The sequence below is a fragment of the Alteromonas gracilis genome, from assembly GCF_036870955.2.
Classification (GTDB): Bacteria; Pseudomonadota; Gammaproteobacteria; order Enterobacterales; family Alteromonadaceae; genus Alteromonas; species Alteromonas gracilis_A.
Window position 1 is genome coordinate 2,364,529 of sequence record NZ_CP145482.2, and the last position, 57,671, is coordinate 2,422,199.

The following is a 57,671-nucleotide window of genomic DNA, read 5'->3' on the forward strand; positions in this document are numbered from 1 at the left end:
TCATCAGCATTTTCCGGTAGTGTCTCCAAAAGCGTTTTAAGCGACTGTTGAGTATCGTCAAGTTGCTCTAAGATAGTATTCGCTCTGACACGATACCCTTCAATGTCGATACTAAGCTTATCAATATTGGCCTGCCTAGCTTGGATATCTTTATTAAGCGCTTGGTGACCTTTTTCCGCTTCCCTAAGCCATTGTTCAATATCTTCAAGCACTATTTGCTGTTCATGTTTGCGCTGCTCTAGTTCTTCCTTACTCGCTAATAGCATTTGCAACTCTGCATTTTGCTTATCCTGCGGTGACAGCAATTGCGTTAACTCATGCTGCAAACGCGCCTCGGTGGCGGCATATTCTTCGCTCTGCTGCCTGTTACGCGTAACCTGTTGCTCGTATAGATTTCTGTGATTTTCAAGCTGCTGCTTTTTGAGTGCAAGCTCATGATTTTGCGAAGTTAATGTTTCAACCACTGATCTTAATTCGCTAACAAAACGCTCATTCTGTTCACGTTTATTATTGACCTCGTCAATGTGGGCCTCATGCTCAAGAATTTGTGCTTCTTCTAATTCCAACTTTTCAGATAACTGTGCAAGTTGTTCTTCTTCTTTTGAAAGTAAAGCCTGCTGCTTGTCCAATTCGCTTTGCAGTTTTTGTATGCGCTCGGATTGCTGTTCATACTGCATAACAACAAGCGAAAGTTTGTTCTTCAACTGAAGAAGTGTACTTTCGCTCTCATTAAGCGATTTTTGCAAGCGCGTTTTTCTCTCTTCGCTTGTCGCCAACACCTCTTGAGCAGTCTCAACTTGGCCAGCGATATCTTCTTGTAAAACGAACAGCGTTTCTCTCTGGGTTTCTAGGGACGCAATTTTGTTCGCACGCTGAATAACGCCATCGTTTAACGCTCCTGGTTTTACAATCCAATCTTTACCGAGCCATAAACCATCAAGCGAAATCGCGCTTTCAAAGCCAACCATGCCGACTTCTTTATTCCCTTTCTCAAGTTCAGCGATCATATGTTGAATTTCTTGTTCTGATTCACACAACATCACGTCATTAAGAAACGAGGGAACAGCAGTATTATGTGGTAATAGCGCTTCGCACAGGCTACCTGCACGCGCTTCTGTGGTAAAACTAGACCTTGTGAAGACCTTATTACCATTTGGAAGCGCTACTAGGTTTGACAATAAATCATGCGTCGAGTGTGAAAGAGCCACCATCGGCTGATTCATATGATTTAAGATAGACTCAACGCATTTAGCTAATTGAGGTGGCGTAGATAAGTGCTGCCAGAGTTTTTCCACATCTTGCAATGTGGCATCGTTATTTTCTATGTCATCCTTTTGCAAGGCGTTAAGCGCTTCAATGGTTGATGAGATTGTTTGGTATTGACCTTCAGCCTCACGAAGTTTTGCTTCAAGGTGTTTCAGAGCTGCGGCATTTTTCTCTGTGATATTGGATTCTTTTTCTAGGGAGGCCCTATAGTCTTCAACGACATTTTCTGTTTCTTCCGCTTGCGCTTCAATCTCTGCGATTTGCGCGGAAAAGTCCTCACTATCTAATTGTTTGAGTTCCACATGAAGTTCACTAATCCGTTGTGAAGTTCTTAGCTGCATACTCATTGTCGACTGAATTTGACTATGACATTGCTGAACGTTGTTCTTGAGAAGGTGATACGCGCTCTCTTGTTCTCTTGCTTGGGAATTAAATGACCTTAGCTCGTTCTCAGCGTCTTCAAAACGCTCCTTAGCGTGGGCAAGTTCCGCCTCTTTGATTTCCAACTCAGGTTCAATATCGTTTAACGCACTACTCGATACATTTAAGGCCTCTTCGGCCTCACGCAGCGACGATATTAAGAGCGACTGTTGTTCAGAAAGTCTAGATAACTCACCTTCGAGTTGCCCTTTTCTTTGCTTTGCATGAAGTGCATTTTGTTCTAACCGGGTAATCGATGTGCTGGTAGAAAAAAGTTGCTGCTGTAAATCGTCAAGTAGCTGCTTTGTGTCAACTTGCTTCGTTCTATATTGCTCTACACCCGCCTCATCACCTTGCATGCGGGCATTCAGATCATCCACTTCTACTTGAAGTGCGCTACGTTGCTTTTCCAGTGTTTCAATATGCTCACTGTTTTTCAAAAATCGAATTGCGGCAAGCTGCCCTTTTAGTTCCCTAGCTTGCGCACGCAGCGTTTTGTAACGCGTTGCAGCAGCGGCTTGACGCTGTAGTTTTTCAAGCTGTCTGCCAAGCTCATCCCTTACGTCATTTAAGCGTTCTAAATTATCATGAGTGTGCTTTATACGATTTTCGGTCTCGCGGCGCCGTTCCTTATATTTGGAAATTCCAGCGGCTTCTTCAATAAATACGCGCAACTCTTGTGGCTTCGACTCAATGAGTCGAGAAATCATACCTTGTTCAATGATGGCATATGAGCGAGGACCTAGACCCGTCCCTAAAAAAAGATCGGTAACGTCTCTACGGCGACACTTTGTGCCATTGAGAAAATACGTTGACTGTGCGTCTCGTGTTACCAGACGCTTTACTGATAACTCGTTATAATTAGCGAACTCATAAACAATACGACCTGCACTGTTATCAAAAACAAGCTCGACACTACATTGGCCTACCGGTTTGCGCGACGATGAACCGTTAAAAATCACATCAGTCATGGCGTCACCGCGCAGATTTTTAGCCGAACTTTCGCCCAGCACCCAACGCACCGCGTCGATAACGTTCGACTTACCGCATCCATTCGGACCTACGATAGCAGTCATTTCTCCAGGGAAAGGAATTGAAGTAGGCTCGACAAAGGACTTAAATCCAGCGAGTTTGATCTTTTTAAGTCGCACTCATCCACCTTGAAAAACAAGTGTCCATAAACAAATAAGTGTTAAGACATGTTGGAAATGATGCAATCACGAAGGCAGTTCTTTTGTTATTATGTCTCGACTGTACCAAATCTAACAGCTTGTAACAATTACCATTTCAGTGTCGACGATACACAGCGTAATATGTGACAACACGCAGGTTGTGCTTGCAAAAAAAAGAGGAAAACAAATGAGTTCAGGTGGAGTGCACTATTTTTTTGAAGGTTTTTCGCTGATAAAGACAAAAGGACTTAAACGTTTTGTTTTTGTACCGCTTAGCATCAACCTTTTATTGTTCTCTGTCGCCTTTTATTTTTTATTCGGACAGATTGAACACGCTATTGCTTATGTCATTAATCTTGTGCCTGAGTGGTTAGGTTGGGTAAAAACGGCAATCAGTTTTTTTCTGTGGCCGCTTGCTGTTATCAGCGTTCTACTTATTTTTGCATTAATTTTTGGGACCTTGGCCAATTGGATAGCCGCGCCCTTTAATGGCGTACTTTCAGAAAAAGTTGAGCGCCACCTTACAGGCCAAGATTTAGGCGATGAGGGGGTTATGGCCTTGGTTAAAGATATTCCGCGTACCATTGGCCGCGAAGTCACAAAGCTGGTTTGGTACTTACCTAGAGCGATAGGTTATCTGCTGTTGTTTTTCTTTTTACCTATTATCGGTCAGGTGCTGTGGTTTTTGTTTAATGCATGGATGATGGCCATTCAATACTGTGACTACCCCTATGACAACCACAAAGTTGGTTTTACCAAAATGCGCAACCACCTTGGTGAGCACAAAGGAAAGGCTATGACGTTTGGCATGATGGTTAATGTGTTCTCACTCATCCCCGTCGTCAACTTTATCATTATGCCTGTTGCAATATGCGGTGCAACGGCCATGTGGGTAAACGAGCTCAAGCCATCTTTGAAATAAGACGTTGTTTTGTGAGTGAGTATTTGAAATCGAACGTGAACATATGCCGCACTAAAGACGCATAGCGAAAATAATCACTCGTCGTCAGCGCGACTTTCACCAATGAATGACTGGTATTGTGACAGCCAGTGCCCGGCCTCTTGTTGATTACCGCTTTGATGAAAAGCTTGAAAGAAGTTCATCGAAATGGGGCGCTGAATTTGTTGATTATTGAGTTGCTGTTCCCATAGCACCAGGTATAAAGGGGGTATCACACCACTATCGTGGTGCTCCATAAAAGTAATTCTACGGCTAGGTTTGTAGCTTTTCTTGCCTATTAATGCGCATGTCTTGGTTAGGTGCAACTATGGTTGCAGGGTCAATGTTCAACCAATTATCTACCGTTTCGTGTGGCGCGTACCAAAACTCGCTATCTACGATAATGTTTGGCGGTGTGAAGTCTCCAATAGAAGACTCATCACAGAGTCGGCGTGCCATTGCGCGCCCTATAGGGTACTCATCAGCAAACCCTGCAAAATGCGCCAACTCGTGAACAAACACGGAATAGGCATCGCTGACATCTAAATACATTACCCCATTTTGAACATTTGCTTTACCCTGCTCAGCAATAACAATAGCGTGAGTAAAACCACGGGTTTTAGCTATGCCAGCAAGAGGTGTCACTGAGCAGCCCAAGACGCCAGTTTTATTAAAGTTCTCCTCGCAATCGAGGACATTGCTTTTTAACCAAATAGGCGGAGCAATACAAAGTGAAAGCCCTTTCAGCCTGTCATCATTAACAAACTCACTGTAGATGCTTTGCGCGCGAGTGATAGTGGCTAGGCTAGTAGCAAATGGCTGGATACGTTGCAGACAGGCCTTGTCATCACTTCGTAATGAGGCCCAATCAAATGAAGCCACCTGACTCACAGCCATTGGAGTAAACTTGTTAATCACACTCACCGCGCGCTGAGCCCCCACATGGCCTAACTCGGCGGCGCGCAACAATTGAATTTTCGCTTCGTCAGTATTACCTTCATCCCACAGCAGCCTGCCGTATTTGAATGCGCTTTGCATGTCGAGTGACGCGGTAGCTGCAAGGAGTGGTTTTGCCAACGTATACTGCCCGTGAAGCAGATACCAATCTGCAAGTGCGGCTTGCGCCTAAGCACGTAGTTTTGAGCTGCTGCTCGCACCAACCATTTTTCTCGTTTTTCTGGAGAATCAGTGGACATGGCGAACGCCAACTGAGCTTGTGCAACATTACCCAGCGCAGCTAAACGCATAAATCGCTCAGAAGCGCCATCTTCCCCTAACAATTGATACAATAACCATGCGGCGTCCGCATTGTCTAATTGCACCAATTTTTCAAGCCAATAAATAGTAATGTCGCGACTGAGCATGGAATGACTTCCATCGTCGCTTTTTTCATAAGACAGCGTGTCTAAAATCGTAGTTTGGGCATCATTGCTACCCTGCAATGACGCAATCCACAACATCCCAAACGCGGAGTTGACGTGTCCGATATTGTCAGAGGAAACATGCGCTAGTGAAAAGCGAGCATTTAAAACGAGTTGCGGGGCATAGCGACCGCTATCCCCCGCAACGATGAACAGTGCAAACACTGCCAAAAACAATCCACGCATAGTGTAGGTAGTCTACTCTTCGCTAACTGTAGAGTCTTTGGCTTCTTCACGAAGACGATTCAACTCTAAACGTGCGTAGCGGTGTTCTACGTAGTCGTAAACGTTTGTGCTTAGCGCGAGTTTAAAGTAATTCGAAGCAATGCCTCTATTGCCGTTTTGTGAATGATATTTACCGAGGTAAAAATACGCTTCACACAGCCTATCAGTAAGGCCTTTTTGGCTTCTGACACCGTCCAATAATGAGTTGAGCACTGTATTTTCGTCTACTGTTCCAAGAAACAAATCTACAATACTGGTCGCCCAGTGTTCATTATCTAGTGAAGGCCGTTTTGTGGCTAAGTAGGCCATGCCTGCTTCGTCTGAAACCTCATAATGAGCAAAGTACGCCCATAACGCTCTAAACGGGTCAGTTTCGTCTTTTTCTAGGAAGATATTTAAATCAGACGTCGCCAGTTCAGAACGCCCCCCATAATAAAGTGCGATACCACGGTTTAGAAACGCGAAATCGTAATCAGGGTTTATCTCAAGCGTTGAATCGAAAGCTTCATACGCCTGAATAAAATCATTTTGTTGAATGTAGTGTATACCTATCGAGTTGTAAGCCTCAGCAAGGTCGGGTTTTAAGTTAATAGCTTGCGTATAGTCAAATTGAGCTAAACCCGAAAGACCAACACTGTCGTACAACATACCTCTTTGAAAATGCAGCTCTGCTTTGTCGACATCAGTTAAAGCTGGACTTGTTAACACCTGATTGTAGCGCGCTATGGCCATTTCCGAGCGCGGGTTAATCGGTGCAGGCTCAGCAAGCAAAAGGTTACCCATTTGGGGGCGTTCAGAAAGAGACTGCGTTTGGGCACAACCTGTTAAAATCGCTGCTAGAAGAGAAAAAAGATGAGACTAACGTTTCTGCACATGGTAAAAAAGTATTCTATTTAAAGGAAAAAACCGCCTGATTATTCAGTATACGCGTATTGCGGCTCGATTGCCGCCAACCTTCTCGCATTTAGTGGTAAAAGTAAAGCGCAATAGGAAGTTCACAAGGTCGCTATGATTAAAAACAAGTTAGAATCATTACTTCAACTTGCTCTTGAAGCACAGAAACACTCACATTCCCCCTATTCTCAATTTAAGGTCGGTGCAGCAGTGTTAACGCCGACAGGTGAAGCATTTGCTTATTGCAATGTAGAAAGTGCAGCATTCCCTCTAGGCCAGTGTGCAGAAGCTACCGCTATTGGCAACATGGTCTCTCACGGTCACAAACGTATTTCACACGTCGTTATTGCTAGTCCAAACAATGATTTTTGTTTTCCCTGCGGCGGATGTCGACAGAAAATAGCAGAATTTGCTCCTGATGAAACACCAGTGACTATGGTTAGTCAAAACGGTGAGACACATGAAACAACCATTGGAGAACTGCTACCCAACGCATTTAGAGCACATGATTTAGACAAATAGTCATCAAACGTAAAGCTGATAGCCTCGTTTTTAGCAAATTAGTGGTTTTGCAGAAGAACGAATGGACAAGATCTTTCCTTGTCTGTCATAAGCTAGCGAGACGGCGGTGCCCACTTTTATATCTCCAGTAATTCTCTCAAACGTATTTAATGAAGCGAGTAACGTTTGAGAGACAATCACCTTCTCGTTTTGGCAATTAACAAGTAGCCAATTCCCATCGTCTTCGTACAATGTCGCACGTTGTGTTGACACAGCGTTAGCAAGACTTTGGCGTTCATAATAGTGCTCGGTATAAGTGTTAAATTTTGCCCGGCTTGTCATCTCTTCGTAATGGTTTTCTTCCCCCTCAAACCCATGATAGTGGACAATATCGAGTGCCAATTCAGCAGTACCGTTGTGACCTAGTCGCTGCGCTTGCCACTGCCCGACATAATAAGTGCCAAACATAACCACCAACGCAAACGAGACTGCAGTAAGTTTTACGACCGATGTGTCAAACACCGACATAAAACGCTCATAGTAATACCCCAAACTGTCTAGCGAAGTCGTTTTTTGTTTTTTATTGTGCATTAACACACGTTGTTTTATATCTTCATCAAGCACGTAGCTTTGCTGACTTTTTTTATAGGCAGTTTGAAGCTCTTTATCTGAAATAGACATATTATGTCCGCTCCGCTAACAGTTTGAGATTGTCTTTCGCATAACGAAGTCGCGTTTTCACTGTCTCTTTTGGGATGTGGCAAATTTCGCTTATTTGTATCAGCGAGAAACCTTCTAACTGAAGAGACAACGCCTCTTTTTGCTTGTGTTCAAGTGCTCTGAGCAATTCAGTAAGGTTTGGAGTATCGACAGCTTTCTGTGTATTTTCTGTGCTTTGCTTAGCTGTAGCCTGCATTACTCCATCATTGTCGTATACAAATTTTGACGTACGGCGAAACTCATCCATAAGCAAGTTTCTCCCTATTGTGAACAACCAGGCCTGAAAATTTGTCGCCTCTGTAAAACTGTGCCTCTTTTCAATAACGTTGATCCAAGCTTTTTGCACAACATCTTCGGCGGTATGCTTATCCGACATGACGATTAAGAAATGAAACAACTTGTTGCTGTGAAGGTCATATAATGACGATAGCGCACTGTCGCTTGCTGTATCCCGGTATTGCAGCATTAACCGCTCACTCAACCCAAGCCCACCGTGCAACGTACTATTGTCTTGTTGCTGTGAACCAGACCGCTGATTGCTTTTCTCGGCGCGCGTGTTATTTCCAGCGCGCCGAAAAATCCATTGTAAGCTTGCACCTATACTCATAGGCTGATCCTTATTGCGCTAGCTTGAAATCCAATACTACAACCATGCCACGCTGTTCGACAGGTTTTCCATCAATTAATTTAGGCTTATATTTCCACTTCTTAAGTGCCCTGCGTGCCTCTCTGTTGAAAACATTTGATGGCTTGGCATCAAGTACACTGATGTCTGTTACCGTGCCGCTTGCAGAAACGTTAAAACCTAATTTAACCCATCCTTCAATTCCATCTCGACTTGCTTGAGGCGGATAGCTAGGGTCAACTCTAAATTGAGGCGTTGCCTGCATGTTTCCTTGAGCTGCATTAACGTTCACCTTTATATTAAGCTGCGTTGTGGGAATGACAGCATTCATAGCATAATTACTGCCGCTGCTGTTCGTATTGGGTTCTAACTTTTCGACCTTTGCAGGCGGCGTTTTAATTGTCTTTTCTATGGGTTTTATCGTAGGGCGAAAAATGGTTTTCTCTTCTTCGCTTTGGTAGATAATTGGGTCGATAGTAACCACAGGTACGGTGACAACGGGAGCATGCTCCTGCTTTATTAGATTAGCCATCATTGCAAACAGCGATAAGGTGACTACACCACCTGCAATAACAAGTAAAACGAAATGTAGTGTGCGTTTTCCAGCATGCTCGAACTGATATAACGTGGACTCAAAATAAACATCTTTGGCTAATTGTGTGTTTTGCATAGTTTTCCCCTTTTTTTGATAAACGCAGCAAAAAAGAAAAAGGGGTGAAACTTTATTTTTTATTTCTTTCGCTATCCTGACGTTGATTTAATTTAGCGGCAGCCATAAAACCCACAATAAAAATAAAAAAGATCACGACACCAACCCACATTAAAACATTGAATAAAAAGTCCATTAGTCGTCCTATTATTGAATTGTAAAGCTAGCCAAAAGCGCTCTAGCCCTATGAATTTCTTCAGGTGTTGAACCCGATCCAAGCTTATTTTGGTACCACGAAAACGCCAGATACTTTTTATTGTCACGTGATATTTGTTCTCCCCAATAGCTATAAACTAGAGCTTTTACATAATTTGGTTTGTTTATTCCATGCGCGTTTTGCTGCAGAGCCTTCACAAGTATCAGTGTTGCTACTTCGCTACCTTCAAGCGCAGCCATCTCTGTTAATTCAAGTTTCTTACATCTTCTTAGGTGCAAGCTTATCAATAGATGCAAAAAAGCGCGCAGTATCTTTTGGTGAAGTAAGACGAATCATAGAAATGTGTTCATGCTCAGGGCACTGACTATTAAAAAGTTTGCTGTATTTCTTTTTTGTGCCTAGGTAATTTTTAAGCATCCACAATATGACGGAATCTTTAGATAAAAAGCTGCGTCTAAAGGTCTCTTTGTTACCCGTATTTTTCCATAGTTCGTTCTTCGAATACGCTCTTTGGAATGACCGTAAGACAATCTGTTTAAAGGTGCGAAAAAACGAATAGTCTAACCATATAATAGTATCGACATATTGCCACTTGAGGGTGTTTGTTGCGGATTGGTTGCCGTCGAGTACCCAAGTATCACCGCTCAAATGCTGCGCCAGTAACTCAAGAAAATCCTCTGTCGATGAGGGCGTCCAGTTAGGCAACCAAAATAGGGCATCCATCTCGATATATGGCACAGCGAGTCTATCGGCAAGGCATTTGCTGAAGTGCGACTTCCCGCTACCACTGGTACCAATAACATTTATTCTTTTCATCATGATGTAAGAGGTGACTGTGTAGAGCGCAAGAACTCGTTCTTGAGGTCCTGTACGGTATGACGATACCCCTTCTCATCGAAATTCGCAGAATGCCTATTCATATACCCGTGATCGTATGGCATTGATGTAATTGTTACGTTAGGTGTGCCATTCAATGAATATGACACCGCGTCCACATCAAAGTGAGGCTCTTTTTGTGGAAAAATCAAATGAAATGGAACATTTGGAAGAATATTCAAATAATGCCGAATCTGTGCGCTGTAAATACCTATTGCTGCTTGAATCGGCGCCTCGAGCGTAGGAGATAATTTCCATAACGCAGACGCCCCAACACTAAACCCGATAATCGTCGTTGGCCCAGAGCAACGCACTAAATGTTCCTGCAAAATGGTGCAATAGCGCTCAAGCGTGACATGTTTACTGAAGTAGCTATATGCGTCACTTTCATTATTAAACGCCATAGAAGCACCGTCGTAAGGGTCTACAATCAATGTATTGCCGCAAATGCAATTTGCGAGTTCTTCAAGTGCTTGGGTTTTACCAAAAATATCTGAAGCAATAATAATTTTCATAGTGCGCTTTTATTTTCTGACAGTACGGACCAATTTGCTTTGTTTGTCTTGGCTTCTTAACATGACTGGCTCGTTTAAATGTTTGTTGGAGCACCTTTTTTCACACAGCAATAACCCTATTGCGTTACTACTACAATAACGTGCCGTATTACGTTTTTTGTTTACGCCGCTTTCGCACAAACTCAGCCTTAAAAAAATAAGCGCACACTTGCGAAAAGTAAGTGACCAGCAGCATTACACCAGAGATGAACAAGTCTAAGGTATCAGGGTCGTAAGTTTTTAGTGACAAGGCCTGTTGAATAACAATAACCGACACCGTGCACACTACCAGTAAAACAACAAAAAGAAGCGCTGACAGTATGTTGCGTGCCCCGTTGGGTATCAAAAAGAACCCAGACACAACGCCCGATAAAACAAAAGGCAAAAATTGCATGTAGCCTTGCAGTTCGCTGCCCATAATTTCTCCCTACCTGTCTGGAATATTGATATTTTCGCTACATCCCGTGATGACGCCTTATGTGCGCAATCTTGCCTTTCTCATTGAACTCAAGGGACATAATATTAACCGCCGTATACTCTATGGGATGAGTCAGATGGCTAGGCTGACCTTTGGCATGCTCCTTAAACTTAACAAACACGACATTTTTGCCAACCATCATGTCGATAATTTCCATGTGGCTAAAAATTATCTTGTCTTCTAGTTTTGCCAACATTCCCTCACGTAACGCCGCTTTATTAGTAATAGTGACATTAAACTTCACATGTTCATCAATGATATTGTCATCTAAAAATGAAAGAAATTGGTCTACATCGGCGACGTTTGAGTCAGGCTGTTGTCGAGCATTTTTAGCGGCAATAAATGCCTGAGTTGTCGACACGAGTTCTTCTTCCGTTAACTCAGCACGTGAAACACTAGAAATTAGAGAGAGTAAAATAACAAACGCGATTTGCTTCACAATCAAAGTCCTTTATACATAACCCCTTAGGCTTAATTTAGCTTAATTTACTGCTTGTTGTCTCATCCGCTGTTCGCTTCATGCAGGAACATCTGTAAAACCGCAGGTAGGAGCTAAACGTCACCGAAGATCTTGCTATCTTTCGTTAATCTTAGACGATATTCAAATTCGTCTTCATCAACAACTGAAAAACCAAGTACGCGATACAGCTTGTAAGCTGGATTATTTTTCAACACTTTAAGTTCAAATACATCAAATGGAGATAGGCGCATAATGTGCTCTAGTATTTGTCTTCCGTACCCTCTTCCTTGATACTCAGGCCTTACCTGAATCTGATGAATATAAGTTAGACTTTCAAAGTCTTCGTATTTTACGGCCCCTATAACGACATTTTCGTGTTTAACAAGATGGAAATGATGGAATTGGAATAGAACCCTTTCTTTGTGTTCATCTACGGATAAATATAGCCCCTGATTTTTCATGTGCTCATCCATCGTGTTGAGCCTTAAATCAACTAAAAAAGGTAAATCACTGCTTAACGCTTTTACGAGTGTAAACATCACATATTCCAATTTTTTACGCTTAAACTCTCTTACCTACATTCATGTGAAAAGGACTTTTTGGCCTACGGTTCAACAGATTTGTCTGACAATCCAGGCATAAAAAACCAACTGCAAAGCCAGCACACACTAATCTTTAGCTTCTAACAGTTCTCTTAATGACGCAGGCATCATTGAACGCGCCTTTGTCGTCAATGCTGCTTCATGCTTTTGCCACAAAATGCCAAAGTAAACCACAGTCAACCCGATTACACTAAGCGCAACTGGAAACAGCCAACTGTCCTCAAAAACGTTAGATGCTAGGTGCCCTAAATAACCGCAGCACCCCAGTGCGCCAAAGATTACAAACACTTTTCTAACTAGCAGGGCACCAACGCCAATCATGGCTAGGTTAATTACAAAATAGAGAAACTTTGACCATTCACTTTGAGATTCTTGGCTGGATAATCCTCCCCAAAAAGCGATTACACCAAACAAATAGATCCAAAATGCAAAGTCAGCTGATTTTCGCGCTCGAATATCAACCCACACCGCAAGCAGTGTCATGAGTAGGCCAAAATACATAGATACAAGCGCCCGTAACGCCCAGCTATATTCATTAGGCTCTAATACTGACACCACATCCATCGACATATACCACAGCGTAAGTGCTATAGGCATTACTAAGAACGGATATCGGTAATACCATGCCAACACAATGCCTACCATTAGGGTAGCTAATTCCATGTAAAGCCAGTGCCATTTAATGTAGAAATGATATTGAGTGTAAGTGACGTCGTTGTCTGGCCATACGCCTAACCACTGCTGAAAACCGTACACGGCAAGCGGTGTAAGGCAAACCACAAACGTTGCACAAATACCGCATGGGTATTAACAATTGTCTCTTGTCGAATGACCGCGTAAGGGTTAGGCCTGCACAAGCATATAACAGTGCAATGAAAACAATGCCTGCACCACCAAATGTTTCCCATCCCATGTTCATGAAGAGCGTCATCGCACCTATAGCAATCATGCCGCCGAGATAATACAAAATATGGGTAAATGAAAACGCTGGTTTATGCTGTACTTCGGCCTGCAGAAAATCAAATAGATTATCTGCCTGTGAAGAAGACAGTATGTTTTGTTCTACGGCACGTTTAAGGTGATTTTTTGATATTTCCATTACGGTGTTTACCTCTGTGTGTACTTAAAGAGTGCACGACCTGGGATATCGTTCGATTACGTTATATCGCACATTGTATTCTGCTGCTAAATAAAACACCCAACGCATGAACTCGACGCGCTATCAGTGAGGCAAACCTCCCTTTCATCAGTAGCTAGGTTCTAAAAATACTAAACGCTAACCAACAATTTTTATTTGCGATGCGTCCATTACTCTTATATGCGTTTGATAATAGTACTTATCAGTGGGCTTACCATTGGCAAAAAACCGTATTTTTGTCCGTTTTGCTTTGCCCGTTACTTCTATACTTTTGTTCACAAAGAATGCCTGAGGCGATTCTTCGAACTTTGATTTCAATCGAGAAAGCACTTTTGGGTGCAAAGCAACGGTCACCGCACGAGGATCGCGATAATCATCCTCAGTGTTCAGATAAACGAACTCCCCTTGTTTGCCTGTAGCAACAATCTTTAACGTATAGACTCCAGACACTGCATAAGGTGCGTGTTCAGCGGCGGCTTCTATAATTGCCATGGTATTGGTGTATTTCACCGGGCTTTCGGTGTGCTGAAGGGATGATACAGAAGAGGTCGACGCACATCCTGTAGTAAGCAAAGCTAATGTTATCAATAGATTTTTCATCATATATCCTTATAAAGAATGTTCCGTGATAGCTTAACGTAACGTATTTAAGACGAAAACGCACGACCTTCTAATATGGTTTATTTTATGGAAACTTCGACCTCACCCGCGTTAATTTGTAGACCCTCTCCTACGCGGGTAATAAGCGCATCATTCGCTATAAACCTGTTGTATTCTGACTTTATAGTAAGCTGACCTACTTGCGAGCTATTTTTGTTAACGAAAATCTCAAAAGACACGGTATCTGGAATAGTCATAACGACACTGCCGAGTAAATGTCGTGATGGTTTGATCCGATGATACTGCAACCGAGTCAGCCATCACTTCTATGCCAGTCGCAGCGGTTGTCGAAGAGGTAACAACTAACGTTGAAATCAGGCTGATAATTGCAAACAAATATTTTGCCGCTAATAGCTTTTGCTTTTGTGGCTTGACGGGGCGATGCAATAAGGTTCTAAAATCAGTATCAAATGCACCCGCGAGAGACTTAACTGTTTCTACCGAAGATTTACCTTCATTCTCTACCCGCTGCACGGTCCGAATACTTACCCCCGATACCGTTGATAGTTGCTGCTGACTCCATCCCCTATCCTTTCGAAGAGAAACGATTAATGCGGAATTAATTTTCATATCCATTGTGCTACTCCAATTTAGTGTTCGATTGATAACACTACTAGAGCACTCCTTATTTTCTTACGACAACAATACGCCACTTCACCGTCAAGTAACCGCCAGTGCGCATTCTACTTAGTAATTTGCTTTTTCCACTCGTCGGTTAGCATACCTGCATATCCCCAATTTTGCTCTTCAATTTCTTGGATAACAACATGAGTATGCTCTGGCTTTTTTCCTAGAACGCGCTCCAATGACTCAGTAAAATCTCTGACCAACTCCGCTTTCTGCGCTTTTGTTGCCCCTTTGGTAATTTGTACATTTACGTATGGCATTTTCTTATTCCCTTAAGTGATAACTTCTTTCTTAGTTTCATTTACCAGAATGTACTCTACGGCCAAAACCTTCTCCTAAACATACCCCCACTAAGTGGCAGTAATACTAAATTCGATGGTAAGAGATGGTGTCATATGGGAAGAAAAAGCGGTTTAATGTTTGAGTTGACACCATAGTCGTTTGTTAGCTTTAATTATTTGATTCGATCGCCGCTTTACGCGCTAATGCTTCTATTTCATCGTCCATATTATCGTCGAATGAAAAAGCATATACTCGCCAGCCACTTTTAACTTTAAAAAATTGAAATTCAAAACGAATTGGTTGTCTATCATAAGTTAATAAGTATGTGACATGTACAAATGTTCCGCCCACATCATAAGTGTGAACATGAGAAATATGGTGAAGTTCTCCAACCAACCCTGTTAGAGAAGATAGCTGATTTTTGACACCTTTTATCTGATCTGGAATAGATGACACATAACTATTTGTTTTATATATAGAGTCAACAGCTTTGTCTATTTGCCCTTCCTGATACAATGTAAAAACTCACTGATTTCGGTTTTGTATTCATTAGCCAGCAGGTTGCCTGAAAAAAAACTAATAAACAATATCAATACATATTTCATTTAATACTCCATTTAAAGCTAACTTTTAAATAAGGGGCGCAGACGCGGGGCTATAATCGCGAAGCGGCCGCGTTTATGCGTCCCAGCGACTGAAGGGAATACCAACAGCGTTTTGTTAACCGACTTTATCGATGCCAAATTTGATGCCGACCAAAATTAGAACAAAATACACCAGCATGAAAGCTAGTGAAATAATTCCAGTCGTAAGTTTTGAATGCCCTGAGTCTTCTATTTCTTTAAATGCAACTTTGTACGATGCAATCATATAACCAAAGGCAAATAAACTCAGAACCCATACTAAAGACTGGATGACTATTGGATTTGAATAGTCTTTGTTCATGCCTTCAGCTAAAACAGCGGCTGCAACAATCATTGCGGTGAGCGACACTAGGCGCGAGCTTGCTAGCGTCCTTATTGACGCGCTTGTTAGAAATCTAGCGCGGCAGAGATAGTAGGAAATCATCGGTCAATTCAAACAAGAAGTCTGTAGGATCTTCCCCTTGCTCCTTCATATGTAGCATTTTACATACAGTTTCATCATCCAAGGCTAGAATCAACTTTCCGTGCTCGCGCATAGCGCCCTGCATCATGCTGGTTGCATTTCTATCTGCTCCGAGCCGAGTAAACATTATCGCAACCTTTCTTAAACCTCGTTCAAGAAGATATTTCTCTGTCGTAAGAACCTGGCCTTGCTTAATCTTTTCCGAATAATTTTTAAATTCAAATACCACATAACGGCTATTTAGATGATCTACAATAAAGCGCCAATACTCTGTATTTGGACGAACCCTGCAAACAAAATCGTACCTATTAGCTCCACCATCAGTACTTTTTTGTTTATGCCATCCTTGGAGGTCATTTGGAAACAGATACTTGAGAATTCTTTCGCAGATATCCTCATATTTTGACCAAGTAGATCTTCCTCTTCTTAACGACTTTAGCTCTTCGCAAAGATCTGTTCCTTTTCTATCAATTGGAGGGCTAGAAGTCCCAGATAGTTTAACGCCTGAATCTTGGAGACGACGTTTGCTAGAGCTTTTCTTATCAATAAATTCCGGACCAAGCTCTAGCAAAGCATCTAGCTCATCAATCAGGGATGGTTTGGCAGCCGCAAAGTTTCTTAGGTCTATTTGGTCTACAAAGATAATATTAAATTTTTCTTCAAGTGAAAGCCTTATGTCACCCGGCAAGAAGCTTGATATAACAAGCATTCCTTTATCAGTTTGACGACCAATTCCATTATTTATTACCCGTGCAGCGGCAGACTCAATTAAAGAGGGTCTAACCCTCGCCGTTCTATAGTACTTAACCTCTATAGCCCAACTTTCACCACCGAATTGCCCTAAGAAATCAAATCCTCTATCACCCCTTGTCGAATTGATATCTATTTGAAAATTATTTGCTTCGAGAATTCGCTTTACTAAATCCTCAAACAGCTCCCACGTTGATAGTGTCTTTTCCATTTCGGTGCTCAATTTATTTCAGATTTCTAACGCCCCACTTAGGGGCACAAATATGCAGGCTATAATACGGAGCGAAGCGAAGGGAGCCTGCGTGTTTGTGTCCCAACGAGCGCCAGCGAGTGACTACAGTGTTTTGTTAGAAGTCATTGTTTACCACAACGAGCGGAATTGATACTCAAATTTGTATGATAGCCATCTTGCCTGTCGGGTGCTGCCATATCAAAAATGATTGTCTTTCCTAAATCTAATTGACTTCTTAAGGTGGGAGTCGAACAAACAAACGCTAATATGACAGGTTTATAGTAGGAAGCTTTCTCTGGGAGGCCAATAGCTTCAATTTTAATAGCTATGCTCTGCTGTTGTATTGAGTGATATTTCAGTTCTGTTTTTACACCCTCAATGCCAAATATTGTATTTTGAAATAAATCCTCTAGCACTTCTTCGTTGTTCGTATCTTTAAAATGGTAGTAGATAAGAGAGGTAATGAATGCGAGTAGGTAAATTCCAAACTTTAAGAGCTTTCTGTCCTTGCGCAATGTCTCTAACTCCTGACTTCTAACAGCTTACTCGTCCCCAGACCGTCATGCTAATCCACACCACTTTAGGGTATTTTTTCATTTTATTGCTCACTACTTTAAACTACAACCAGCAGAGAAATAAAGAAAAAACCGTGTTGTCGTTTTTCGCTCATATATTAAAAACACCAATTCGGCGAGCAGGTGATTTTGGTGTTTTTCACACAGCCGAACACAAAAAAGCCAGCTTTCGCTGGCTTCTTAAACTTACTTTTTCTGCCTTGCAGCTAGTTTCTCCAACTGCTCGTCAGTGGCTGGAAGTTGATGATTTTCCTTCCATTCTGAATATGGCATTTTGTATACCACTTCGCGCGCCGCGTCGTAGTCAATATCAGCGCCCTGCTCGCTTGCTGCTGCCGAGTACCATTTTGCCAAGCAGTTACGGCAGAAGTCGGCTAAAATCATCAGGTCGATGTTCTGAACGTCTTTATTCGCGTCTAAGTGCTCTACTAAGCGGCGAAATACCGCGGCTTCTACTTCTGTTTGCGTTTGCTTATCCATTGTCAAATACCTCAAAAAAAGCGCTTTTTCGTTATAGTCTAAATGTGTGGGTTAACGCGTAAAACGCAACCCAGCGTTGTCTTTTAAACCCCAAAACGAAAAAAGGGAGCCAAGCTCCCTTTTTACTTATATGTGACTAACTAGGTTTAAAACCTAATTGCCATTATTCTGCGTCGTCAGACTTAGGCGCAGGCTTTTCTAGAAGCTCTTTAATGCTTAGACGTACACGGTTTTGGCGATCGATTTCCATAACCTTAACGTCAACCATTTGACCTTCTTCTAGGTAATCAGTTACTTTGTTCACACGCTCGTGAGCGATTTGTGAAATGTGAACAAGACCTTCTTTACCTGGAAGTACTTCTACAAACGCACCGAAGTCTACAATACGTGTAATCTTACCGTTGTAAGTCTTACCAACTTCAATTTCAGCCGTTACTTGCTCAATCTTACTAATAGCGATGTCTGCTTTCGCACGCTCTGTCGCGAAGATTTTGATAGTACCGTCGTCTTCAATCTCGATGTTAGTGTCAGACTCTTCAGTAATTTGACGGATCATCGCGCCGCCTTTACCGATAACGTCACGGATCTTGTCTTGGTCAATCTTCATTGTGTAAATGCGTGGAGCAAATTCACTTAGCTCTTCGCGGTGACCGCCAATCGCTTCGTCCATTACGTTAAGAATATGCAAACGTGCTTCTTTTGCTTGTTTAAGCGCAATTTGCATGATTTCTTTAGTAATACCTTCAATCTTGATGTCCATTTGAAGTGCAGTAATACCTTCGGTAGTACCCGCTACTTTAAAGTCCATGTCACCAAGGTGATCTTCGTCACCAAGGATGTCTGAAAGTACAACAAAGTTGTCGTCGCTCTTAACTAGACCCATTGCGATACCCGCAACAGACGCTTTGATTGGTACACCTGCATCCATAAGCGCTAGTGAAGTACCACAAACAGAGGCCATTGATGATGAACCGTTTGATTCTGTGATTTCCGAAACCACGCGAACTACATACGGGAATTCTTCTTCACTTGGCATTACTGCTTGAATACCACGCTTCGCTAGACGACCGTGACCAATTTCACGACGCTTTGGCGAACCAATCATACCGGTTTCACCAACACAGTATGGAGGGAAGTTGTAGTGAAGCATAAAGCGGCTGTCGCGCTTGCCTTGAAGCTCGTCAATCATCTGTGCGTCACGCTCTGTACCAAGCGTAGCAGCTACAAGTGCCTGCGTTTCACCACGGGTGAATAGTGCAGAACCGTGAGTACGAGGAAGAATACCTGTCGCCACGTCTAGTGCACGGATCATCGCTGGGTCACGGCCGTCAATACGCGGCGCGCCAGATAGGATGCGTGAACGTACTACGTCAGACTCAAGGTCATGAAGAAGGTCTAATACTTCTTTCTTGTCTTGTTCTTCGTCTTCAGCAAGGATAGCTTCAAGTGCTTTTTCAGTTGCTGCAGTTACCGCGTCTTTACGCTCTAGCTTGTCAGAAATCTGGTAAGCCGCAGTCATTTCTGCTTCAGCTAGCGCTTTAACTTTATCTTTAAGTGCAGTGTTTTCTGCTTCTGGTGCCCAGTCCCACTTCTCAGTGCCAACTTCAGCCGCAAATTCGTTAACCGCGTTAACTACTGTTTGCATTTGCTCGTGACCGAACATAACCGCACCTAGCATAGTATCTTCAGAAAGCACGCTTGCCTCTGATTCAACCATAAGTACTGCGCCTTCTGTACCCGCAACAACAAGGTCAAGCTCGCTTTCAGCTTGCTCTTCTGCGCGTGTATTTAGAATGTATTCGCCGTTGCTGAAACCAACACGTGCCGCACCAATTGGGCCGTTGAAAGGAATACCAGAGATAGCAAGGGCTGCAGAAGTACCAATCATAGAGATGATGTCTGTAGGGATATCTGGGTTAGCAGACATTACAGTAACAACAACTTGTACTTCGTTTTTGAAACCTTCTGGGAATAATGGGCGGATTGGACGGTCGATAAGACGTGCAATCAAGGTTTCGCCTTCAGATGGACGACCTTCACGCTTGAAGAAACCACCTGGGATTTTACCCGCAGCGTATGCTTTTTCTTGGTAGTTTACTGTTAGAGGGAAGAAGTCTTGATCTGGCTTGGCTTCTTTTTTACCAACTACCGTTACCAGTACAGACGTGTCGTCCATGCTCGCAAGAACCGCAGCTGTCGCCTGACGAGCAATTACACCCGTCTCTAGAGTTACAGTATGCTGTCCATACTGAAATGATTTAGTAATAGGAGTCACTATTTGTCCTTTAATTTCAATCTTTATTTTATCGCTTTTAAACGCGGCGCATAGTATAGCTTTGAAGTAGCTGTAATGCCATTGCCAAATACAGCCCCGCGTGGAATTTATTTAGTGAATTTGCGCTAAATCGCTATCACCTTAAGCACCATGACTATATGAAATATCTGTGAAATTTCAATTATTGGCTATATTTTCATCATATTGACACAAAACAGCGTATGCTAGAACAAAAAGCGAACAAAGCAACAACCCGTAGGTAATGCTGAAAACGATATACGGGCGATAAAGATTATTCATAACAAGAACGTCTAATATTAGTGTGCTAAAGGAGATAACCATGTTGGTACTTCGACTTAATAAAGCAGGCATGCCACAAGAGTGGATAGATGTTGAACAAGCCGCAAAGCTTTACAGTCAGGACAAGGTGCTATTCGAGCTAGGCAGTGATGCCATAACCCTCAAAGGTGGCTGGAATCACGAAGGGCTGCAAAGCGAACTCACCCTATCAAGTATTATCGCTTGCGACGGAAAGGTAACAGATTTATCTGGAAAAGTGGCTCTTACTAACCGCTATTTATTTAGGCGCGATAGCTATTTGTGCCTATATTGCGGACAACAATTCACGCCCAAGCAACTTACTCGTGACCATATTGTCCCCCGTTCACGAGGTGGCAAAGATACGTGGACTAATGTCGCAACTGCTTGTCAGCGCTGTAATCACGCCAAAGGCGCAAAAACCCCAGAAGAAGCAAACATGCCCTTGCTTGCCGTACCATTTAGACCCAACGTTTATGAACGCTTTTACCTTATGAACAGGCGAATACTGGCTGACCAAATGGCATTTTTGCAAAGTCACTTTACTAGCAACCGTCGCTGAGCCTGTGATGTTTAAAAGCTACTATTGCTGGTTGTAACACTTTGAGGAATTTGCGCTGGAGATTGATCAACCTGTTGCGATTCAATCTGCTTTTGCTCTTCTTTCATAGCCTTAAACCATAAGCTTAGCCAATCGGAACACATTTTGTGTTCTAATTCGTGTGCCTCGGCAGTAGGACAAAACAGACTGACTTTGACCACTACTTTAGCAAGCTCATTAGTCTTTATTTCTACTTCAGGATCGATTCGAATAAACTCTTGCTCTAAGTGACGTTCTATTAAGCCTTTATATCGCTCTGCCACGTCTCGGAAATACTCACAATGCGCTTGTGCTCTAGCGTGAAATGCAGGCAACAAGCTATAAGCATTGACAGTTGGTTCGTTTACAATTTCAAAGGAGTGTAATCGGTAGCGACGCATAAAATTTAAATTTCTTACGGTCTGGGTCACCAATTGGCTATTTGGCACATAAACGTGCTTGCCCGTGTAATTGAACGTCTCTGCATCAACTTCTAGCAACGCGGTTTTGGCCCAATCCATTTCAACCACTTCACCAATTACGTTGTTCATTTGGATCCAATCACCTACCCTGAACGGCCTTGCACCCAAATAGTAAATGAACCCCATAAAACACTGAATAAATTCTCTGGTAGCCAGTACAATCGCTACCATAAACGCCGCAATAGAAATTGCCAAAGTTTGAATTTCTGACGACCACACCATCATCAACACAATAATAATGAATGCATTGCCGAGTTGTTCGAGGATGTTTATTTGATTGCGGCGGTCTTCACCGCGACGAGAACTTCGCCGTTTGATAAGGCGCAAAATGCCTTTTTTGATGTAGTGCAGAATGACCAAAAGCACCAAAGATGTGAGCAGCTTGTATTCATTAGCAAATGCAATGAGTTGTTGCCACAACTGTGCAGGGTCTATCACTATCTCCATGTCGGCTCCATCTTGTTGCGAAGTGCAGTCGTTGTTACTTTTGCGTAACAATAAACTTATGATAAAACATAAAAAAACGCCGACAATGGTCAGCGCTTTTCATTATGAAGCATGACGACTTTTGGCACAATCCCGACCAGTTAGACCGGGCAATTACTGAGCAAAAGTCGAATACATTTCAAACTCTTTATTCGCGAATTTGGCCTTCGCCATTCACTAGGTATTTCTCGGACGTCAAAGACTCAAGTCCCATTGGTCCATACGCGTGTAGCTTCGTTGTAGCGATACCAATTTCAGCACCTAGTCCAAGTTGGCTACCGTCTGAAAAACGCGATGACGCGTTAACCATAACGACACTCGCATCAACGGCGCGTTGGAACAACTTACCTTTCTCGGCGTCTTCGGTAACGATAACTTCGGTGTGGTTACTACCGAACTGAGCAATATGGTCTACTGCACCTTCGAAATCATCGACAACGCGAACTGCGATTTCTAAACCTAGGTATTCTTCACCATATGCGTCTTCTGCAATTACGTCAGCGCCATCGAAATACTGGCTACCTTTTTCGTTAACGTGAACTTTCACGCCTTTTTCTTTAAAGGCATCGGCCACTTTAGGTAAGAAGTCACCCGCAACGGCTTGGTGTACAACCAAGCCTTCAAGCGCGTTACATACACCAGTACGCTGGGTTTTACCGTTTAGAAGGATAGCCATGGCTTTGTCTAAATCAGCATCTTTATCTACATAAAGATGGCAAACACCTTTAAAGTGCTGGATGACTAGGTACCTTTGCGTTATCGGTTACATAGTTGATAAGACCCTCACCACCGCGTGGAATAATTACGTCGATGTAGTCGCGTTGTTCCATCAGCTCTTGCATCAGCGCTCTGTCTGGATTTGGCACAACGGTCACGAGTGCTTTTGGCAAGTTGTGCTTTTCAAGTACATCCTGCATTAGTTCAGCAATCGCTAAACTTGTGTCCAACGCTTCTTTACCACCACGTAAAATAACCGCATTACCTGATTTAAAGCATAGTGCTCCAGCATCTGCAGTTACGTTTGGACGCGCTTCATATATCATGCACACCACGCCTAACGGTATTTTCATCTTTTTGATTTCAATGCCATTTGGACGCGTACCAATAACGCGTTCTTTGCCTACTGGATCGTCAAGCTCTACGATGACTTCTATACCTTCAGCCATAGACTCAATTCGCGCATCATCCAAAATCAAACGGTCAACCATGGCCGCGTCCAAATTGTCGTCTTTGGCACGCGCAACTTCCTTCTGGTTTACCGAAATAATTTTGTCTTTATTCGCTCGAATAGCTGCAGCCATATCAGTTAACACCGCGTTTTTCTGGCTTTCGCTTAAAATTGCCAGTGTACGTGCAGCTTTTTTCGCCTGTTGTGCTAACTCTGTAATAATACTCATTCTTTCTCCAGATTTGCTATGTGCTGATCAGAAATAATTGGCCCTGTTTTTTCCTCAAACTCGTGGGCAAATTCTTCACTTTCCTGATTCGCAATAAAATTCAATAAACAGCTACTGTAGTTCGACTTGGCTTTCACCAATTTAGTGCCGTCTTCTTTACGTACCAATATGGTGTCGCCTACCGAGAACTCACCTTTCACGTCTATAATTTCGCTACTTGTTAGTTGCTCTGCATCGGTATGTAAAGAGTCGTCGAAGTCTCCTTCCACAATTACCTCACCTTGCGCGTTCGACGTATGGCGCATCCAATGCACATTCTCTTGCATTGGCTTGGCGTGAGGTTTGAAATGCGTGCCTGGGTTTTCACCGTTTAACAGCATATTAAACGACAGTTCGGTAAAGCCGTTAATAATAAAAGTATCTATACCATGCGACACTGCTTTCTCCGCAGCTTCGATTTTAGTTCGCATACCATAGGTTCCAACACCACCTTTCACGGCGCCACCAGCCATTGCATAAATACTCTCATCAATGGTATCCACTGTTTTTAACAACGTTGCGTCGTCATGTTCGTGTGGATTTTTATCGTATAGACCATCAATATCAGAACAGATAATCAATGCGTCAGCCTCAGCGGCAGATGCCACCATAGCCGAAAGATTATCGTTATCACCTACTTTCAACTTGTCCGTTGTCACGGTGTCATTCTCGTTTACGATAGGCAAAATGTTGTTGTCCAACAGGCTAAAAATAGTCTCTCGGATACTTACGTAGCGCTCTCTGTCTCGCAGGTCAGCATGTGTTAACAGCATTTGTGCTGACGGGAAGTCAAAAAGCCTGTCCCACGTCGCTATCATTTCCGTCTGACCCGCCGCAGCCATTGCTTTCTTAACGGCGATGTTTGACTTTTCCAGTTCCGGAAACAAGTGCGCGCCTGCTGCGACCGAACCTGATGAAACCAATACCACTTGGGTACCGTTTGCTCTACATCGCACGATAAATTGGGCGATACTTAGCAAATAATGGCTGCTACACCCCTGTTGATTGGGCGAAATCAGCGCACTACCAACTTTTATCACTACGCGTTTCCAATTTGGGTTACTCATAATAAACTTTTAAACCTTAAGATTGTTGATTCGCTAATTCTTCAGTGGCCTGCATAAACGTTTGCTCTACTTTTATCGATGGCTTGTCCGTCAAAAGACTTACGCCATAAAGCGTCAGAGCACTTACTGCAAACCCTGGAATAATTTCATAGACAACGCTACTAAGCGTTTTTCCGCCGTCCAGCACAGGCGCATAAATCCAAAACAGCACAGTTACCGCGCCAGTTATCATTCCTGCAAGCGCGGCATTGGCGGTTAAGTCTTTCTTGTACAAGCAAAACAGTACAAGTGGCCCGAACGCTGCGCCAAATCCTGCCCACGCGTTACTCACTAGTGATAAGATAGTGTTTGACGCATCTAACGCCAGCAATAATGCAACCACTGCAACACCCGCTACGCCATAACGACCAATAGTTACCGTTTGTTTTTCACTTACTTCTTTTTTCGCTACAACACGATAAATATCTTCAGTAAGTGAGCTTGCGCTCACCAGCAACTGTGACGAAATTGTACTCATGATGGCCGCCAAAATTGCCGCCATTAAAAAACCACTAATGAGCGGGTGGAACAACAATTGTGAAAACACAATAAAAATGGTCTCGGGATCATCTACCGCTAAATTAAATTGATTTGCATATGCGATCCCAACAAACCCAGTGGCAAGTGCACCTATAATTGTCACCGTCATCCATGACATCCCAATAGCCCGCGCAGTGCTGATTGCACGAACGGAACGAATCGCCATAAAGCGAACGATAATATGGGGCTGGCCAAAGTACCCAAGTCCCCACCCTAAACTCGATAACAGTCCAACTAGCGTCAACGACTTCCACGACTCGGAAAGACTCGGCACAGATTCATACGCTGCAGTACTCATTTGGGTCACACTTTCAAACTCGCTAAAGGCGACGATAGGCACAAGTATTAATGCCACAAACATTATGCAGCCTTGGACAAAGTCGGTCAGACTGACTGCTAGGAAGCCACCAAGCAATGTGTAGGACACTACAACACCAAGCGTAATAAATAGACCCAATTGATAATCTACCGCAAATGCGCTTTCAAACAATTTTCCGCCAGCAACAAGCCCCGCGGACGTATACAATGTGAAAAAAAGAACAATGATAACGGCAGAAACAATTCTCAGCCGCGAGTTCGGTGTGTTAAACCGTTTCGCAAAGAATTCAGGTACCGTCAATGCATCATCTGCAACTTCGGTGTACACACGTAACTTGGGCGCGACTAATAAATAGTTTGCAAGCGCACCTACCACAAGTCCAATTGCAATGTACAAAGCGTCAAAGCCTGTTAGAAACATAGCGCCCGGAAGGCCCATTAGCATCCACCCTGACATGTCAGATGCTCCTGCAGACAATGCCGTTACTTGCGGGCTGACTTGTCGCCCTCCCAAGATATATCCAGAGATGTCGCTAGTGGACTGACGATATGCGAATAATCCTATTCCCAGCATTGCTAAAAAATAAATAGCAAGCGAAATGTAGCTCTCTAATGGCATAACGTTGAGAAATTCCTCTATTGCTCATACAACAACAATCACTGCTTTGCGCTCTGCAATCGCTAAGTTCACGTTTGCAAGCACACTTGTCTCACGACCAAAATTAAAATGAACAGTAATCATTAGAGCTCTAACAATATAAAGCTTTTTAAAATTATTTCAAGTGCAAATATTATACAACTGCTTTTAAATAGACTTTAATACAAATAAATAGCCAAACTCGTTTCACACGCAATATGCCTATACCATTAAAATTAAATGACATATAAAACAATACTTTAAACAACCCAAAACAAACTGTGAAACATAATGCACATGACATGATTTAGAAGCTTTTATTAAAAGTAAGTGTAAGTTAAATCATTTTCACAGCATTTTATTAAGTTGTATTAATCAGAAGAAATAATATTCAATAGAATCTTTTCAAGAGCGCTGAGCTGCTTGCCCCTAGAATATTTTTTGGAAATCAGTGCACTCACGTCAATGCACAGCTTTTTGCACAAATCTGGCGACTGTTCTAAGTATAATAGCTTCGGATGAATGTAATATTTACGGCATACAGCAGCTGTATTTCCAAGCTCCTTTGCCACGTATTTGCAAAGCGTGCTTTGCCAGTTTCTACTTTTTAGCTGTTTAACGTCATGATTAACGCTATCTAAACACAACAAAGCAAACCGGCTTGCCGCCCATGTTCGAAAATCTTTGCAACTAAAATTACGTCCCATATTCTTATGAATGAAAGCATTTACATCTTCGCTCGTTACGTTGTGCCATGAACCGTCACGCTGTTTGTATCTGAATAAGCAGTATCCCTGCTGTTGAGCACTATCCCGAATATGTAATACCAACTTAGGGTCGTCTATGTGTAGACTACGTTCTTTGCTATGCTTTCCCGTATATGACAGGGTGATGCAGTCATCACATTCTGCGTCAATGTGTTTTCTTCTCAGCGTCGTTATGCCAAAGGTTTGGTTCGTTTTGCTATACTGTACATTACCGACACGCGCGCTTAGGTGTAGTCAAGTAGCAAACACACAAGTGAGCAAGCTCTTTCAATAGTCCACTCGGGCAAAACCAACATCGAATAGCAATACTCCCTAAACGCAGGCAGCGCGTTTCCGAATTCATTTAATCGTGCAAACTTCACTTTCTGTTGGTGCTCGTGCCAATACCAGTGATAAATGTATTGCTTTCTTCCCTTCTCGTCATACCCTACCGCTTGTACACTGGCTTTACTGTCTATACTAATCCTTGTTTCTTGCCAATTAGGTGGTATCGCTAGCGATAAAATACGGTTCAATACGCGTTTTCCTGTGACTTTGCGACCACTTGAATAAAAATAGTAGAAGCGCTTGGCACTCACTTTCTTACGACGAATAGATAAATGAGCGTCATCTAAATAGTGAAAGCATTTACCGACTTTTTCACCAACCACTGCCTACTTCCTTGTTTTACTGATGGCGCACTGTGATACGAGGTCGCGTAACCCAAATACGAGTTTGCCTACTTGTAAACCTTTCGCAGTGAACATGTAAAAATCTCCTAGTGATTAGCTTCTTTCACGTTAATTTAAGGTTTTTTCGCTTTTTGTCTTAGCGATGTCCTCACGTATTCAATCTTTACGCCACTTATTTACACGAACAAGACAAATCTAAACTGTTATTAATAAACCAAAATAATTCATTAATTACAGTTAGTTAAAATCAATTTTCATCACTTTTTGAGCGCTAACTGATTTTCTAGAAGCATTAAAAGAAATGCATACTCATTTAGGAACACTAATTGAATAGACCTTTGTAGATACGTTTAAGATTGAAGGTTAAAAAGAGAAGGCAAAGGTGTACTTATGAATAATCAGGTTTCATCACAACGACAGAGCTTACGTGGTGCCATCGTATCAAGCAGCAAACTACAAATAGCCGCGGTTTTTGACAGTAAGCAGCGCGCAGAGAAGATGCTGGACATTGTAAGTGACGAGACAAGGGTAGATAAATCCCATATGCACATTATTGACAAACACGATCCTCGATTTAACGAAAAGCTCGAAAAAAGCAGCAGCAAAATAGGTAAAAGCCTCTGGTCGTCTCACTTGGTACTTGGTGGCATAGGCCTTGGTATTGGTATGGTTGTCGCGTTTTTACTAACCCAGTTTGGACCAGCCTTAACGCAACAAAATACCATGTTTACGTACATTGCACTTATCAGTCCAGGCATTTTTATAGGGCTCTTTGTTGCGGGATTATTTGGATTAAGACCAGACAGAGATCATTTAGTACAGAATGTAAAAAATGCCGTTCGCTATGGAAAAGTTGCCTTGGTTATCAATATCCCTAAGTCGCAATCATCGACTGAAATCGTCACATTACTGGACCAACAAGCCAGCAGAGTCATCGAGTCTGTCAAATAGCAACCAATACCTCTATCACAACACCACAAGCACCAAGAGTGAAAAAGGTGATATGACGTGCTAAATCGAAAGTAAACAATATACGAGTAATCCCGTATCATACGTTATTGCATAAATAACATATGGTGCGGGCATTTATTTTTATGGATTTAATCTTCTTTGACCTCGATGGGACGCTTTTAAACAAGTCGTCACAAATCTCTAACTTCACCAGAGAAACGTTGGGCTTACTCTCACAGCGAGGGATTGCGTATACCGTAGCAACTGGTCGCACTATGCACTCAGCACAACATGTCATTCAAGACACGCCATTTATCCTTCCACACATTTATAACAATGGCGTTGCTATTTGGGATCCAACGGGAAATGCGCTCACACTGGAAAACCTTCTTGCGTCAAATGAAGTCAATACGATTTTAGCGTGCGCAAAAGACAATGGCATAACACCTTTTATTAACACTGTAGATTTAACGAGTGCCAACCATGACCATGTTATTTATCACTCTGCGCCTATGCACAGAGTAGAGCGCGACCTCATCGATAAATACTTCTCTCGCACTAAGGCAGTGCTAAAGCCTGCAGAACATATTCCTTCACATGCCCATATAACCAATATAAGCATGATAGGCGATGCGAAGGTCATCTATGCGATGTACCAAGAATTAAACGCAAATGACAGCCTGATAGCCTATTCAGGCCCTGCTATTGAGGGTGACGAATACCGTTGGATGGATGTCCATCACAAGTTAGCGAATAAAGGCAGCGCTGTTGAACTATTAAAATCTCAACTAGGCGCCAGCAACATTATTTGCTTTGGAGACAGCGACAACGATATTAGCATGTTCGAACTCGCTGACGAGGCGTATGCTCCAGATAATGCAAAGCCAATGATAAAAGACGCCTCTACATCGATCATTGGCCACCATGATGATGATGGCATTGCTCATTTTTTACGAGAGCGCTTTTCGCTGTAGCTACCAAGCAATTTGCGCTCTTTCAGCTAAAAACTGTCCGTTGGGTCCACCCTTTTCGTGAGTTGCCAGCCAAATAACGGTATCAGCACCCTCCTCTGGGGTCTTTGGCGCGTCAGCGCCTCCCATACGGGTATGCACCCATCCAGGCGACATACTATTGATGGTTACGTCAATATCGTCATCTTTCGCCGCTTCATCAATAACAGCAGCCATCTTTACGGTAAGCGCATTCAATGCCGCTTTAGAAATAGCGTAACAAAGTGGCCCTTGCAGCTGCTCGTGGAAACTGCCCCAGCTTGAACTGACATTTACGATCCGCCCAAATTTTCGCTCTATCATCTGTGGAAGCGCTTGCTGAATTAATGTGAGTGGCGCATTGACATTAACTTGCATGGAATTCGCAAACTGTTCACTATTCACGTCTCTCCAGTACGTGTCGTCCAAAACAGCCGCATTGTTGATCAAGATGTCGATGGGTCCATACACCGCTTCAGCCTGAACATAGGCATCAACAATGGCACTTTCCGAATCTAGGGGCATCTCTATTACATGAAGATCGTCGCCGACGACTTGGCTTTTTGCTTCATGCCCACTCTCTTCATCTCTGCACGCCATGAGCACTTTATATCCCTTGTGCATGAGGCCCCTAACAATTTCAAGGCCAATACCGCGATTTCCTCCAGTCACCAGTACACTTTTTGTCATTACAAATCACTCCCTGCATTTAAGCCTTCACTGTAACACGATCAAAATTCACCGATAAGTAGAAACAAAGCGGAAATATTACGCTCCAAACTATAGCGATGATTATATAAGACCACATTAAACTTACCCCTAATTCCACCGCACCAAACCTTGCTCCAGCGATATAACTCAAAGGTGCAAACACTGCTCCTCCCAAAGCCGCAAGCAGGGTTCTTCCCTTAAATATTGTTAGGCTGTGATAAACCGTACTAAGCAAATGCCGCCCAAAGTAAACTGAGCCAAATGGGAATAGGCCATAAAGAAACCAACGCATTTGTTTCATCAAAAATAAAAATGCCAAATAGAGTAAGAAGCGCATCGGTCACCGTACCTAAGATAAGTACAACCGCCATCAGTTTAATGTCAGGGACGCGTTTTGGAGAAAATACCACCCATAGAAAAATAAGGCCTACCACGGGTAAAACGGCATCGTTACGAAACAAAATTACCAACCACCATATAGTTTGAAACCACACAAAATTCAATATTTTCAAAGATGCACTTTTACTCATCGTACTGGCTCGCGCTTACATTCGACGTTTTTTGTTTAATGCAACAAATACGACAACACGCGTCGCTTAGTTCATTTTTGGACTTGTGTCAGGAAAGTAAAACACTGCCAGAAAAACAGCCTCAACAAAACTGAAGTAAACGAATATCAGACGTTGACGTATAGAAAGGTAAATAAAAGGCAAAGGAGTTGTTTTTCGTGAAAATGGTTAAGTACTACGTCTTGGGTGCAATAATTGCGCTAGCACTGTGTGTAGCGAGCACAAATACTTTAGTATCGGTTTTACTAGCATGGACAGGGTTCTCCTTAATCGCAGTAAGCAGTGCATATCTATTAAACTATCCAAGCTTATTTCGAAAACGCGATGACGGCTCTATTCCGCTATATATTCGATGGATTTTTGTCCCCTTTTTATTGGGCTCTTGGCTTTACAATGAATACGCGCGCAGAAATGATAGCGTACCTCCTCTTCAACAAATTGAAGACAAGTTATTTCTTGCGTGCCGAATGTCTACAAAACACGTTGAACTGCTACAAGAAAATAAAGTTAGTGCTATTTTAGACGTGACGGCTGAATTTGATGGACTTGATTGGACTGCCTATCAACAAGACTTTCGTTATCTGAACATTCCTGTACTAGACCACACTAGCCCTTCAAAAGAGCAATTGTTGCTGGCAATTAATTGGATAAAACAGCAGCAGAGCGAAGGTAAAAATGTTGTTGTTCACTGTGCTTTAGGTCGAGGACGCTCGGTATTGGTAGTCGCGGCATATCTCCTTGCGATGAACCCTGAACTTACAGTCGAAGCGTCGCTTAAAAAAATAAATGCAATTCGCCAAACCGCTAGGCTTAACAAGCGGCAATTGGGCTCACTACAAAAGATTAAAGACGGTGGCTTTCTCTCGTTAGGTCAGCGTCTTACTTTAATAGTAAACCCTGTGGCAGGTGGCGGAAAATGGGAACAGCATAAAGATGAGGTTCTGTCGCGCTTAAACGAAAAATTTAACGTTACAGTGCTTAAAACCACGCCAGATATCGACGGCAAAAAATTGGCAATAAAAGCCAAAGATGACGGCGCTACGACAATCATTGCTTGCGGCGGCGACGGAACGTTAACGGAGGTTGCTGGTGCGCTAATTAATAGCGATATTACGATGGGTGTCATTCCTTTTGGAACGGCCAATGCGCTAAGTCAAGTGCTACATGGATACCGAAGCAAAGTCATGCCTGTTAGTACGGCATGTGATGTCATTATTGAAGGTAACTGTGCATTAATTGATACAGCTATGTGCAACCAAAACCCCATGCTATTGGTAGCAGCAGTTGGCTTTGAAGAGCAAATGATATCTGCAGCTAGTCGTAATGAGAAAGATGAAGGTGGACAGTTCGCTTATCTTAAAGGCCTTTGGAATGCCATTTCGAATAATGAAAATATGACATTTTCAATAGCCATCGACAATGAAGTAGCGTCAACCTTACAAACACCAAGTCTTGTAGTCGCGAATGCAGCACCGATGACTACAGTACTGGCCCAAGGCGCCAAGCCACCTGATGTTACCGATGGTAAATTAGACTTAACATGGCTTACGCCCCACCCCGATGCTGACCGCCAGTTTCTCACGTTAGCAGAACTTGCTTTTAGCCCTTCTAGTGCGAAAAAACATAGTGAAACGATAAAACACGCACAAGGGTCGTCAATCACATTAACCTTCGACACAACGATCCCATACGCAGTAGATGGAGAGATTTTTGAGAGCGATTCAATTCATATCAAATCTCTCCCGAAAAGCTTGAAAGTATTAAGTAGTATGATTCAACAGGAGCACGGATTAGATGAAACAACTCAGTAACTTTGATGAAATTTATCAATTTTTAGCAACGCGCTTTGGCAACGAAAAAGAGTATTTACAAGCGGTACACGAAGTACTGCATGATATTGTTCCTATTTATAATGCGAATGAACAATACAAAGCCTTTGATGTTGTGCGTCGCCTGTGTTTGCCTGAACGTATTATCTACTTCACGATTTCTTGGTCAAACAGCGATGGTGATGTTGAAGTTAACCAAGGTTGGCGGGTACAACATAATTCTAATATGGGTCCGTATAAAGGCGGTTTGCGCTTTCATCCTTCTGTCAATGTGTCTGTTCTGAAATTCCTTGCATTTGAACAATGCTTCAAAAACGCACTGACGGGGCTTCCAATGGGCGGAGGTAAGGGTGGGTCCGACTTTAACCCACGGGGAAGAAGCGACCGCGACATCATGCTCTTTTGCCAAGCATTCATGCGCGAACTGCAACGCCATATAGGAGCGAACACCGATGTGCCTGCGGGCGATATTAATGTAGGCGCCAGGGAAATAGGATACCTTTATGGTGAGTACCGACGTTTGAACAATAAGTTTGAAGGCGTACTGACTGGGAAAGGACTTGAGTTCGGTGGCAGTTATGTCCGCACAGAGGCGACAGGCTTTGGTCTAGTGTACTTTCTGGATGCGGTTTGCGCTGAACACGACACGCACATTGAGGGTAAAACGGTTGTTGTATCAGGCGCGGGTAATGTAGCGCTTCATGCTGCGCTCAAGGCCACTCAAAAGGGCGCAAAAGTCATTAGTCTATCGAACAGCCGAGGGCTACTTCATAATGAAGCTGGATTAAGCGAGTCAGACATTAACTATGCGATAGAACAACACACTGCTAGCGACAATATCTTACGCGATATGGACAGCAAAAAAATGGGTCAGTGGCATGAAAACAAAACACCGTGGAATCTTCCCTGTGATATTGCCCTTCCCTGTGCAACGCAGAACGAACTCCATGAGACAGATGCCGAAGCATTGATAGAGAACGGTTGTACTATGGTACTAGAAGGCGCCAATATGCCATGTACGAACAAAGCACAAAGCCTGTTTTCAAAACATCGGATAACTTATGTGCCAGGAAAAGCATCTAACGCGGGAGGCGTGGCGCTATCAGGGCTAGAAATGTCTCAAAATGCCATGTTTAGCCAGCGCGACCCAAAATTGCTCGACGAGGAGCTTAACGACATCATGAAACATATCCACAGCCTTTGTGTTGCAGAAGGAAAAGAAAATGGCGACGATTACATCAACTATATGAAAGGCGCCAACATTGCGGCATTTAGAAGGCTTGCTGATGCTATGGTAGCGCAAGGGATATAACCCCTTGCTCAGCTACAGGTGTGAATTATTCACTCCTGCTTATGTAAGATTTTCTCTTTTCTGGTCACAATCAGCGTTAGCATGCTTTATTGATTTGATGTATAAAGCTAAAAATATCATATATATCATAGCGTTAATTAAAAATTTACAGTTGGAACGGTTCTCGCATCTCTGCTTGGTGTATTTAGAAAACCTGAGGATTGAAAGATGCAAATTTTTGAAGCACTTCGACAAGACCACGAAAAACAACGCTTGTTACTTAAGATACTTGCTGAAACCAGCGGTAATACAGCAGCAAGAAGAGAGTATTATGAAGAGCTGAAGGTTCAGTTAGAAAGTCACGCTGTGGCTGAAGAGCGTTATTTTTATTCTCAACTTTTAGAGAAAGATGCAACGGTTGACCTTACACGACATGGTATCGCTGAACATCATGAAATTGACGAGTTACTGGAAAAACTAGATGACACCGACATGAGCTCCCCAGCTTGGTTGCGACATTTGAAGAACTTACAGGATAAAGTGGAACACCATCTTGCTGATGAAGAACAAGAGTTCTTTCAGGTCGCAGGTAAGGTGTTAAACGACCGTCAGAAGTCGACACTTGCTGATGGTTATAGAGATGAAATGAAAACGTCGGTGGCATCAGCGACTGAAACAGCGTAAATGTGCTTTTCACCTTACGTTACAACTATTACGTAATGTCCTTTAGTGACAAAAAGAAGCGATAAGAAAAATGCCAACATGAAATATCATGTTGGCATTTTTTATGTAAAACCTTCCACTATGCTTTGTCGTAATAGACAATTTTTACTTAAACTACTTTTTGGCAATAATGTAAACCGCGTGAATAACACCCGGGAAATACCCTAAAATAGTAAGTAAAATATTTATCCAGAACTGCGCGCCAATACCGACTTGTAAAAATACACCTAGCGGTGGTAATAAAATTGACAGCAAAATACGAATTATATCCATAACACATCCCTTTTTAATTCAACGTTTTCTAGAACATCGCCAGCGTGAATCAACACGATTGACTTTACCCGTTAATACTCAGTATTAAAACAATGCACTAAGAGTGCCAACTCTTACAATTGTATGGGCCACACTGTTGATGCCATACAGTCACTTGTTTCTGTGACCTTAACTAGCACTGTAAAACGAAAATTCGGCTATTGCTATGCGCCATAAGGTGTATTTTGTAGCCATGTCTCAAGGTCACTCAGCTTAAGTGGCCTACTTATAAAGTAGCCTTGAACGACGTCGCATCCCCACTCTCTCAAAATCTCTAAAGACGCCTGGTCTTCAACACCCTCAGCGACAACCTTTAAGTTAAAAGCGTTCGCTAAGCGAAGCACGGTATGGACAATTTGCTGATCATTATCATCGCTCGCAAGTGAAAGAATAAAGCTCTTGTCAATCTTGATAGTTTTTACAGGGAGATTCTTAAGATAAGCCAGCGATGAATAACCCGTTCCAAAGTCATCAATAGCAAAATGAAACCCACGTGCGGTGAGTTCAGACAAGTTCTCTATTGCAAGCGTGGCGTCAGCAACGAGATCGCTTTCCGTAATCTCTAGCTCGAGAGCCTCTGGCGATAGCCCTTTTTCATTGAGTTTGGCAACTAGCTTATTCAGTAACACCTTGTTCTGAATGTCTTGCGTTGACAAATTCATCGCTACTGTAAAATCGTAGCCCTTTTCACGGAAGTACGCTAAATCAGTAATTGTCTGTTGCATTACCCAAGTGGTGACTTGTTCAATTAACCCAGCTTGCTCTGCGATAGTAATAAACTCATCAGGCGGCACGAAACCCAACAGACTATTGTTCCAGCGGATCAGCGCTTCCATGCTTGATACCTTCATGGAAGCAAGGTCAACTTTCGGCTGATAAACCATAGACAGCTCATCTTGCTGGCTAGCCAATGCGCGTTTTAGTTCCGTTGTTATAGAAAGTCGTCTTGTGTACTTATCCTCAAGCTCTGGTCGATAATTAACACACCAATCTCCTGTGTGAATGGCTTCATCGGTAACGATATTCATTTTTCTAAACAGCTCTTCAGATGACGACGCATCTAAGGGGCAATTAATTATTGCCATGGCAACTTTAACTGGAATTGCAATTAGGTTACTTTCAACGGGTTGTTCCAAAATATGCTTCAGCGTTTCAAGTTGGTCGTTATTGAGCGCCTCATGCGTAATGTAAAGAATCTCGCCGCCAGCCAACCGCGCCGAAACTCCAGGCCATCGCTGCAATCTTACGGCAAGCGTCTTAAGCGTATTGTCTCCGTTCGAGTAGCCATACAGGTCGTTGATGGTTCTAAAACCCAACACCGTTATCGCAATGACCTGTACATTATTATTTTCGGCCATCTGGTTCTCAAAGTAATCTTCAACATAGTTGCGATTGTAGAGGCCAGTCAATACATCATGCTGTGCTTGGTAGCGAATATGTTTTTCACGACTCTTAATGCTGGCTTGCATGCTATCCACTGCATTCGCCAACTCAGATATCTCTTTTAGTTTTGATGGGTTATCAAGCGTTGCACCATAGGTGCCTGACGCGACTTTATTCACTGCAGCAACGAGGTTTGAGACTGGTTTACTCACGTTTCTAGAAAGTAACATTGATAATGCCAACGCAATGAGAATAGCAATTACAGTAAAAGCTAAAATGGTAATTTGAATACTTGTGAACGCGTCAAACGACACTGAAGTGTCCACCGCCAAGGTAATGTTCACAGGTAGACTTATCTCAGAAGAAAGATTAACCGTACGGGCAAAATATTTGTGCTCGTTCCCGAACGTTACTTCTAACCATGATGGGTCGCCTTTGGATGCAAGAACATCGCGCGCTATCTCGTTATCGAGCGTAGTGTTTAGTATGTTCGCCGTTGATATCTCAGAGATGATGATATCTGCATCTACCAGTGACTTCAGCTCATATAACAACTCTTGATCAAACTCTACGCCGATAATCATGTAATAACGCAACGTAGGTATTTCAACACGATACAAATTAAGCTGAAGCAATTGATTGTTCACAACGAAAAAGCCGCTATCTACTCCCTTCGCCGCGAGTTTTAGTGTACTTTCAAGCTGCTGTCCTTCTTCGAACAATGACGAGTGAGACACAACCACCGTGTGATCCAGGCTAACCAGTGCAATAATATCGGTATTTAAACGATTGGCATAACTGGTAAAAGCAGCATTAATAGAGGGAAGGTCTTCAGTGCCAACAGCACGTCTAAAATCAAAAGAGCGCGATAACACATTGGAGACATTGCGAATCACTTCTTGTCGGTCATCAACAACTTTATCGAATACTTTTTCGGCCAGTGCGATATCCTGATCGATATTTTCTACAACGAAAGAATTTGCCGATTTCCAAACGGCACCGATTATTAACAACGAGGCAATGACGATACCCAAAAACAGTGTTTGAAATAAGCTTTGACTTAGCGTTTTCTGCACTATAGCGCCTCTCGATGCATCTTGTTTTTGTTTGCAATACAAACCGATAAATAGAAGAATAGCCGATTCTAAATGTTTCGGACAGTACTAACACGCTGTATTTTCAGAATTTTAAAGCTTTGTTACAAATTGCCAGACACGTTGTGCTATTTTTTACCGCTCACGCTTGGATGTTCAGCTCCATTTTTCAAAATAGAGCATTTGTTACGCACTTGCTAAATGAAATCTGATACTATTATAACCGCTGCCTTTGGGGTACTGCGTAGAGGTCCAGATGTTCAAATTGCTCAGTGGTAAGCATTACCAAAGCTTACTTATTTTAATTCTGCTTACCTTATTATCTGTGTTCGCTATCACAGGTTACATTGCAATTAACAACATTGTATCTGAGCAAAGCCGCATTCAACAACAGGCTATCAGTCCTGTCTATTCCTTGGTCAACCAGGAATTATTAAAACCACTTAATATCGCTGAGACATTCGCCGAAACCATTACCTTTGAGCAATTGCTTGATAACAACATTGATGAGGCATTCTTGCTCGAAAGATTAGCGCGAATGGAACAAAGACTAGGTCTTATCTTCTTTGTTGCACTAGAAAAACAGCGTCGTCAACTTATGTCAGACGGCCGAGTATTTGACCTTATTGAGGGTAAAGTTTATTGGTACTTTGAAGCATTAAATACTGATAAGCGCATATTGGCGGACCTCGGGCAAGTCGGCAATGTTCACTTGTTTTTTGATGTGAAAATTTACAGCGATAGCGGAGAGTTCTTGGGGTTCGTTGGTGTTGGTAAACCTATAAAATCATTTGTAGAAACACTTACAGACTATCAAAAGCAATACGGCTACGAGTTTTTATTTGTAGATGAAAATAATCAAGTGCTTTTGTCATCTGTGCCAGACTTTATTGTAACTGATGAGTTTGTTCCCGCGCTTAGCAGCATTGAATGGTTTGAAGATACTTCGCTTGATATAGATGATTTAAACAATGTCATCGTTAATCACAATGATAATGAAGTGTTGATATCAGAAGTTAACATTCCTCAGTTGAACTGGCGCCTGTTATTGCTCACCCCTCTTGAAGCGCGCCAGGCAAAACTCACCCAGACATTTGCGGTAAATGCCCTGCTTGCCTCGTCGGTAATTATTGTGGTGATTACCGGAGTATTTCTTGCTTTCATAACGTATAGCCGCAAACTTGAAAAGCGCATGGAAGTGGATACGCTTACCGGTTTATCCAACCGAAACTACCTCCAAAAACGTTACCAGCGATTGCGCAAAAGGGCTGCAACGGTTTGCGTTGTTATGGTAGACCTTGACCACTTCAAACAAATTAACGATCAGCATGGCCATAATGCGGGAGATGAAGTGTTAAAGGCAGCATCGGCAGTACTAAAGCAAACGCTTCGTCGTGGCGATACAGTATGCCGTTGGGGTGGTGAAGAATTTGTTTTGTTAATACCTGCAATCCATCCAGATGATTGCCTGAGGCTTATTGAAAACGCGAGGGCTCAAATTGAACGCTGTACGGTTAAAACTGAGGCTGGCGAGATTAAGTTTACAGCCAGTTTTGGGATTACAGAGGGCGAAGCAAAAACCCAGTTGTCAAAGCATCTAGCTAATGCTGACCTTGCTCTATATGAATCTAAAAGAAGCGGCAGAAACAAAGTATCTTTTTATAAAAGATAGGGCTGTACATAGTTTAACGTCACGGAACATAAACAACTCAAATATCTCCCCTTTCTATTCACGCTTCACATGCACATAAATGCTTCTGTCAGATAGTAATCTAAGACTTTTCTTACCAAACTACGCGACTAGCGGGCTGCCTATTGAGTTACTTGTTTCGCTACTTATTTCGCTTTAGTGCTCTACTATTGTTCTATTTTTGAGTTGCTTCGCCAGCTACATGAATGAACCTACACCCACAATGAGTATGCAGTATCCTTACTTAGCCGAAAAAAAGTCTGACTGACACAGCAATTTGAGGCACAAAGCCTTTGGAAGCGAATTTAAGCCCAAAAAAAAACCGTAGCTGCTGCTACGGTTTTCTATTTGGTGCGGAAAGCGGGACTTGAACCCGCACGAGCTATGCTCACCACCCCCTCAAGATGGCGTGTCTACCAATTCCACCACTTCCGCAAAAACGTTTTATTCGTTACCGTCGTCTGACTTTGGAACGTCAGAGTCTTCGTTAGTCATAGCAGGTACGTCTGATTGCGCTTCAACGGCCATTGGAACGTCCTGATCTGCTGGCACTTCAATCGACGACTCAACCGCAGCAGGTACTTCAAGGTTTTCCCACTCATCTTGAGCGCTTTCGCGGTTTGCTGTCATCGCGCCTAGTGTAAGACTAATAAAGAAAAACAAACCTGCTAAAATAGCGGTGGTGCGCGTCATAAAATTACCAGAACCAGAAGAACCAAATACTGTATTTGAACCACCAGAACCAAATGAAGCGCCCATATCGGCACCCTTACCTTGCTGGATAAGAACAAATCCAATCAGCAAAAGTGCAACAATTAGGTATGCTACTAAAAGCACTTCGTAAATCATAAATACCTCGTCAGTTTGCCGCTTGGCAAATTGAAATAAAATCTTCAGCTTTTAAACTGGCACCGCCAATTAAGCCACCATCGACATCTTGCTGGGAAAACAGCGTTGCCGCGTTGTCCGGCTTAACACTACCACCGTACAAAATACGAAGGCCTTGCGCCAATTCTGCGTCTACTTTACTAAAGTATCCGCGGATAAATTCGTGAACGTCTTGCGCTTGTTCCGGGGTTGCAGTTTTGCCCGTCCCGATAGCCCAAATCGGCTCGTATGCAACTACGCTTTGCTTAAGTTCAGCAACTGTCATCACTGATGTTAATGCGTCTAACTGCTCTGTAACGAAAGACTCTACCTGCCCTGCCTCTCTTACTTCCAAAGGCTCGCCAACACATATGATTGGCGTTAGGCCAGAGCGCACACACTTTTGTGCTTTCTGTGCTACTAGGTGATTTGATTCACCTTGGTCTTCTCTTCGCTCAGAGTGGCCTACAATAGCATACTCACAGCCCGCTTCTTTCAACATATCAACTGACAACTCACCAGTGTGAGCTCCGTTGTCTAAATGACTTACGTTTTGAGCACCAACAGAAAAATGCGATTTATCAAGCGCGTGAATCAACACAGATGGCGTGCAAATAACAACTTGAGCGCGCGATGATAAGTCCGCGAGCTTTTGGTTGAAGTCAGCCGCTAATGCCACACTTCCGTTCATTTTCCAATTGCCAGCCACAAAAGGCTGTCTTTCGATTTTACTCACAACGTAGACCTTAGCCCTGTCTTTTAAGCGGGCGTGATATTAACTATTTAATTGATAAGTTACAAGCACAAAAAGCGAAAAATCCAGCTATGCCAACTAATTGGCGAGATTACGAACAGTTTCAGCAATATGCTCCGCCCATTTGGCAGATTGCTGTTCATCGTTGGATTCAACCATAACGCGTATCAAAGGTTCTGTCCCACTCTTGCGAAGTAAAACCCGACCCGTTTTGCCAAGAGCGGATTCCGCTTCCTTTTTCGACATTTGTACCTGCTCATGCGCCAAGTAATCGGTATCTTGGTTTTTATACCTCACATTGATAAGTGTTTGCGGGTACATTTCAAAACCGCTCGATAAATCATGAAGATCCATGTGAGAACGCAGCATCGCAGCTAATACCTGAAGGCCAGCTACAATGCCATCACCTGTTGAGCACATATTCAGATTTAGCACGTGACCTGAGTTTTCACCGCCAATTGCCCAACCTTTTTGCTGGAGCAACTCCATAACATATCTGTCGCCAACGTTACTTCGAGCAAAAGGCACGCCCAACTTGCTTAGCGCATTCTCTAACCCTAAATTACTCATTAGCGTACCGACTACACCACCTTGCATCTTGCCATTTTTCAGTGCGTCGCGTGCAATGATGTAAACTATTTGGTCGCCATCTAATACATTACCTAAGTGGTCGACCATCATTAATAAGTCACCATCGCCGTCTAGCGCAAAACCAAGGTCTGCCCCCGTTTCTTTTACTTTAGCGACAATATTGTCCATTGCCGTTGCGCCTACACCTTCGTTGATATTAAGACCATTAGGCGCAGTGCCAAGCTCAATCACCGTAGCGCCCAGTTCACGAAGTACGTTGGGCGCAATATGGTAGGTGGCACCGTGAGCACAATCGACAACAATTTTTAAGCCCGTCAGTGACAGCTCAGAAGGGAAAGTCCCTTTACAGAATTCGATATATCGGCCAGCGGCATCATTGATACGGACCGCCTTACCCAACTTATCAGATGCAACACATGTCATAGGACGCTCAAGCATGTCTTCTATAGCAAGCTCAATGTCGTCATCTAACTTAAACCCTTGCGCAGAAAAGAACTTTATTCCGTTATCATAAAATGGGTTGTGCGATGCACTTATCACAATCCCTGCTTCCGAACGAAACGTTTTGGTAAGATACGCAATAGCTTAGGTGTTGGCATAGGGCCTAGAAGGCCAATATCTATACCTGCGGCAGAAAGACCAGCCTCAAGGCACGACTCTAGCATGTAGCCAGATATACGTGTGTCCTTTCCTATAAGCACTTTATTTGTGCCTCTTCCAGCAAGCACCTTTCCTGCCGCCCAACCCAGTTTGGTCACGAATTCTGGGTTGATATCACTTTCACCAACTTTGCCACGGATACCGTCAGTGCCGAAATATTTGCGCTGAGTCATTATTCTTCCTTATTAGAGTGTATTCAGCATTTTTACGATATTTACTGCGTCGGCAGTTTCTTTAACATCGTGTACGCGTATTATTTGAGCGCCCATTTGAGCCACAATTGTAGCGAGGCAAATACTTCCCGCCAAGCGTTCATCAACTTTTCTGTCAAGCAGATTGCCAATCATTGATTTACGAGACATACCAGCTAACACTGGATAGCCTAGCGCCATTATATTTGGCAGATACTTTACAAGTGAATAGTTGTGTTCCAGTGTTTTGCCAAAACCATAACCGGGGTCGATGATTATCTGTTCTTTTGGAATACCAGCTTGTATACATGTCGCAACACGGGTTGATAAGAACTCTGATACTTCAGCCACAACATTTACATAGCTAGGGTTTTGCTGCATTGTGCGCGGTTCGCCTTTCATATGCATCAAACACACCGGAACTTTTGCATCCACTGCGGCGTTAAGCGCCCCAGGCGCTTGAAGTGCACGAACATCATTAATAAGGCCAGCATAAGCTCTCACCGCTTCCGTCATCACTTCAGCTTTACTGGTGTCAATAGAAATAACACATTCACTGTTTTCTGCTATTGCTTCAATAACTGGGATGGTTCTATCAAGTTCTTCTTGAAGCGATACATCCGGTGCCCCGGGTCTTGTAGACTCGCCGCCGACATCGATAAATGTCGCTCCATGCTCAATCATTTCTAATGCATGATTTACTGCAAGTTGGGTGGTGGCATGCTGACCACCATCAGAAAAGGAATCAGGTGTTACGTTTAAAATGCCCATAACGCGGGGTTCAGATAGGTCGATATAGTGGTTACCAAACTGCATGGTCAATTCACAATAAAAATTACAATATTAAAATGAAAACTCGCCTTAAGCCATATTCTAAAGAGGCAAAAATCTATGCCGTAATCAGTAAAATTTGTCAGGCGAAAATAAAAAAACGCCAGTAAAACTGGCGTTTTTTGACTAAGAGAGTTGGCTAGCTTGGAATATCACCAGGCTTGCCCACTGATGGCTTGTCTACACCATCACCTTTAATATCACCTTCTCGAACAGGCGAACCACCATTTGGCTTGTCACCACCCGTTGGACGGCTGTCATCCCAATCAGCTGGTGGGCGAACTTCAGTACGGTTCATCAAATCATCAATTTGTTTTGCATCGATGGTTTCATATTTCATAAGCGCATCTTTCATCGCCTCGAGAATATCAACATTCTCTTCCAAAATGGTCTTAGCGCGTTGATAGTTGCGGTTAATGATGTCTTTAACCTCTTCATCGATAGCTAACGCTGTTTGGTTAGACATACGAATCGAGTTAGATGTACCGCGCCCCATGAATACTTCGCCTTCTTCTTCAGCGTAAAGTAATGGACCCATTTTATCTGACAGACCCCACTGAGTAACCATCTTACGTGCAATGCTCGATGCTCGCTCAATATCATTAGACGCACCTGTCGTCACCCCAGCACTACCTAATGTCATCTCTTCTGCGATACGCCCGCCGTACAAGCTCGAGATCATGCTCTCCAATGCCTGCTTGCTCTGGCTATACTTATCTTGCTCTGGAAGATACATAGTCACACCCAAAGCGCGACCTCGAGGGATAATAGACACTTTATATACTGGATCGTGTTCTGGCACTAAACGACCCACAATGGCATGACCTGCCTCGTGATACGCCGTGTTAGTTTTTTCCTCTTCCGACATAACCATAGATTTGCGCTCGGCGCCCATCATGATTTTATCTTTCGCTTTTTCAAACTCTTCCATAGAAACAAGACGTTTGTTTCCACGTGCCGCAAACAGTGCCGCCTCATTAACAAGGTTGGCAAGGTCTGCACCTGAGAAACCAGGCGTTCCGCGCGCTATAAGCGACGGGTCGACGTTGTCGGCAACGGGTACCTTGCGAATATGTACCTTAAGAATTTGCTCACGACCACGAATATCTGGAAGACCAACCACAACTTGACGGTCGAAACGGCCTGGACGAAGTAATGCAGGGTCTAGTACGTCAGGACGGTTAGTCGCAGCAATGACAATAATGCCTTCGTGACCTTCAAAACCATCCATTTCCACAAGCATCTGGTTCAGCGTCTGCTCGCGCTCATCGTGTCCGCCGCCAAGTCCGGCGCCACGCTGACGACCCACCGCATCGATCTCATCGATAAATATGATACAAGGTGCAGCTTTTCTTGCTTGTTCAAACATATCGCGAACACGAGATGCACCAACACCCACAAACATTTCTACGAAATCAGATCCCGAAATTGAAAAGAAAGGCACTTTTGCTTCACCCGCAATGGCTTTTGCAAGTAGCGTTTTACCTGTACCTGGAGGACCTACCATTAGTACGCCTTTAGGAATTTTACCCCCAAGCTTTTGAAATTTTGACGGGTCGCGAAGGAAATCAACTAATTCAGACACATCCTCTTTCGCCTCATCGCACCCTGCAACGTCAGCGAATGTCACTTTGATTTGATCTTCACCCAACAAGCGCGCTTTGCTTTTACCAAAAGACATCGCGCCGCGACCGCCGCCGCCTTGCATCTGACGCATGAAGAAAATCCACACACCAATAAGCAACAACATTGGGAACCATGAAATGAAAATCGATGTCAGAAGAGACTGCTCTTCTGGTGGTTCACCGTATACCCTTACGTCATTCTTTACCAAGTCAGAAATCAACTTGTCATCAAAATAAGGCACGTTGGTTTGGAAAGTTTCACCTGAACGCTTCGTACCGCGAATTTCGCCGCTATTATTTATACGAACTTCACGAATATTTCCCTGTTCTGCTTCTCTCAAAAACGTTGTGTAGTCAGTTTGTGAGCGAGCTGATTCACTCGGTGAAAAGCTCTGAAAAACCGACATCAAAACAACGGCGATGACTAACCATAAGATTAAATTTTTTGCCATATCGCTCAATGCTACTAACCTCTATAAACCCGAACTGCTGTGTTTTTCAGCAACTTGATTACTGAACAACCAGACTCGTTCGCAACGAAAAACGCTTAACTCAAGCCTACTACACTTTATACCCACAAGCCACCAAATACACCTCACGAGAACGTGATCTCGACGAGTCTGGCTTGCGTGTCTTTATTGTGGTAAACGATTGTTTGAGTGCATTCATGTACTCAACGAACCCTTCACCTTGAAAGACTTTTATGACGAATGACCCGCCTGGCTTCAATACTTGATGACACATATCAAGCGCTAGTTCGCAAAGGTACATAGAGCGTGATTGGTCAACAGAAGCATTTCCCGCCAAGTTCGGTGCCATATCAGACAACACTATATCTACGGTGTTCCCACCGATTCTGTTCAACAGTGCATCAAGAACCGCATCTTCTCTGAAGTCTCCTTGTAAAAAGTCTACTCCGACGATGGGATCCATAGGCAAAATATCACACGCGATAACTTGTCCATTGTCGCCAACAAGTCGCGCTGCCAGTTGAGACCAGCCACCAGGCGCGGCACCAAGGTCAACAAGTGTCATTCCAGGTTTTATAAGCTTATCTTTTTTCTGGATTTCTTCCAGTTTGTAGATAGCTCGCGAGCGCCAGCCTTCCTTTTGTGCTTTTTGCACATAATGGTCGCTGACATGTTCTTGTAACCAGCGTTTACTGCTGGCAGAGTGTTTCTTTTTTGTCATTCCAATACAATGTCATTAGGATTGTTGACGAGATGGCGTTAGAATACGTTATTTCAAGCATAAACTAACAGATTAATTGTAAGAATTATTACTTCATGAAACTTTCAAACAAACAGAAACAATTTCTTAAAGGCCTAGCACACCCTCTAAAGCCTGTCGTGCAACTTGGTGCTAACGGTCTTACAGAAGGCGTGGTAGCGGAGATTGACAACGCACTAAACCACCACGAATTAATTAAAGTTAAGGTACCGACAGACGATCGCGAAGAAAAAGCACTTATTATGGACGCCATCGTTCGCGAAACCAGTTCAGTAAAGCTTCAGGTAATTGGTCACACATTGATCATCTATCGCCAAAGCGAAGACTGTAAAATTCAGTTGCCAAAATAACATCATAAAAGGTGTCGATATGCCGCGGCACCATAGTCTTTCCTCTTACTTCCCGTTAACATCACGTTAATAATAGTGAAACTTGGGAGTAAGAGAAAGCTATGACGTTAACGAATCTCACCGCCATTGTAATCGCAGCGGTTGTTCTGGTCTTGGACATGCCACGGCCATGGCACTTCGCGACGCTGGCGCAAACGTAAGCCTGTTCGATTTAAACGAAGAACAAGGAGCGCAGCGTGTAGAAGAATTGGGAAATGACAACACGCTTTTCACGAAAGTTGATGTTCGCGATGAACAACAAGTACAGCATGCAATTGATGCAACAATAGCGGCTTTTGGCACTATTTCATTGGTAGTGAATTGTGCTTAGGTATTGCGCCAGCCAAACGCTTATTAGACCGTGAGGGCAACCCTGCTCCATTGGGTGACTTTCAAAAAACCATCGATATTAATCTAGTCGGTAGCTTCAATGTTGCCCGCTTAGTTGCGGCTGCAATGGCAAAACAGTCACCTATTAATGATGAAGGCGAGCGCGGTCTTATTATTAATACTGCGTCTGTTGCAGGTTATGAAGGGCAAATTGGCCAAACTGCATATGCAGCAAGCAAAGGGGGGATAATCGGTCTTACGCTACCCATGGCAAGAGATTTAGCACCTCTAGGTATTAGAGTGAACACCATAGCTCCTGGGGTAATGGGTACGCCAATGCTATTAGCTATGCCAGATAAAGTTCAAGATGCACTTTCTGCTAACGTACAGTTCCCAAAACGCTTAGGCTTGCCTGAAGAATTTGCGAAACTCGTTATTCACATGGCCAACAACAGCTATTTAAATGGTGAAACAATACGTTTAGACGGCGGCCTGCGCATGCCGCCTAAATAAATGTTAAGCGGTACGTATGATGGGGAGCACACTGTTCCCCCTTATTATTTCACAGCCAAAAAAACACCAAAGAATTAAAAACGCTTAAATGTCGGGACATTTCCCTCCCGTTTTGAGGCGTTTAAAGCCTTATAATACCTTTTTCTTTATCATATACCCTAGTGTGCGCTCTTTGATTGTCTTTTGCTGAATATAATGCTTTATCAGCTTTTAATAATTGCGCAGCAATAACATCTGACTCTGTCAGTTCATCTTGTTCTAGTACCGCTACACCAATGCTTACGGTTAATGGATTACCATTTGGAAGTACAATGGCTGCGATAGCATTATGTAGCCTGTCGCTGAAAGATTTGATCGATCCAATATTCGTGTTATACAGAACAATCAAAAACTCTTCTCCGCCCCATCTGGCAACCACATCAGTTTCACGCACGTGCTTAAGGAGTAGGTTAGAAAGTTCTAGCAAAACCTTATCTCCCTCATCGTGTCCAAAGGAGTCGTTAATATCTTTGAAAAAATCGATATCTAAAAGTAGAAATGATAAAGGGAAAAAGGCTCTAGATGATTGGGTTATTAATACATTTATGTCGTCTTTTGCTGCTCGACGATTCAGCAATGGCGTTAGTGAATCTTTTCGACTAAGCGCTGTTAACTCTTCCGTCTTTTTTTCAAGCAAATCTTTTGCTTCTAGTAATTCCTGATAAAGTTTATCTCGCTCTTCGGCTACATAAATAGCCCAGTAAACGATATTGTCTGAAATTGTTAAATTCGCCACTGCTGGAACACGCCTTCCCCCTTCAGAAATCAGCGTAATTTGAACTTCTAAATACTTTCCGTTAGCGAGAATAATGGGTTTTATGTAGCTTTCATAAAAAATTAAGCTGGCTTTAGACACAATATTGGTTATTTTCGACTCAGCCGTTTTTTCCAAACCAAGGAAGTCGTGCGCAAATGGGTTCAACCAGATAATTTTCGCGGTTTCAATATCTGACTTTATCAATAAACAGGGAAAATCCTCCCCTACGCACTCACTCACCTAACAAACTCCATTAAGATTGAAGAAACATTGGCGGGATTCGTCATATGCAAACAATGCCCATGCGCATCAATAATTTTTAGCTGAGAGTGTGGCATTATTTTATTCATGTACTCTCCCACAGCGGTAGAAGCTAGATTATCGTGTTTGCTTTGTACAATTATTGTGGGAAGGGTAAGCTTAGACAGCAAGGCCCTGTCGTCAGCGAAAAAGGTGGCTTTGGCAAAGGGCTTTGCATATTTAGGATCAGTAGAGCAAAAACTGGACTCAAGTTCTTGAGTTAATGCTGAATCGTTGTCTAGACCCATAACGAGAGGCGCCAAGTAATTCGCCCACCCCAAATAGTTTTTGTCCATCAAATTAATTAATTCTTCTAAATCTTCTTTGTCGAAGCCACCTTCATATTCAGGAGGAAAGTTAAGAAAGCAAGGAGAGGGACATATCATAGCAAGCTTTGAAAAAACGTGAGGAGACTGAATGGCGGCATGCATACCAATCATGCTGCTTACAGAGTGACCAACAAAAATCACATCATGTAAGCTTAGTGCCTCGCAGATATCCAGTACATCTTGCGCGTAACCATTTAACGTTGAATAACGCTGTTTGTTATAAGCTGAATAGTCAGAAGAACCGCACCCCACATAGTCGAATAAAATAACTTTATATTGCGTATCGAGATACGGTAGCAGGTGGCGCCACATTTTCTGATCACAGCCAAAACCGTGAGCCAGCATTATTACCTTATCGCCTGAACCATGAATCGTGACATTATTTCTTGCCTCTACACTATGAGGATGTGGCATAGTATTACCTCAAAATATTTTACGTTCGCAAAATGAACATAGCGAACAAGACGACAATAATCGCTGCTGTTACTCTCCTAGTTACTTTAAACGTAGCACGATTACCTGAAAGGAAAGGTGAATATTTCATTTATTCGCCGTCACCACCGTTTACCATTAGCGCAATATTGTACAAGCGATTTACTGCGTGGTAGTTGATCGAGTTTTTAGGGTAGCGCCCCTTAGAGCTAATTTTACCCGCTTCCTGTTCCATCAAAATAGTTAACGCATCGTCAACCGTTTCAACCGTGTAGATATGGAACAACCCTTTCTTAACAGCGTCGACAACGGTTGTATCAAGCACTAGGTTAATCGCATTTGATTTTGGGATAATAACCCCTTGCGTACGGTCAATCCACGATGCTGACACAGGTCAAAAAAGCCCTCAATTTTTTCGTTTACGCCTCCAACGGCTTGCACCTCACCGTATTGGTTTATCGACCCAGTGATAGCCAGTGTTTGTAGACAAGGAATCTCAGTAAGTGCTGAGATGAGTGCGACCAATTCACCTAACGACGCACTATCACCATCGATGTGTCCGTACGACTGTTCAAGGGCGATGTTCGCTGAAAGCGTGAGTGGAAAGTGTTGCGCGTACTTGTTGCCCAAATACCCATTTAGCAACATAACGCCTTTTGAGTGAATTGGCTGACCAAGTTCTACCTCACGCTCAATATCCACAACACCGCTGGCACCAGCGAACACGGTAGACGTAATACGTGCAGGTGTACCAAAGGCTGTATCGCCAATATCTAATACCGTTAGACCATTTACTTTACCGACCGCTTTCCCTTCAGTGGCAATAAGTACATGACCTTCTTTAATATCGTTAAGTAACGTCTGACTTACCCTGCCTGTACGACGCTTCTTGGCGCTCAGCGCTGTGTTAAGATGGTCGAGTTCCAACACTTGCGCGTTTGACTTTTGGCAAAAGTAAAATGCCTCATTGACCAGTTCAATGACTTCAGCAAAATGCGCAGACAGTTTTTCTTTGTGCTCAGCCATTCTTAATGAGTATTCCACTAAACGACACATGGCGTTTGCAGTTATGCCCTCTAAGCCCAAAGTATGCAAATGCGCTCTGACTTTGCCGACAAAGTCGAATAACGCTTGCCGTGTTACCGGAATTTCTAAATCAAAGTCAACCAGTACCCGAAATAGCTCGTCAAATTCATCATCGTAGTCTTGTAGTGTGTAATACAAGTCTCGCGATCCTAGCAGCACTATTTTCACATTTAAATCAATAGGTTGTGGGTTCAGCGTAATGTTATTCACCATACCCACGTCTTGTTGAGGCAAATCCATGCGTAAGCGCGTAGACTTTATCGCCAGCTTCAAGGCGTCCCATACATAGGGCTGTTCAATAAGTTGGTCAACATCAAGCAGCAAATAGCCACCATTTGCACGGTGCAATGCCCCAGGTTGAATCATGCGATAGTTAGTGAAAACGCTACCATGAATATTGGTGTACTCAATTTTGCCAAACAGATTTTGGTAAGTTGGGTTGGGTTCATAGATAACAGGAGCTGCGTCATCAAGTTTGTTTGATACAAGCACGTTGGGAAGAAATTGTTCCTCAAGGAAGATCTTTTTATCAAAGTCGTCGCTTTTTTCTTCTTTTTGCTCTTCGCTATGGATAACTAACACGGCATTGACTAAAGCCGTTTTTAGTTGCTTTAAAAACTTCATCACACCAAGGTCTGACGAATATTTGTGCTCGAGTACCTTGATGAGCGGTTTTATACCCTGCTCCGCAGTTGTTTTGTCTAGTTCACGTAGCCTCTCTGAATTTTCACGCTTCCACGTGGGTAAACTCAACAGATTCTCACTAAGCCTGTTTTCAAGTTCATCGATAAGCGCGTAAAAACCTTCTCGCTCACTGTCGCTTAAACTGGCAAAATCGTTATCGCTTATTGGTTTACCGCCGATAATAGGCGAAAACGTTATTGAGCCACCTTCCTCATACAGCGCCACATTATTTGCTTGCGCATAACGCTCTACGGCATCGATAGCAGCATCGTATTTTTGTTCAAATTCACGAGATATCGATGTGCGCCTGCGTTGGTAACCCGGATTATCAAAAGCAATGGGCAAAGAGTCCAACACATCATCAATCAATGCTGCCATATCTTTATGAAATGCTTTGCCACCGCCCGGCGGGAAACGCAATACAATTGGTTCGCGCTCTTCATCAAAGTTATTGATGTAGCACCAATCGTCAGGCGCGGGTAATTGCGTGACTTGTCGTTCGATATAGTCTTTCACTAGGGTGAATCGACCTGTGGCAGGCTCACCCATTACATACAGGTTGTAGCCTTTGGTATTAATACCTAGCCCAAAGGTTAGCGCTTCTCGCGCGCGCTCCTGCCCAATAAAAGTGGCATTCAGAGCTTCGTTGTCTTTCAACGCACTGTTGATGGCTCGGCGATTTATGGTAGGCGTTAATGCTTCAATTTCTAACTCGTACAAGGTAGTGTCTACAGACATGCTTTTCTATCGTTGTTGCTTTAAAGTAAGTGAACCCCTAATTAACAATTGTGTCAAACGCTTATCCTTCATATCTCCCTTTATTGCACTCAACTGCGCAAGAATCGAGCACAACATCTTACATAAGATCAAAGCGCTATGGTGCTTAGCGCTAAATCTTACTAGTATGGGATAGCAAGGTTCTACGAATAACTCGCTAACAATAAAAAGGGATTGCAAACTATGACAACACCAGACAGTACTTCTCGACTCATCTCGCGCTGTGCCCCTTGCAGCCAAATACTGTTCAACTCGGTCGTTTTGCGCTCGTTACTGTTAAGTTCATTTCTCCTAGTATGCAACAGTAATGTCCATGCTGACGTCAAGTTTGCTACCGAAACAGGGTTTTCTATCACAAATGTGAGCAAGAGTAGCGCGCCTATCGAGGCGGTGTATTCACATTTCGTGCAGCACATAGACATGTGGTGGCCTAAAGATCATACCTGGTGGAAAGGTACACTTAGCATTGATGAGCGCGCAGGCGGCTGCTTTTGTGAATCGAAAGACAACGCTAGTGCTCAGCACATGCAAGTAACCTACATACAACCCAACAAAAAAGTTGTAATGACTGGTGGGTTAGGCCCACTGCAGGAAATGGGCATGTTCGGCGCACTGACTTGGCAGTTCGATGAGCAAGAAAACGGTGAAGGAACAACAGTGACACTTACTTACACCGCGTCAGGGCATATTCATTTTAACGGCAAACCCGCATCATTAGACGAAGCAAAGGGTTTGGTCAAAGTTGTAGACCAAGTTCAGGAACAACAACTCAGCGCCTTAACGTCATTTAGTGACAAAAACTAAGCTGACACACGCAAACATGGTTACTTTTCCAGCAACTAACAATAAAAATGTCCTAACCTAGTGTTAAGCTATTGAGGCATGGCTTCGCGCTGGGTTATTCTAATGGGCTATGTATATGTTCAATCGAGTCATTGCGCCAAAATTTCAGCAAAAAATGCTGCAAAGTGCTTAAAGACTATCGATATAAAAACGTTTTAACTCTTAATGCGGAAGCCTAAGTTTCATGGCCGATAATCAGTACAACCCTAAAGATATAGAACAACGCGTTCAGCAATACTGGGAAGACAATCAATCTTTCAAAGCAAATGATGAAGAAGGCAAAGAGAAATTTTATTGCCTGTCGATGTTCCCATACCCTAGTGGCCGTCTCCATATGGGTCACGTACGCAACTACACTATCGGCGATGTAATTAGCCGCTTCCAGCGTATGCAGGGTAAAAACGTGATGCAACCTATGGGTTGGGATGCCTTTGGTCTACCTGCAGAAAATGCTGCAATTAATAACAATACTGCACCTGCCAAATGGACGTATTCAAATATTGATTACATGAAGAACCAGCTTCGTTCATTGGGTTTTGGTTATGATTGGGACCGTGAAGTTACTACCTGTAAATCTGACTATTACCGCTGGGAACAATGGTTCTTCACCCGTTTGTACGAGAAAGGTCTTGTTTACAAGAAGAACTCTACCGTTAACTGGGACCCTGTTGACCAAACTGTACTTGCAAATGAGCAGGTTATCGATGGTCGTGGTTGGCGTTCGGGCGCCTTGGTTGAACAAAAAGAAATTCCTCAGTGGTTTATTAAAATCACTGATTATGCTGAAGAGCTGTTAAAAGACTTGGAACAGCTTGAAGAGTGGCCTGATCAAGTGCGTGCCATGCAGGCTAATTGGATTGGTCGTTCTGAAGGTGTAGAAATTACTTTTAACCTTTCAACGCCTGCCAATGACATCAATGACTTAACGGTATATACCACTCGCCCAGATACCTTTTATGGTGTTACCTATGTGGCGGTTGCTGCACAACACCCACTGGCTGAATTTGCGGCCCAGTCGAATCCTGAACTTGCTGCTTTTATCGAAGAATGCAAAAACACCAAAGTTGCAGAAGCTGAACTAGCAACAATGGAGAAAAAAGGCTGTGCAACTGGTTTTGAGGTTGTTCACCCGCTGACTGGTGAGACTCTGCCTATCTGGGTAGCGAACTTCGTACTAATGGATTATGGCTCTGGCGCAGTGATGGCTGTTCCGGGACACGACCAGCGCGACTGGGAATTTGCGACAAAGTACGATTTACCTATTAAGCAAGTTATTGCCCCTGTAGCGGGTGACGAGGACAAGTGTGACCTAACGTCTTCTGCCTACACGGAAAAAGGTAGCCTAATTAATTCTGATAAGTTTGATGGCGCAGATTTTGATGCGGCATTCAACGGCATTGCCGATGAGCTTGAAGGCAAAGGGTGCGGCAAGCGCAAAGTGAACTACCGTTTACGCGACTGGGGTGTTAGCCGTCAGCGTTATTGGGGCGCACCTATTCCAATGCTTAATTTGGAAAACGGTGAGTCTGTGCCTGTTCCGGCAGATCAGCTACCTGTTGTGTTACCAGAAGACGTGGAAATGGACGGCGTTACTTCGCCCATTAAAGCTGACCCTGAATGGGCAAAAACTGCGTACAACGGTGAAGCCGCACTGCGCGAAACTGATACCTTCGATACGTTTATGGAGTCGTCTTGGTATTATGCTCGCTATGCCTGCGCGACAAATAACGACGCGATGCTTGACCCGAAATCTGCCAATTATTGGTTGCTAGGTTGACCAATACATCGGCGGTATTGAGCACGCTATCTTGCACTTGTTGTATTCGCGTTTCTTCCACAAACTACTTCGCGATGAAGGCCTTGTGAACTCAGATGAGCCATTCAAGCGCCTATTGTGTCAAGGCATGGTACTGGCAGATTCGTATTATCGTGAAGACGCTTCTGGCAAGAAAACATGGTATTCACCAACACAAGTCAGCACTGAAAAAGATGACAAAGGCCGCATTGTAAAAGCGTGGCTAACTGCCGACGGTGAAGAAGTTATTCACGGCGGCATGACAAAAATGTCAAAGTCAAAGAATAACGGTATTGACCCACAAGAGGTTATCGACCAATACGGTGCCGATACAGTGCGTCTATTTACTATGTTTGCAGCGCCACCAGAGCAAACTCTTGAGTGGGTTGACTCTGGCGTTGAAGGGGCAAACCGCTTCTTGCGTCGTATTTGGAAACTTGCTAGTGAACATGTTGAAAAAGGCGCGCCTGTTGCGCTTGACGTTAAAGCGCTTTCTAAAGACCAGCAAGCATTGCGTCGAGAAGTACACAAGACCATCGAGAAAGTGTCAGATGACCTAGGTCGTCGCCAAACATTCAATACTGCAGTAGCCGCAATTATGGAGTTGTTAAACCATCTTCAAAAAGCGCCACAAGAAAACGAGCAAGACATTGCAATCATGCGTGAAGCGGTAGAGTCAGTATTGTTGCTTCTTAACCCAATCACCCCTCACATTGCCCATGAACTGTGGAAAGTGCTAGGACATGAACAAGATATTGATGTGGCACCTTGGCCAACGGCTGACAAAGCTGCGCTAGTAGAAGATGAAAAACTCATCATTGTACAAGTAAATGGCAAGGTTCGTGCAAAGATGACTATTGCTGCGGATGCAACAAAAGAAGCCATTGAAGAAGCTGCAAAGAGCCAACAGAATGTACAACAATTTATTGATGGGAAAACGATCCGCAAGGTAATCGTTGTACCTGGCAAGCTTGTTAATATTGTAGCGAACTAGGTAAAACTGCATGAAAAAGTACTTTCAATTAGCGATTGTATTGCTTGGCCCGTTGTTAGTAGCAAGCTGTGGCTTTCACTTGCGAAGTGGTCCAAGTCTGCCTAATGATATCAACACGGTTGCTATTGAAAGTGCGAGAGCACACGCGCCGCTGGCGCGTGCGCTTGACAAGCATTTAAATGTTTACGGGTTACAGAGCGTTCCAAGCGACGACAACCCATCGACAAAGAACGTAAATATCTATTTGTTGCCCGAACAATTAGAGCGCCAGTTACTATCAGTCTACCCTTCAGGACAAGTAGCAGAATACGAGCTCATCTATATCGTGCGCTACCGTGTCCAATTCCCGAATAAAGAGCCTCTGATGGCACAGTTTGAAGTGGTTAGGGATTATCAAGACGATCCAGACCAGGTACTAGCTAAATCAAGAGAGCTCGAGTTAATGCTTGATGAAATGCGCGATGAGGCTGCCGATATCATTGTTAGACGCCTCTCTAGTCAAGCAGTTGCAGCATTAGACGCGCAATAATCAGGCTATGCAAATATACCCCAATCAATTTCCCCAAGACATCAAGAAATCATTGAGGTCTTGCTATCTTGTGTTTGGAGACGAGCCTCAACAGAAATTTGAGGTCATTGAGCAAATTCGTACGAAAGCAAAGTCCAGCGGTTTTGAAGAACGAACAGTATTGGTAGCCGAAACAGGCTTTTCCTGGAATCAGCTTATTGAAGCAACTCAAAGCATGTCGTTATTTTCAAGTCAGCAGTTCATTGAGCTTGAGCTTCCAACAGGTAAGCCTGGAGCCGAGGGCAGTAAGATGCTTCAAGAAGTCGCTGCATCACTGAATCCCGACATTCTTTTACTTGTCCACGGTCCAAAGATCGGTAAAGACGTTCAGCGCGCGAAGTGGTTCAAAGTTCTCGATGACGTTGGTGCCTCTGTATTGTGCTATCCCCTAGAGGGTAAACAGCTTACTAGCTGGATTAACCTGCAGTTACAAGCACATCAGCTCAACGTTTCATCGAGCGGCGTAAAAATGATAGCGGATTTCTGTGAAGGCAACTTGCTAGCTGCTAAACAAGAGATTGACAAACTTGCCCTGCTTTACCCTAATCAATCTATTGCTGAGCCTCAAATTGAACATGCGATGGTTGATCAGTCGCGCTATAACGTGTTCCAACTTGTTGACGTAATGTTAAGTGGCGACAGTACACGATGCGTGAAAATGCTGTACCGCCTTGAAAGTGAGGGGCTTGAGCCAAACATTATTATTTGGGCACTCATCCGTGAATGGGAACAGTTGTGGAAATTAAAGGCAACACTACAAAACCGAGAGCCTATTCAATGGCAACGATTTGGCATTTGGCGCAACCGTCAGGGATTTTATCAAAATGCCTTAAATAGATTGAGTATCGAGCAACTGGAAGATATTCAATCTGCGCTCAGTAAAGCTGACCATGCCTTTAAACAGAATGTTATCGCCAGACCATATATCGAGTTATGCCACCTTTGCATGATGTTTATGGGGCATGATTTGCGAGCCATGCCATTTCTGGAGTTGTCGAGTTGACCTGTACAGACCAGCTTTCGGTCAAAGCAGTATTAGGCGGTACCTTTAATCCTCCGCACATGGGTCATATAAACGCGGCCCTGAATGCTGCAGATACACTAAACATAGATCAAGTCCACTTGATGCCTTGTAAAATTCCACCTCACAAACCTGTCAGCGTGAGTGAGGAGCACAGAGTTCGCATGACAGAACTTTGCTGTGAGAATAACGCGCGCTTGGTTCCAGAACTCATAGAGCTTTCGCTACCTTCGCCGTCTTACACGGTAAAAACACTTCGGGCACTTAAACAACAAAGCAAACAGTCAATCTGTTTTTTCATTGGCGCGGATTCCCTGTATAATCTCGATAAATGGTTCGAGTGGGAACAACTGCTAAAGTACTGTCACCTTGTTGTTATGCGTCGAGATAGTGAGTCTTTCACCCCGAATGATGCAATAAGTGCCTGGTTAAATGAATATGCAGCGAATAATGCGCAAATCATTCATGAACAACCGTCTGGTTCAGTAATATTGGTGGACACACCACTCTACCCCGTTTCATCCACTGATATACGTAATGTGTTACGTGTGGGAGGGCGTGAAAACAACGCCAATACCATTAACGTTAATGAATGGGTACCTCGAAACGTACTCAACTACATTGCCGCTAATCAGTTGTACATAAGTTAAATAAGTGAGGAAAACTCTTGGAGAGTCAACAACTCAAACAGTTTGTAAAAGACAAAATTGACGATATGAAAGCACGCGATGTCATTGAACTCGACGTTCGCGGCAAGTCAACGATCACAGATACAATGATTATCTGCTCTGGTAACTCAAAACGTCATGTTTCTTCTATCGCTGAGAATGTAATGGTAGAAGCTAAAAGTGCTGGGCATGCACCTAGCAGTGTTGAAGGAAAAGAGACCTATGAATGGGTGCTAGTGGATTTTGGTGATGTTATTTTGCATGTCATGCAAGACGAAACACGCGACTTTTATCAACTAGAAAAACTGTGGTCATAATTTCAATTCGTTAAAGCACGTAACATCGCATAAAGCGACGCTGTTCCTCTT

At 43.2% G+C, this 57,671-nt stretch carries 55 protein-coding genes, 1 tRNA gene and 6 pseudogenes (1 of these 62 running past the window's edge); 17 read left to right on the forward strand and 45 right to left on the reverse strand.

The window, feature by feature from the left end:
* Positions 1-2,837: the 5' portion of a chromosome segregation protein SMC gene (gene smc / locus V6N89_RS11425; RefSeq protein WP_346992713.1), read on the reverse strand. 664 nt of this gene lie to the left of the window's left edge; 2,837 of the gene's 3,501 nt are visible here — the first part of the coding sequence; it begins with the start codon at positions 2,835-2,837; its stop codon lies beyond the left edge, outside the window.
* Positions 2,838-3,045: 208 nt separating this feature from the next.
* Here smc and cysZ point away from each other — a divergent pair, with 208 nt between their 5' ends.
* A complete protein-coding gene (gene cysZ / locus V6N89_RS11430) occupies positions 3,046-3,780 on the forward strand; it encodes a sulfate transporter CysZ (RefSeq protein WP_338517641.1) in 735 nt (244 codons plus the stop codon).
* 74 nt (positions 3,781-3,854) lie between these two features.
* Here cysZ and V6N89_RS11435 read toward each other — a convergent pair whose 3' ends face one another.
* The 3 genes from V6N89_RS11435 to nlpI form a co-directional block, all read right to left on the reverse strand.
* Positions 3,855-4,034 carry a hypothetical protein gene (locus tag V6N89_RS11435; RefSeq protein ID WP_338517642.1) on the reverse strand — a complete coding sequence of 60 codons (180 nt, stop codon included), beginning with the start codon at positions 4,032-4,034 and terminating at the stop codon, positions 3,855-3,857.
* Positions 4,035-4,071: 37 nt separating this feature from the next.
* Positions 4,072-4,875: a hypothetical protein gene (locus tag V6N89_RS11440; protein WP_346992714.1), complete on the reverse strand. Its 804-nt coding sequence runs from the start codon at positions 4,873-4,875 to the stop codon at positions 4,072-4,074.
* Positions 4,876-5,417: 542 nt separating this feature from the next.
* Positions 5,418-6,227 carry a lipoprotein NlpI gene (nlpI, locus tag V6N89_RS11445; protein WP_431189727.1) on the reverse strand — a complete coding sequence of 270 codons (810 nt, stop codon included), beginning with the start codon at positions 6,225-6,227 and terminating at the stop codon, positions 5,418-5,420.
* 225 nt (positions 6,228-6,452) lie between these two features.
* Between nlpI and cdd the strand changes: the two genes are divergently transcribed.
* Positions 6,453-6,860, forward strand: a complete 408-nt coding sequence (cdd, locus tag V6N89_RS11450; RefSeq protein WP_346992715.1) for a cytidine deaminase — start codon at positions 6,453-6,455, stop codon at positions 6,858-6,860.
* Positions 6,861-6,890: 30 nt separating this feature from the next.
* Here cdd and V6N89_RS11455 read toward each other — a convergent pair whose 3' ends face one another.
* From V6N89_RS11455 to pnp, 20 genes and pseudogenes are all read right to left on the reverse strand, one after another.
* Positions 6,891-7,520 (reverse strand): hypothetical protein, encoded by a 630-nt coding sequence (locus tag V6N89_RS11455; protein ID WP_338517646.1) that lies wholly within the window; start codon positions 7,518-7,520, stop codon positions 6,891-6,893.
* A gap of 1 nt (position 7,521) precedes the next feature.
* Positions 7,522-8,166, reverse strand: a complete 645-nt coding sequence (locus V6N89_RS11460) for an RNA polymerase sigma factor (RefSeq protein WP_338517647.1) — start codon at positions 8,164-8,166, stop codon at positions 7,522-7,524.
* Between the two features lie 10 nt (positions 8,167-8,176).
* A complete protein-coding gene (locus V6N89_RS11465; RefSeq protein ID WP_338517648.1) occupies positions 8,177-8,854 on the reverse strand; it encodes a TonB family protein in 678 nt (225 codons plus the stop codon).
* Between the two features lie 52 nt (positions 8,855-8,906).
* On the reverse strand, positions 8,907-9,029 hold the full coding sequence (locus V6N89_RS11470) for a hypothetical protein (protein ID WP_346992716.1): 123 nt from the start codon (positions 9,027-9,029) through the stop codon (positions 8,907-8,909).
* Positions 9,030-9,040: 11 nt separating this feature from the next.
* Positions 9,041-9,289 (reverse strand): hypothetical protein, encoded by a 249-nt coding sequence (locus V6N89_RS11475; RefSeq protein ID WP_338517649.1) that lies wholly within the window; start codon positions 9,287-9,289, stop codon positions 9,041-9,043.
* A gap of 19 nt (positions 9,290-9,308) precedes the next feature.
* Positions 9,309-9,869: an adenylate kinase gene (locus tag V6N89_RS11480; RefSeq protein ID WP_338517650.1), complete on the reverse strand. Its 561-nt coding sequence runs from the start codon at positions 9,867-9,869 to the stop codon at positions 9,309-9,311.
* Positions 9,866-10,441 (reverse strand): hypothetical protein, encoded by a 576-nt coding sequence (locus tag V6N89_RS11485; RefSeq protein ID WP_338517651.1) that lies wholly within the window; start codon positions 10,439-10,441, stop codon positions 9,866-9,868. Before V6N89_RS11485 ends, V6N89_RS11480 begins: the two co-directional genes overlap by 4 nt.
* Positions 10,442-10,589: 148 nt before the next feature.
* Positions 10,590-10,898: a hypothetical protein gene (locus tag V6N89_RS11490; RefSeq protein ID WP_338517652.1), complete on the reverse strand. Its 309-nt coding sequence runs from the start codon at positions 10,896-10,898 to the stop codon at positions 10,590-10,592.
* Positions 10,899-10,935: 37 nt separating this feature from the next.
* Positions 10,936-11,397 (reverse strand): nuclear transport factor 2 family protein, encoded by a 462-nt coding sequence (locus tag V6N89_RS11495; protein WP_338517653.1) that lies wholly within the window; start codon positions 11,395-11,397, stop codon positions 10,936-10,938.
* Between the two features lie 113 nt (positions 11,398-11,510).
* Complete coding sequence (locus V6N89_RS11500) at positions 11,511-11,957, reverse strand: GNAT family N-acetyltransferase (RefSeq protein WP_338517654.1); 447 nt, start codon at positions 11,955-11,957, stop codon at positions 11,511-11,513.
* A gap of 129 nt (positions 11,958-12,086) precedes the next feature.
* A pseudogene (locus V6N89_RS11505) lies at positions 12,087-13,119 on the reverse strand (DUF2157 domain-containing protein).
* A gap of 177 nt (positions 13,120-13,296) precedes the next feature.
* The gene (locus V6N89_RS11510) at positions 13,297-13,761 is read right to left on the reverse strand and encodes a hypothetical protein (RefSeq protein ID WP_338517655.1); all 465 of its coding nucleotides are present in this window, start codon (positions 13,759-13,761) and stop codon (positions 13,297-13,299) included.
* Positions 13,762-13,986: 225 nt separating this feature from the next.
* Positions 13,987-14,394 carry a helix-turn-helix domain-containing protein gene (locus V6N89_RS11515; protein ID WP_346992717.1) on the reverse strand — a complete coding sequence of 136 codons (408 nt, stop codon included), beginning with the start codon at positions 14,392-14,394 and terminating at the stop codon, positions 13,987-13,989.
* A 107-nt stretch (positions 14,395-14,501) separates the two neighbouring features.
* Positions 14,502-14,705 (reverse strand): tautomerase family protein, encoded by a 204-nt coding sequence (locus tag V6N89_RS11520; protein WP_338517657.1) that lies wholly within the window; start codon positions 14,703-14,705, stop codon positions 14,502-14,504.
* A 190-nt stretch (positions 14,706-14,895) separates the two neighbouring features.
* Positions 14,896-15,243, reverse strand: coding sequence for a hypothetical protein (locus V6N89_RS11525; protein WP_338517658.1), 348 nt, complete (start codon positions 15,241-15,243; stop codon positions 14,896-14,898).
* Positions 15,244-15,447: 204 nt separating this feature from the next.
* Positions 15,448-15,720 carry a hypothetical protein gene (locus V6N89_RS11530; protein WP_338517659.1) on the reverse strand — a complete coding sequence of 91 codons (273 nt, stop codon included), beginning with the start codon at positions 15,718-15,720 and terminating at the stop codon, positions 15,448-15,450.
* Between the two features lie 46 nt (positions 15,721-15,766).
* Positions 15,767-16,795 carry a restriction endonuclease gene (locus V6N89_RS11535; RefSeq protein ID WP_338517660.1) on the reverse strand — a complete coding sequence of 343 codons (1,029 nt, stop codon included), beginning with the start codon at positions 16,793-16,795 and terminating at the stop codon, positions 15,767-15,769.
* A 143-nt stretch (positions 16,796-16,938) separates the two neighbouring features.
* Complete coding sequence (locus V6N89_RS11540) at positions 16,939-17,331, reverse strand: hypothetical protein (protein ID WP_338517661.1); 393 nt, start codon at positions 17,329-17,331, stop codon at positions 16,939-16,941.
* A 246-nt stretch (positions 17,332-17,577) separates the two neighbouring features.
* Positions 17,578-17,871, reverse strand: a complete 294-nt coding sequence (locus tag V6N89_RS11545) for a DUF1244 domain-containing protein (RefSeq protein ID WP_338517662.1) — start codon at positions 17,869-17,871, stop codon at positions 17,578-17,580.
* A 163-nt stretch (positions 17,872-18,034) separates the two neighbouring features.
* Positions 18,035-20,146, reverse strand: a complete 2,112-nt coding sequence (gene pnp, locus V6N89_RS11550) for a polyribonucleotide nucleotidyltransferase (RefSeq protein WP_338517663.1) — start codon at positions 20,144-20,146, stop codon at positions 18,035-18,037.
* A gap of 340 nt (positions 20,147-20,486) precedes the next feature.
* Here pnp and V6N89_RS11555 point away from each other — a divergent pair, with 340 nt between their 5' ends.
* Positions 20,487-21,026, forward strand: a complete 540-nt coding sequence (locus tag V6N89_RS11555; RefSeq protein WP_338517664.1) for an HNH endonuclease — start codon at positions 20,487-20,489, stop codon at positions 21,024-21,026.
* An 11-nt stretch (positions 21,027-21,037) separates the two neighbouring features.
* On the opposite strand, the gene V6N89_RS11560 is transcribed toward V6N89_RS11555, so the two are convergent.
* From V6N89_RS11560 to V6N89_RS11585, 6 genes and pseudogenes are all read right to left on the reverse strand, one after another.
* Positions 21,038-21,973, reverse strand: coding sequence for a mechanosensitive ion channel family protein (locus tag V6N89_RS11560; protein WP_338517665.1), 936 nt, complete (start codon positions 21,971-21,973; stop codon positions 21,038-21,040).
* A 187-nt stretch (positions 21,974-22,160) separates the two neighbouring features.
* A pseudogene (locus tag V6N89_RS11565) lies at positions 22,161-23,409 on the reverse strand (glutamate-5-semialdehyde dehydrogenase).
* Positions 23,406-24,515: a glutamate 5-kinase gene (proB, locus tag V6N89_RS11570; RefSeq protein WP_346992718.1), complete on the reverse strand. Its 1,110-nt coding sequence runs from the start codon at positions 24,513-24,515 to the stop codon at positions 23,406-23,408. The pseudogene V6N89_RS11565 and the gene proB overlap by 4 nt, the downstream one beginning before the upstream one ends.
* Positions 24,516-24,531: 16 nt before the next feature.
* Entirely contained in the window at positions 24,532-26,031 is a 1,500-nt protein-coding gene (putP, locus tag V6N89_RS11575; RefSeq protein WP_338517666.1) for a sodium/proline symporter PutP, read from the reverse strand.
* A gap of 389 nt (positions 26,032-26,420) precedes the next feature.
* Positions 26,421-26,990 carry a hypothetical protein gene (locus V6N89_RS11580; protein ID WP_346993801.1) on the reverse strand — a complete coding sequence of 190 codons (570 nt, stop codon included), beginning with the start codon at positions 26,988-26,990 and terminating at the stop codon, positions 26,421-26,423.
* 50 nt (positions 26,991-27,040) lie between these two features.
* Complete coding sequence (locus V6N89_RS11585) at positions 27,041-27,466, reverse strand: hypothetical protein (protein ID WP_346992719.1); 426 nt, start codon at positions 27,464-27,466, stop codon at positions 27,041-27,043.
* A gap of 411 nt (positions 27,467-27,877) precedes the next feature.
* Here V6N89_RS11585 and V6N89_RS11590 point away from each other — a divergent pair, with 411 nt between their 5' ends.
* The gene (locus V6N89_RS11590) at positions 27,878-28,438 is read left to right on the forward strand and encodes a hypothetical protein (RefSeq protein ID WP_338517669.1); all 561 of its coding nucleotides are present in this window, start codon (positions 27,878-27,880) and stop codon (positions 28,436-28,438) included.
* Positions 28,439-28,581: 143 nt separating this feature from the next.
* Positions 28,582-29,412 carry an HAD family hydrolase gene (locus V6N89_RS11595; RefSeq protein WP_338517670.1) on the forward strand — a complete coding sequence of 277 codons (831 nt, stop codon included), beginning with the start codon at positions 28,582-28,584 and terminating at the stop codon, positions 29,410-29,412.
* On the opposite strand, the gene V6N89_RS11600 is transcribed toward V6N89_RS11595, so the two are convergent.
* The 3 genes from V6N89_RS11600 to V6N89_RS11610 are packed head-to-tail and all read right to left on the reverse strand — an operon-like array spanning position 29,413 to position 30,650.
* Positions 29,413-30,117 (reverse strand): SDR family NAD(P)-dependent oxidoreductase, encoded by a 705-nt coding sequence (locus tag V6N89_RS11600; RefSeq protein ID WP_338517671.1) that lies wholly within the window; start codon positions 30,115-30,117, stop codon positions 29,413-29,415. It abuts the gene before it with no gap.
* 19 nt (positions 30,118-30,136) lie between these two features.
* Positions 30,137-30,475, reverse strand: a complete 339-nt coding sequence (locus V6N89_RS11605; RefSeq protein WP_338517672.1) for a DUF2878 family protein — start codon at positions 30,473-30,475, stop codon at positions 30,137-30,139.
* Complete coding sequence (locus V6N89_RS11610; protein ID WP_338517673.1) at positions 30,366-30,650, reverse strand: DUF2878 family protein; 285 nt, start codon at positions 30,648-30,650, stop codon at positions 30,366-30,368. Before V6N89_RS11610 ends, V6N89_RS11605 begins: the two co-directional genes overlap by 110 nt.
* Before the next feature lie 215 nt (positions 30,651-30,865).
* On the opposite strand from V6N89_RS11610, the gene V6N89_RS11615 reads away from it, so the two are divergent.
* The 3 genes from V6N89_RS11615 to V6N89_RS11625 all read left to right on the forward strand — a co-directional run bounded on the left by V6N89_RS11615 (position 30,866) and on the right by V6N89_RS11625 (position 34,511).
* On the forward strand, positions 30,866-32,518 hold the full coding sequence (locus V6N89_RS11615) for a diacylglycerol kinase family protein (RefSeq protein WP_338517674.1): 1,653 nt from the start codon (positions 30,866-30,868) through the stop codon (positions 32,516-32,518).
* Complete coding sequence (gene gdhA, locus V6N89_RS11620; protein WP_338517675.1) at positions 32,502-33,848, forward strand: NADP-specific glutamate dehydrogenase; 1,347 nt, start codon at positions 32,502-32,504, stop codon at positions 33,846-33,848. Before V6N89_RS11615 ends, gdhA begins: the two co-directional genes overlap by 17 nt.
* A 207-nt stretch (positions 33,849-34,055) precedes the next feature.
* Positions 34,056-34,511: a hemerythrin domain-containing protein gene (locus tag V6N89_RS11625; RefSeq protein ID WP_338517676.1), complete on the forward strand. Its 456-nt coding sequence runs from the start codon at positions 34,056-34,058 to the stop codon at positions 34,509-34,511.
* Between the two features lie 153 nt (positions 34,512-34,664).
* Here V6N89_RS11625 and V6N89_RS11630 read toward each other — a convergent pair whose 3' ends face one another.
* Both V6N89_RS11630 and V6N89_RS11635 read right to left on the reverse strand, forming a co-directional pair.
* Positions 34,665-34,823, reverse strand: a complete 159-nt coding sequence (locus V6N89_RS11630; protein WP_338517677.1) for a YqaE/Pmp3 family membrane protein — start codon at positions 34,821-34,823, stop codon at positions 34,665-34,667.
* Between the two features lie 203 nt (positions 34,824-35,026).
* Positions 35,027-37,321, reverse strand: a complete 2,295-nt coding sequence (locus V6N89_RS11635; RefSeq protein WP_338517678.1) for an EAL domain-containing protein — start codon at positions 37,319-37,321, stop codon at positions 35,027-35,029.
* 274 nt (positions 37,322-37,595) lie between these two features.
* On the opposite strand from V6N89_RS11635, the gene V6N89_RS11640 reads away from it, so the two are divergent.
* Positions 37,596-39,011 carry a sensor domain-containing diguanylate cyclase gene (locus tag V6N89_RS11640; protein WP_338517679.1) on the forward strand — a complete coding sequence of 472 codons (1,416 nt, stop codon included), beginning with the start codon at positions 37,596-37,598 and terminating at the stop codon, positions 39,009-39,011.
* A 367-nt stretch (positions 39,012-39,378) separates the two neighbouring features.
* Here the strand turns inward: V6N89_RS11640 and V6N89_RS11645 are convergent.
* The 7 genes and pseudogenes from V6N89_RS11645 to rlmE all read right to left on the reverse strand — a co-directional run bounded on the left by V6N89_RS11645 (position 39,379) and on the right by rlmE (position 45,739).
* Positions 39,379-39,464, reverse strand: a tRNA-Leu gene (locus V6N89_RS11645).
* Positions 39,465-39,473: 9 nt separating this feature from the next.
* Positions 39,474-39,878, reverse strand: a complete 405-nt coding sequence (gene secG, locus V6N89_RS11650) for a preprotein translocase subunit SecG (RefSeq protein WP_338517680.1) — start codon at positions 39,876-39,878, stop codon at positions 39,474-39,476.
* Between the two features lie 10 nt (positions 39,879-39,888).
* Positions 39,889-40,632 (reverse strand): triose-phosphate isomerase, encoded by a 744-nt coding sequence (gene tpiA / locus V6N89_RS11655; protein ID WP_338517681.1) that lies wholly within the window; start codon positions 40,630-40,632, stop codon positions 39,889-39,891.
* A gap of 96 nt (positions 40,633-40,728) precedes the next feature.
* A pseudogene (glmM, locus tag V6N89_RS11660) lies at positions 40,729-42,074 on the reverse strand (phosphoglucosamine mutase).
* 12 nt (positions 42,075-42,086) lie between these two features.
* Positions 42,087-42,908: a dihydropteroate synthase gene (gene folP, locus V6N89_RS11665; RefSeq protein WP_346992720.1), complete on the reverse strand. Its 822-nt coding sequence runs from the start codon at positions 42,906-42,908 to the stop codon at positions 42,087-42,089.
* A 154-nt stretch (positions 42,909-43,062) separates the two neighbouring features.
* A complete protein-coding gene (gene ftsH, locus V6N89_RS11670) occupies positions 43,063-45,009 on the reverse strand; it encodes an ATP-dependent zinc metalloprotease FtsH (protein ID WP_338517683.1) in 1,947 nt (648 codons plus the stop codon).
* Positions 45,010-45,109: 100 nt separating this feature from the next.
* Positions 45,110-45,739: a 23S rRNA (uridine(2552)-2'-O)-methyltransferase RlmE gene (gene rlmE, locus V6N89_RS11675; protein ID WP_338517684.1), complete on the reverse strand. Its 630-nt coding sequence runs from the start codon at positions 45,737-45,739 to the stop codon at positions 45,110-45,112.
* Positions 45,740-45,834: 95 nt separating this feature from the next.
* On the opposite strand from rlmE, the gene yhbY reads away from it, so the two are divergent.
* Positions 45,835-46,128, forward strand: a complete 294-nt coding sequence (yhbY, locus tag V6N89_RS11680) for a ribosome assembly RNA-binding protein YhbY (RefSeq protein WP_338517685.1) — start codon at positions 45,835-45,837, stop codon at positions 46,126-46,128.
* Between the two features lie 101 nt (positions 46,129-46,229).
* Positions 46,230-47,010 (forward strand): annotated as a pseudogene (locus tag V6N89_RS11685) (3-hydroxyacyl-CoA dehydrogenase).
* A 121-nt stretch (positions 47,011-47,131) separates the two neighbouring features.
* Here the strand turns inward: V6N89_RS11685 and V6N89_RS11690 are convergent.
* The 3 genes and pseudogenes from V6N89_RS11690 to V6N89_RS11700 form a co-directional block, all read right to left on the reverse strand.
* Positions 47,132-48,010 (reverse strand): GGDEF domain-containing protein, encoded by an 879-nt coding sequence (locus V6N89_RS11690; protein ID WP_338517686.1) that lies wholly within the window; start codon positions 48,008-48,010, stop codon positions 47,132-47,134.
* Positions 48,011-48,042: 32 nt separating this feature from the next.
* Complete coding sequence (locus tag V6N89_RS11695) at positions 48,043-48,849, reverse strand: alpha/beta fold hydrolase (protein ID WP_338517687.1); 807 nt, start codon at positions 48,847-48,849, stop codon at positions 48,043-48,045.
* A 130-nt stretch (positions 48,850-48,979) separates the two neighbouring features.
* Positions 48,980-51,375 (reverse strand): annotated as a pseudogene (locus V6N89_RS11700) (Lon protease family protein).
* A gap of 399 nt (positions 51,376-51,774) precedes the next feature.
* On the opposite strand from V6N89_RS11700, the gene V6N89_RS11705 reads away from it, so the two are divergent.
* From V6N89_RS11705 to rsfS, 6 genes and pseudogenes are all read left to right on the forward strand, one after another.
* Positions 51,775-52,218, forward strand: a complete 444-nt coding sequence (locus V6N89_RS11705) for an SRPBCC family protein (RefSeq protein ID WP_346992721.1) — start codon at positions 51,775-51,777, stop codon at positions 52,216-52,218.
* A gap of 223 nt (positions 52,219-52,441) precedes the next feature.
* Positions 52,442-55,046, forward strand: a pseudogene (gene leuS / locus V6N89_RS11710) (leucine--tRNA ligase).
* A 10-nt stretch (positions 55,047-55,056) separates the two neighbouring features.
* A complete protein-coding gene (lptE, locus tag V6N89_RS11715; RefSeq protein WP_338517691.1) occupies positions 55,057-55,575 on the forward strand; it encodes an LPS assembly lipoprotein LptE in 519 nt (172 codons plus the stop codon).
* A 7-nt stretch (positions 55,576-55,582) separates the two neighbouring features.
* Positions 55,583-56,617 carry a DNA polymerase III subunit delta gene (gene holA / locus V6N89_RS11720; protein ID WP_338517692.1) on the forward strand — a complete coding sequence of 345 codons (1,035 nt, stop codon included), beginning with the start codon at positions 55,583-55,585 and terminating at the stop codon, positions 56,615-56,617.
* A 59-nt stretch (positions 56,618-56,676) separates the two neighbouring features.
* Positions 56,677-57,285, forward strand: a complete 609-nt coding sequence (nadD, locus tag V6N89_RS11725; protein ID WP_431189798.1) for a nicotinate (nicotinamide) nucleotide adenylyltransferase — start codon at positions 56,677-56,679, stop codon at positions 57,283-57,285.
* A 17-nt stretch (positions 57,286-57,302) separates the two neighbouring features.
* On the forward strand, positions 57,303-57,620 hold the full coding sequence (gene rsfS, locus V6N89_RS11730; RefSeq protein WP_346992722.1) for a ribosome silencing factor: 318 nt from the start codon (positions 57,303-57,305) through the stop codon (positions 57,618-57,620).
* Positions 57,621-57,671 lie beyond the last annotated feature (51 nt).

Coding starts and splice junctions, on each gene's coding strand:
- cysZ (WP_338517641.1), top strand. CDS start 3,046: ATGAGTTCAGGTGGAGTGCACTATTTTTTTGAAGGTTTTTCGCTGATA.
- nlpI (WP_431189727.1), bottom strand. CDS start 6,227: ATGGGTAACCTTTTGCTTGCTGAGCCTGCACCGATTAACCCGCGCTCG.
- cdd (WP_346992715.1), top strand. CDS start 6,453: ATGATTAAAAACAAGTTAGAATCATTACTTCAACTTGCTCTTGAAGCA.
- V6N89_RS11455 (WP_338517646.1), bottom strand. CDS start 7,520: ATGTCTATTTCAGATAAAGAGCTTCAAACTGCCTATAAAAAAAGTCAG.
- V6N89_RS11460 (WP_338517647.1), bottom strand. CDS start 8,166: ATGAGTATAGGTGCAAGCTTACAATGGATTTTTCGGCGCGCTGGAAAT.
- V6N89_RS11465 (WP_338517648.1), bottom strand. CDS start 8,854: ATGCAAAACACACAATTAGCCAAAGATGTTTATTTTGAGTCCACGTTA.
- V6N89_RS11470 (WP_346992716.1), bottom strand. CDS start 9,029: ATGGACTTTTTATTCAATGTTTTAATGTGGGTTGGTGTCGTGATCTTT.
- V6N89_RS11475 (WP_338517649.1), bottom strand. CDS start 9,289: ATGGCTGCGCTTGAAGGTAGCGAAGTAGCAACACTGATACTTGTGAAG.
- V6N89_RS11480 (WP_338517650.1), bottom strand. CDS start 9,869: ATGATGAAAAGAATAAATGTTATTGGTACCAGTGGTAGCGGGAAGTCG.
- V6N89_RS11485 (WP_338517651.1), bottom strand. CDS start 10,441: ATGAAAATTATTATTGCTTCAGATATTTTTGGTAAAACCCAAGCACTT.
- V6N89_RS11490 (WP_338517652.1), bottom strand. CDS start 10,898: ATGGGCAGCGAACTGCAAGGCTACATGCAATTTTTGCCTTTTGTTTTA.
- V6N89_RS11500 (WP_338517654.1), bottom strand. CDS start 11,957: ATGTTTACACTCGTAAAAGCGTTAAGCAGTGATTTACCTTTTTTAGTT.
- V6N89_RS11510 (WP_338517655.1), bottom strand. CDS start 13,761: ATGATGAAAAATCTATTGATAACATTAGCTTTGCTTACTACAGGATGT.
- V6N89_RS11515 (WP_346992717.1), bottom strand. CDS start 14,394: ATGGATATGAAAATTAATTCCGCATTAATCGTTTCTCTTCGAAAGGAT.
- V6N89_RS11520 (WP_338517657.1), bottom strand. CDS start 14,705: ATGCCATACGTAAATGTACAAATTACCAAAGGGGCAACAAAAGCGCAG.
- V6N89_RS11535 (WP_338517660.1), bottom strand. CDS start 16,795: ATGGAAAAGACACTATCAACGTGGGAGCTGTTTGAGGATTTAGTAAAG.
- V6N89_RS11545 (WP_338517662.1), bottom strand. CDS start 17,871: ATGGATAAGCAAACGCAAACAGAAGTAGAAGCCGCGGTATTTCGCCGC.
- V6N89_RS11555 (WP_338517664.1), top strand. CDS start 20,487: ATGTTGGTACTTCGACTTAATAAAGCAGGCATGCCACAAGAGTGGATA.
- V6N89_RS11560 (WP_338517665.1), bottom strand. CDS start 21,973: ATGGAGATAGTGATAGACCCTGCACAGTTGTGGCAACAACTCATTGCA.
- proB (WP_346992718.1), bottom strand. CDS start 24,515: ATGAGTAACCCAAATTGGAAACGCGTAGTGATAAAAGTTGGTAGTGCG.
- putP (WP_338517666.1), bottom strand. CDS start 26,031: ATGCCATTAGAGAGCTACATTTCGCTTGCTATTTATTTTTTAGCAATG.
- V6N89_RS11590 (WP_338517669.1), top strand. CDS start 27,878: ATGAATAATCAGGTTTCATCACAACGACAGAGCTTACGTGGTGCCATC.
- V6N89_RS11595 (WP_338517670.1), top strand. CDS start 28,582: ATGGATTTAATCTTCTTTGACCTCGATGGGACGCTTTTAAACAAGTCG.
- V6N89_RS11600 (WP_338517671.1), bottom strand. CDS start 30,117: ATGACAAAAAGTGTACTGGTGACTGGAGGAAATCGCGGTATTGGCCTT.
- V6N89_RS11605 (WP_338517672.1), bottom strand. CDS start 30,475: ATGCGCTTCTTACTCTATTTGGCATTTTTATTTTTGATGAAACAAATG.
- gdhA (WP_338517675.1), top strand. CDS start 32,502: ATGAAACAACTCAGTAACTTTGATGAAATTTATCAATTTTTAGCAACG.
- V6N89_RS11625 (WP_338517676.1), top strand. CDS start 34,056: ATGCAAATTTTTGAAGCACTTCGACAAGACCACGAAAAACAACGCTTG.
- V6N89_RS11630 (WP_338517677.1), bottom strand. CDS start 34,823: ATGGATATAATTCGTATTTTGCTGTCAATTTTATTACCACCGCTAGGT.
- V6N89_RS11640 (WP_338517679.1), top strand. CDS start 37,596: ATGTTCAAATTGCTCAGTGGTAAGCATTACCAAAGCTTACTTATTTTA.
- secG (WP_338517680.1), bottom strand. CDS start 39,878: ATGATTTACGAAGTGCTTTTAGTAGCATACCTAATTGTTGCACTTTTG.
- folP (WP_346992720.1), bottom strand. CDS start 42,908: ATGCAGTTTGGTAACCACTATATCGACCTATCTGAACCCCGCGTTATG.
- rlmE (WP_338517684.1), bottom strand. CDS start 45,739: ATGACAAAAAAGAAACACTCTGCCAGCAGTAAACGCTGGTTACAAGAA.
- yhbY (WP_338517685.1), top strand. CDS start 45,835: ATGAAACTTTCAAACAAACAGAAACAATTTCTTAAAGGCCTAGCACAC.
- V6N89_RS11695 (WP_338517687.1), bottom strand. CDS start 48,849: ATGCCACATCCTCATAGTGTAGAGGCAAGAAATAATGTCACGATTCAT.
- lptE (WP_338517691.1), top strand. CDS start 55,057: ATGAAAAAGTACTTTCAATTAGCGATTGTATTGCTTGGCCCGTTGTTA.
- holA (WP_338517692.1), top strand. CDS start 55,583: ATGCAAATATACCCCAATCAATTTCCCCAAGACATCAAGAAATCATTG.
- nadD (WP_431189798.1), top strand. CDS start 56,677: ATGGGTCATATAAACGCGGCCCTGAATGCTGCAGATACACTAAACATA.